General features: G+C 48.5%; 41 protein-coding genes and 4 pseudogenes. 29 read left to right on the top strand and 16 right to left on the bottom strand.

Features of this window, described 5'->3' with window-relative positions:
- Positions 1-77: 77 nt before the first annotated feature.
- From MJ769_RS08075 to MJ769_RS08050, 6 genes are all read right to left on the bottom strand, one after another.
- Positions 78-413 carry a hypothetical protein gene (locus tag MJ769_RS08075; RefSeq protein WP_239236111.1) on the bottom strand — a complete coding sequence of 112 codons (336 nt, stop codon included), beginning with the start codon at positions 411-413 and terminating at the stop codon, positions 78-80.
- Between the two features lie 37 nt (positions 414-450).
- Positions 451-1428, bottom strand: coding sequence for a hypothetical protein (locus MJ769_RS08070; protein ID WP_239236108.1), 978 nt, complete (start codon positions 1426-1428; stop codon positions 451-453).
- A 72-nt stretch (positions 1429-1500) separates the two neighbouring features.
- Complete coding sequence (locus tag MJ769_RS08065) at positions 1501-1821, bottom strand: hypothetical protein (RefSeq protein WP_239236100.1); 321 nt, start codon at positions 1819-1821, stop codon at positions 1501-1503.
- The gene (locus MJ769_RS08060) at positions 1818-2438 is read right to left on the bottom strand and encodes a hypothetical protein (protein ID WP_239236098.1); all 621 of its coding nucleotides are present in this window, start codon (positions 2436-2438) and stop codon (positions 1818-1820) included. The genes MJ769_RS08065 and MJ769_RS08060 overlap by 4 nt, the downstream gene beginning before the upstream one ends.
- 517 nt (positions 2439-2955) lie before the next feature.
- Positions 2956-3612, bottom strand: a complete 657-nt coding sequence (locus tag MJ769_RS08055; RefSeq protein WP_239236096.1) for a response regulator — start codon at positions 3610-3612, stop codon at positions 2956-2958.
- Positions 3602-4579, bottom strand: a complete 978-nt coding sequence (locus tag MJ769_RS08050; protein WP_239236094.1) for an ATP-binding protein — start codon at positions 4577-4579, stop codon at positions 3602-3604. The genes MJ769_RS08055 and MJ769_RS08050 overlap by 11 nt, the downstream gene beginning before the upstream one ends.
- Positions 4580-4908: 329 nt before the next feature.
- On the opposite strand from MJ769_RS08050, the gene MJ769_RS08045 reads away from it, so the two are divergent.
- From MJ769_RS08045 to crcB, 4 genes are all read left to right on the top strand, one after another.
- Positions 4909-5133: a type II toxin-antitoxin system HicB family antitoxin gene (locus MJ769_RS08045; protein WP_256445704.1), complete on the top strand. Its 225-nt coding sequence runs from the start codon at positions 4909-4911 to the stop codon at positions 5131-5133.
- Between the two features lie 140 nt (positions 5134-5273).
- On the top strand, positions 5274-5441 hold the full coding sequence (locus tag MJ769_RS08040) for a hypothetical protein (protein WP_239236091.1): 168 nt from the start codon (positions 5274-5276) through the stop codon (positions 5439-5441).
- A 229-nt stretch (positions 5442-5670) separates the two neighbouring features.
- Positions 5671-6912 (top strand): hypothetical protein, encoded by a 1242-nt coding sequence (locus MJ769_RS08035; protein ID WP_239236082.1) that lies wholly within the window; start codon positions 5671-5673, stop codon positions 6910-6912.
- 9 nt (positions 6913-6921) lie between these two features.
- Positions 6922-7305, top strand: coding sequence for a fluoride efflux transporter CrcB (crcB, locus tag MJ769_RS08030; protein WP_239236080.1), 384 nt, complete (start codon positions 6922-6924; stop codon positions 7303-7305).
- Here the strand turns inward: crcB and MJ769_RS14445 are convergent.
- The 6 genes and pseudogenes from MJ769_RS14445 to MJ769_RS08005 form a co-directional block, all read right to left on the bottom strand.
- Positions 7299-7424 (bottom strand): annotated as a pseudogene (locus MJ769_RS14445) (hypothetical protein); the annotation flags it as partial. The gene crcB and the pseudogene MJ769_RS14445 sit on opposite strands and share 7 nt — an antisense overlap.
- 35 nt (positions 7425-7459) lie before the next feature.
- Positions 7460-7675 (bottom strand): hypothetical protein, encoded by a 216-nt coding sequence (locus tag MJ769_RS08025; protein ID WP_239236078.1) that lies wholly within the window; start codon positions 7673-7675, stop codon positions 7460-7462.
- Positions 7656-8092, bottom strand: a pseudogene (locus MJ769_RS08020) (IS481 family transposase); the annotation flags it as partial. The gene MJ769_RS08025 and the pseudogene MJ769_RS08020, both read right to left, overlap by 20 nt.
- Before the next feature lie 461 nt (positions 8093-8553).
- Positions 8554-9669: a GNAT family N-acetyltransferase gene (locus MJ769_RS08015; RefSeq protein WP_239236075.1), complete on the bottom strand. Its 1116-nt coding sequence runs from the start codon at positions 9667-9669 to the stop codon at positions 8554-8556.
- A complete protein-coding gene (locus tag MJ769_RS08010) occupies positions 9666-10277 on the bottom strand; it encodes a DUF938 domain-containing protein (RefSeq protein WP_239236073.1) in 612 nt (203 codons plus the stop codon). Before MJ769_RS08010 ends, MJ769_RS08015 begins: the two co-directional genes overlap by 4 nt.
- A 618-nt stretch (positions 10278-10895) precedes the next feature.
- Positions 10896-11240: a hypothetical protein gene (locus tag MJ769_RS08005; RefSeq protein WP_239236071.1), complete on the bottom strand. Its 345-nt coding sequence runs from the start codon at positions 11238-11240 to the stop codon at positions 10896-10898.
- 488 nt (positions 11241-11728) lie between these two features.
- Between MJ769_RS08005 and MJ769_RS08000 the strand changes: the two are divergent.
- The 6 genes and pseudogenes from MJ769_RS08000 to bcsG all read left to right on the top strand — a co-directional run.
- Positions 11729-11963: pseudogene (locus MJ769_RS08000) on the top strand (hypothetical protein); the annotation flags it as partial.
- A 374-nt stretch (positions 11964-12337) separates the two neighbouring features.
- Positions 12338-12490: a hypothetical protein gene (locus tag MJ769_RS07995; protein WP_239236064.1), complete on the top strand. Its 153-nt coding sequence runs from the start codon at positions 12338-12340 to the stop codon at positions 12488-12490.
- Positions 12491-12525: 35 nt separating this feature from the next.
- On the top strand, positions 12526-14313 hold the full coding sequence (gene bcsE / locus MJ769_RS07990; RefSeq protein WP_239236062.1) for a cellulose biosynthesis protein BcsE: 1788 nt from the start codon (positions 12526-12528) through the stop codon (positions 14311-14313).
- 185 nt (positions 14314-14498) lie between these two features.
- Positions 14499-15272, top strand: coding sequence for a cellulose biosynthesis protein BcsQ (gene bcsQ / locus MJ769_RS07985; RefSeq protein WP_239236060.1), 774 nt, complete (start codon positions 14499-14501; stop codon positions 15270-15272).
- Positions 15272-17833 (top strand): UDP-forming cellulose synthase catalytic subunit, encoded by a 2562-nt coding sequence (gene bcsA, locus MJ769_RS07980; protein WP_239236058.1) that lies wholly within the window; start codon positions 15272-15274, stop codon positions 17831-17833. Before bcsQ ends, bcsA begins: the two co-directional genes overlap by 1 nt.
- A gap of 40 nt (positions 17834-17873) precedes the next feature.
- A complete protein-coding gene (gene bcsG, locus MJ769_RS07975) occupies positions 17874-19442 on the top strand; it encodes a cellulose biosynthesis protein BcsG (protein WP_239236056.1) in 1569 nt (522 codons plus the stop codon).
- Here bcsG and MJ769_RS07970 read toward each other — a convergent pair whose 3' ends face one another.
- From MJ769_RS07970 to MJ769_RS07955, 4 genes are all read right to left on the bottom strand, one after another.
- A complete protein-coding gene (locus MJ769_RS07970) occupies positions 19443-23468 on the bottom strand; it encodes a cellulose synthase subunit BcsC-related outer membrane protein (protein ID WP_239236055.1) in 4026 nt (1341 codons plus the stop codon).
- Positions 23438-24628, bottom strand: a complete 1191-nt coding sequence (bcsZ, locus tag MJ769_RS07965; protein ID WP_239236053.1) for a cellulose synthase complex periplasmic endoglucanase BcsZ — start codon at positions 24626-24628, stop codon at positions 23438-23440. Before bcsZ ends, MJ769_RS07970 begins: the two co-directional genes overlap by 31 nt.
- A 37-nt stretch (positions 24629-24665) precedes the next feature.
- Positions 24666-26936 (bottom strand): cellulose biosynthesis cyclic di-GMP-binding regulatory protein BcsB, encoded by a 2271-nt coding sequence (gene bcsB, locus MJ769_RS07960; RefSeq protein WP_256445702.1) that lies wholly within the window; start codon positions 26934-26936, stop codon positions 24666-24668.
- Positions 26937-27269: 333 nt separating this feature from the next.
- Positions 27270-28886, bottom strand: coding sequence for a HAMP domain-containing methyl-accepting chemotaxis protein (locus MJ769_RS07955; RefSeq protein ID WP_239236045.1), 1617 nt, complete (start codon positions 28884-28886; stop codon positions 27270-27272).
- Positions 28887-29316: 430 nt separating this feature from the next.
- Between MJ769_RS07955 and MJ769_RS07950 the strand changes: the two genes are divergently transcribed.
- The 19 genes and pseudogenes from MJ769_RS07950 to MJ769_RS07860 all read left to right on the top strand — a co-directional run.
- A complete protein-coding gene (locus MJ769_RS07950) occupies positions 29317-29640 on the top strand; it encodes a hypothetical protein (RefSeq protein ID WP_239236043.1) in 324 nt (107 codons plus the stop codon).
- Between the two features lie 50 nt (positions 29641-29690).
- Complete coding sequence (locus MJ769_RS07945; RefSeq protein ID WP_239236041.1) at positions 29691-32204, top strand: TonB-dependent receptor domain-containing protein; 2514 nt, start codon at positions 29691-29693, stop codon at positions 32202-32204.
- Between the two features lie 60 nt (positions 32205-32264).
- Complete coding sequence (locus MJ769_RS07940; RefSeq protein ID WP_239236040.1) at positions 32265-33185, top strand: tetratricopeptide repeat protein; 921 nt, start codon at positions 32265-32267, stop codon at positions 33183-33185.
- A 164-nt stretch (positions 33186-33349) separates the two neighbouring features.
- Positions 33350-33736: a phospholipase D-like domain-containing protein gene (locus MJ769_RS07935; protein WP_320412156.1), complete on the top strand. Its 387-nt coding sequence runs from the start codon at positions 33350-33352 to the stop codon at positions 33734-33736.
- A 161-nt stretch (positions 33737-33897) separates the two neighbouring features.
- Complete coding sequence (locus tag MJ769_RS07930; RefSeq protein ID WP_239236036.1) at positions 33898-34299, top strand: Fur family transcriptional regulator; 402 nt, start codon at positions 33898-33900, stop codon at positions 34297-34299.
- Between the two features lie 255 nt (positions 34300-34554).
- On the top strand, positions 34555-35295 hold the full coding sequence (locus MJ769_RS07925; RefSeq protein ID WP_239236035.1) for a ZIP family metal transporter: 741 nt from the start codon (positions 34555-34557) through the stop codon (positions 35293-35295).
- A gap of 142 nt (positions 35296-35437) precedes the next feature.
- Positions 35438-36661 carry a zinc metallochaperone GTPase ZigA gene (gene zigA, locus MJ769_RS07920; protein WP_239236032.1) on the top strand — a complete coding sequence of 408 codons (1224 nt, stop codon included), beginning with the start codon at positions 35438-35440 and terminating at the stop codon, positions 36659-36661.
- A complete protein-coding gene (locus tag MJ769_RS07915; RefSeq protein ID WP_239236022.1) occupies positions 36658-37314 on the top strand; it encodes a DUF1826 domain-containing protein in 657 nt (218 codons plus the stop codon). Before zigA ends, MJ769_RS07915 begins: the two co-directional genes overlap by 4 nt.
- 21 nt (positions 37315-37335) lie before the next feature.
- Positions 37336-37863: a DUF2796 domain-containing protein gene (locus tag MJ769_RS07910; RefSeq protein ID WP_239236020.1), complete on the top strand. Its 528-nt coding sequence runs from the start codon at positions 37336-37338 to the stop codon at positions 37861-37863.
- Positions 37863-38570: an ABC transporter ATP-binding protein gene (locus MJ769_RS07905; protein WP_239236018.1), complete on the top strand. Its 708-nt coding sequence runs from the start codon at positions 37863-37865 to the stop codon at positions 38568-38570. Before MJ769_RS07910 ends, MJ769_RS07905 begins: the two co-directional genes overlap by 1 nt.
- Positions 38567-39829: an ABC transporter permease gene (locus tag MJ769_RS07900; RefSeq protein WP_239236016.1), complete on the top strand. Its 1263-nt coding sequence runs from the start codon at positions 38567-38569 to the stop codon at positions 39827-39829. Before MJ769_RS07905 ends, MJ769_RS07900 begins: the two co-directional genes overlap by 4 nt.
- A complete protein-coding gene (locus MJ769_RS07895; RefSeq protein ID WP_239236014.1) occupies positions 39829-40509 on the top strand; it encodes a DUF3299 domain-containing protein in 681 nt (226 codons plus the stop codon). Before MJ769_RS07900 ends, MJ769_RS07895 begins: the two co-directional genes overlap by 1 nt.
- An 11-nt stretch (positions 40510-40520) precedes the next feature.
- The gene (locus tag MJ769_RS07890) at positions 40521-40844 is read left to right on the top strand and encodes a DUF2946 family protein (RefSeq protein WP_239236012.1); all 324 of its coding nucleotides are present in this window, start codon (positions 40521-40523) and stop codon (positions 40842-40844) included.
- A 222-nt stretch (positions 40845-41066) separates the two neighbouring features.
- Positions 41067-42305 (top strand): TonB-dependent receptor, encoded by a 1239-nt coding sequence (locus tag MJ769_RS07885; RefSeq protein WP_239236010.1) that lies wholly within the window; start codon positions 41067-41069, stop codon positions 42303-42305.
- A 67-nt stretch (positions 42306-42372) separates the two neighbouring features.
- Positions 42373-42732: a TonB-dependent receptor domain-containing protein gene (locus tag MJ769_RS07880; RefSeq protein ID WP_239236008.1), complete on the top strand. Its 360-nt coding sequence runs from the start codon at positions 42373-42375 to the stop codon at positions 42730-42732.
- 315 nt (positions 42733-43047) lie between these two features.
- Positions 43048-44403 (top strand): sialidase family protein, encoded by a 1356-nt coding sequence (locus MJ769_RS07875; RefSeq protein ID WP_239236006.1) that lies wholly within the window; start codon positions 43048-43050, stop codon positions 44401-44403.
- A complete protein-coding gene (locus MJ769_RS07870) occupies positions 44400-44900 on the top strand; it encodes a TlpA family protein disulfide reductase (RefSeq protein WP_239236004.1) in 501 nt (166 codons plus the stop codon). Before MJ769_RS07875 ends, MJ769_RS07870 begins: the two co-directional genes overlap by 4 nt.
- Positions 44901-45537: 637 nt before the next feature.
- Positions 45538-46791, top strand: a complete 1254-nt coding sequence (hmpA, locus tag MJ769_RS07865; RefSeq protein ID WP_239236002.1) for an NO-inducible flavohemoprotein — start codon at positions 45538-45540, stop codon at positions 46789-46791.
- An 888-nt stretch (positions 46792-47679) separates the two neighbouring features.
- Positions 47680-48703: pseudogene (locus MJ769_RS07860) on the top strand (hypothetical protein); the annotation flags it as partial.

Raw genomic sequence — 48703 nt, 5'->3', positions numbered from 1 at the left:
CGTACGGTTTGATGAGGGAGGGCAGGCGAGAACCTGCTCTCTACTCTACCCGTGTTATACAATTTTTAGCTGATGCACTAAAGAATAGCCAATACCCCGGCTACATTTGTAATGAGTTTCTCAACTTTACTTATTGCTTTAGCCGCCTGGTTAATGACTGCGGCCACTTTGTCGATGTCCTGCTTAGCCTTATTGGCTTTGGCAGTAAGTGACTTAAGTGCGTCGATGGCATCCGCAAATTCGGTGGTCGTTGCATCGAGTGTCGCAACGATAACTCTGTCAAGTCTCTGATAAAGTTCTCTTATTTTAATCCGTATTTCGAATTTTAGATTTTCATCGTTACAGGTTTCAAGTAGCTTATTCAGCTCATTGATCGCATCAACAAGATTGCCGCGAATGGTTTCATTTGACATTTGAAGCTCCTAAATTTATAGATATGGATAAAAGTGGCTATTGTTTGTCGTCGCAACTTAGAACACCTTCCTTATTTTTTGTGATCTTTTTGCAGCTAAGGAGAACTGTTTGAAAATCGTCATAATGCTTTTCTAGGTCTTTTAGCCGCCCAATCGTTAATGTGATGGTCGAACTATTAAATCTTCCTGCTTTAAGCTCTTTCGCAAGAGTTGCGTGAGCATCTTTTACTGCAAGAATCGCCTTCTGTGATTGTTGTACCAATAGCTTTGAGTTAAATACTTCTTGTTGCAAAGAATATAACCGCTTTATCTCTGCACGCCTTTTGTCAAGTGGTACGGTGGCTTTGGCCCTAGAATGGTAATCATCGAGTTCTTCAGATAATATGCCTTGTCTAGATGTTGCTATGGCAACTTCGATGCCAGATGTTCTGAGCTGCTCGTTAATGGTGTCACAAAGAAGACTCACGTTGGCATCTGCTTCAGTAACTATTCCCTTAATTGCCTCACCACGTTTCTCTTCGACGATAGTGCTGCCAATAGCGGCAATCAAAGTTGAAAAATTCGCGAGCTTATTCGTATCGAAGAGATTGTCTTGAGTGTCTTTCAGCGTTTTGTATTGGCCATTAATACCCGAAATGGAGCCATAAAGGTTGGCCGCAGCCAAATCTATGTCAGCTCTGCTACCTGCGTTTGCAAGGTCACTTAATGCCTTTGAGTATTGCCCTAATGCTTTGTTAGCATTGTACATTGCTAAATTTTTTCTCTGTTCCGGCTTTATTGGTGTATCAATTATTTTAAGGATGTCACTTGTTAATTTATTGGCGTTATCTCCGCTATATGTGGCTGCATATGATGTAAATTGCCGATCAAGTGTAGTGTTGTTATATTCGTCTAATACAGAGTCAACTTTGCCGATAATGGCATTAGTTGAGTCACCAAAGGCGGAAATTTGTGTCGTTGGTGTGGTGGTGCAGCCTGAAACGATTAATGCCACTGCTAGATATGGCGCTCTCATTTGATTCTCCTATATGGAAACGATGACAGAGTATTTAGTAGAAAAACTGCGACTTGCAGCTAACGTTCAAGTTCATTGGCGCAGCTTCCCCTGCAACGCAGGGTTAGCGCTCGGCTTGCTGTTCAACTGTCCTTTTAAATCTTTAGATAACTTGGTATTCCCTTCAATACCATTCGTCGATACTTGAGGTGCCACTGCGGAACTTCCACCACAAGAGGAGCTAGTGCCACACTGCTTTCCTGGTTTAATGACCACAGGTTTCTTCTTTCCGCCTAAATCAAAGCAGATAGGCTCTGTACTATTGGGTTGGTCAATGCACTCAACCTCACTCTTAACCAGTGAAGACTGACAAATGACAAATAGGCATGCGCCCGAGAATAGCCATCTATTCATTTCAGGGTTCCTTGGTTTATTTTCTGAAAGAATCCAATGAAGCAATCCTTAAATTTATCCTCACCAAGTAGCTTGCATTGGCTGAATGCATTAATTGATTTTGTATGATCCTCATCTGAGCCTACATAAACGTATTCTGGAATCGGAACTGTAGCGTAGTCATTTTTTAGCACACCGCCAGCAGTTGCCATTAGTGCGCCAGCGAGAAAAGCTACTACTCCAGTCGAACCACTTTTGAAGTCGAACTTCATGCCGGATACTTCGGCCGTGCCAGATGCACCTCCGTCATTGAAGCCTAAGAGGATAAGCATCATTCCAACGCTCGACACAGCAAAACCAATCTGCATTATTGTTACTTTCATTATTTGTTTATTGATCATGGTTTTTTGGTTCGCATTTTCAGTGTAGAGAAGCGAAAACAATGCGTAATCGTTCCCGTTTGACAACGACTTTTTCACGGTCGAAAGTGTGTGGACTAGATCATCAGATGTTTTTGTGTTGTTGATGTTGGTACTCAGAGATGCGAGACCCACATAGGCTTGCGCCAAAATCACCAATGGAACAATTACACCAAACAATAAGATTGCTGCATTACGAGCGATGATTATCGGATTCATTGCTTACTTCTTTGAGAGCGTTAACGTAAATGTGGATATCATATAGATCCGGTCATTAAATAGTTTTAATTTTTGGTTATTATGTATGTCATAGTTGTATGAAAAATATAGACGCAAGATCCCTTAAAGATGAGGCACCGCATGACCGCCGCAGGCAGGTCATCCGACTACATATGCGTGGCGGCAACTCTGAATTGGATTAAATGCTTTATCTAGCATTTTACACGGTGCATCCCAGAGTTTTGGGAACTCAACCGAGCTTGTCCACCACCAAACGGGTTAGTCAACCACCCGTCTCTACGCGGGATGAGTATGGAGTGATATTAAGCTTACTACTTATAACCCCCCGCAAAGTCGCACTGACGTCACGCTTAGGAACCGAAGGGATCAGAGTAACTGATCTTTCCAACACCAACCAGAAGCCAAATTCTACCCACCCCCACCCCAAAACAAAATAAGCAATCCCTTAGTTTTACCTAAGGAATCCCTTATAAAAAAAGACAAACCATATAAAAACTCAAATAATCCGACACCCAATCGCCAATCGAACAAGCTGGACGATATTATCCAGTCCTAATTTCTTCATGATATGCGAATGATGGACACTGACGGTTTTGACGCTGATGGAAGTGATTTGTGCGATTTGGAGGGAGGAATTGCCTTCGGCGATGAGTTTGAATATTTGGAATTCTCGCTTGGTAAGGCTATTTAATGGATTTTCGGAGGTGTCTTGGCGTATCAGGCTGACCGCCAGGTGTGATGTCAGCTCAGGTTCAACAACGATTTTTCCTTGATTGACTAAACGCACGGCTTGAATCATTAGTTCTACGCCGCATTGCTTAGTAATGTACCCAGATGCACCCGCTTTTAACACACGCTGAACCATGGTTTCATTATTGTGCATAGAGAACACCAGAATCCGCGCAGCAGGGTTGTTGGCTTTGATGCGACGCATGGTCTCAAAGCCATCAATGCCAACCATATTGAGATCCAGAATCACGACATCGGGTTGATGTTGCCGGTAAAGTAGGTAACCGGATTCGCCATCGCTGGCTTCTGCGATGATGTGAATGTCTTGAGTGCTTTCGAGCAGACGACGATAACCGGCCCGCACAACGGGATGGTCATCTATCAGCATGACGCTGATTGATTTGCTGGCCTTATCAGTGGTCATTGAACCGCCTCCCCATGCTTTTGTTGGTGTTGTTCAGTGGTAGCCTAACGTGAATCTGCGTGCCCTGAAGGGGTTTGCTATGCGTCGTAAATTCACCACCCGCTGCAATGGTTCGTTCGCGCATTCCCAATAAACCAAATCCTTTGGATGATTGTTCAAGGTCATAACCTTTGCCGTTGTCTGCTACGTGCAGCAATAGAAAATCATCGACAAAGGTCACCCCGGCCTCGCGGCTTAGTATGACTTGCGCCTGGGTGGCCTGAGCGTGGCTGCAAATATTGTTGAGTGCTTCTTGAACGACGCGAAATAGGGTGGTATTAATTGGTTCGCCCAGGTTATCCAGACTACCCGTTAATTTGAGATCAAGCGTGATATGGGCATGATGGGCAGACCAATTTTTTTTTAATTCATACAACGCATCGGCTAGCCCCAGTGTATCGAGTAACGCTGGACGTAATTGAAGTAGTATTTCGTGAATCACTTGGTGAATTTTTTTGGTACATTCACTTATGGCCTTAGCACTGGTATGTATGGCCAGGTCTTCATGAGCAAGAATGGCGATTGTTTCGGCTTCTGCATAAATAGCGGTGAGCCATTGCCCCAGTTCATCATGCAATTCACACGCCAACAGACGGCGTTCGTCTTCGTGTCTCTTAAAGAGATTTTGCGTCAGCCGGCGGCTGTCAAGTAATAATTCGTGATGAAGGTTTGTCGGCTCGGCAAGATAATCCGTTTGACTGACCGCTGAATTTTTTGTGGTTTTATTAGGTGTTAGGTGGTCTACGGTGGCGTTATGATGTTGCTTGGTTAAACATTCATGCGACTGCTCTAATTTTAGTTGCGTATCTCTGAGTACTTGATCTTGCTTTTCCAAATCAAATTGGCAGGCCTGTAGCTCCGTAACCGACTCAATTTTTCTGCAAATTTCAGTATCATCGAACTTTTTACCGTTATGACCATTTTTCATGTCATTCCCCTTCGGCAATTGTAGAACTTATTTTTATTTTTAATAACCGCAATTTGATACCTACACATTAAACGTTACACTTAATTTAAATCTAAGTCTACAAAAAAATCAATTGGTTAGTCAGCCTTATTATTTCCTGGTGTCTTTTCATTTCCAGGTGTAGATGATGACGTGTGTGTCCCAGCGCACCGGCCTATTAAGCCGGTGTATGTGCGTCTGTTCGTGGCGCTGGTTGATAAAGCAAAGGAGCTGCAATCATGAGTGAAATCACTGTTCCACATATCGAGTCGCCGTAACCGTTTGAAGCGTATGCGCACGTAGTCGAGCCGCTGACGGAAGAGGATGGAGGAGGCTTTCTGATTACTTTTCCTGATTTTCCGGGTTGCATGTCCGATGGAGAAACCGAGGCAGAAGCCAATATCAATGCGCGCGATGCATTTTCTGTCTGGATGTCGGCGCGCGCCCACATAGGTAAGCCAATCCCCAAACCCACTCGCCCGTTTGCGCTTGATGCGATAGTGCTTTTGTCCTATCACTTGCACATTGCCGTCTGACGACGCAGATTTCCCCACTCGCTGGCAGCTGGTTAAAACATGGTTCACCAAGCATTGCGATCCAGCGCTACGTCCCATACCAAGCTCAACATACGAGAAGGCAAGAGCACGCGTTAGGGCAGCTTCGTTACTGGGAAAACTTGTTGCGAGACGAAGCCAATTCCGAGCGTTATGTGGAATATATCCACTACAATCCGGTGAAGCACGATTATGCGGCATCGCCGTTGGCGTGGTCGCATTCCAGCTTCCTGCGATATGTTGGGCTGGGGTTTATGATCGAGCTGGGGGCAGAGGCAGATGAATTTTAAAGATATTGGGCATTAATGTGGGGGTGTCGGGTTACGCTACGCTAACCCGACCTCCGAATTGACGGGATTTTTGAGGCTTTTTAACTTGGACGTTTGGTAAATAGCGTGCTCTCGTTGCTTAACCGAGGTATGAATATCAGCACCGCCCCTTCGAAAATTCTCTCTATCGGTTAGAATCCTTCGAAATTGAATTTATGAAACATCCGAGCTGGGAAAGTGAAATTATTCTGTGAGTATTGAAACTGCCAAAGAATTAAACAGCGATTGTCATTCGGCCATTGTGGATCGCGGTGCGCTGGAACGAACCTTGCAAGAGCAGGGCGAGGATTGGCATCAGGATATCAATAAGCGTTGCCCCCACTTGTTTGCTGCTGTGCCTATGTTTATCTCCAGCGGAGAAATGAATCAGATGTACGCAGTGATCGAGGCTGTGGAGCAAGTGGTGGCGTTACCTGCCTGGCGCGATGCTGTATTACTACACACACCTGTCATCGCTCGCTATGCACCCTGTGCCAAAGGTGTGTTCTTCGGTTACGACTTTCATCTAAATGCAGAAGGTGCGCATCTCATTGAAATAAATACGAATGCGGGTGGTGCGCTGTTCAATGCTTTAGAGCTTTACAGTCAGCGTGACGTAATTGCGCCGGGCAAGCCTGTGGCGATTGACAATTTGGAGCAGGTTTTTCTTGATATGTTTTGTAATGAATGGCGCCTGGAACGGGGTGATGCGCCGCTGCAAACCATCGCCATCGTGGATGAGCAGCCATGCAAACAATATTTTTATCCAGAGTTTGTGCTAATGCAGCACCTGTGTGAACGCGCAGGCATTGCAGCGTTCATCGCAGACCCGGCTGAACTGGAGGCGCGAACGGATGGCCTCTATATCCATGAACGCAAGATCGATCTGGTTTACAACCGCCTGACCGATTTTTCCTTGCAACAACATAGTGCCATAAGCGCTGCTTACCAGAGTAATCAGGTAGTACTCACGCCGCACCCTCATGCATATGCTTTATATGCTGATAAACGCAATCTTGCCCTTTTCACTGCACCCGACAGTCTGCGCGCAATGGGTGTAGCAGAGACGACTATCGCCACTCTAAGCATGGGCATACCACAGACCAAACCAGTGGACGCGCAAACGCAAGAACAGTGGCGGCAGCAGCGCAAGCAGTGGTTTTTTAAACCTGCCACCGGTTATGGCGGCAAGGGTACCTATCGTGGCGCCAATATTACGAAGCGCGTGTTCGCTGAAATAATGCTGGGCGGCTATATTGCACAGCGCATGGCGCCTCCCGGTGAACGCATGATATGCCTGGACGGTGCGGAGCCGGTTGCGCTTAAATCGGATGTGCGCTGTTATGTATATGACGGTCAGGTGCAGCTTATCGCCGCACGGCTGTATCAAGGGCAAACCACCAATTTCCGAACAGCTGGCGGCGGTTTCGCGCCAGTCCGTGTTGTAGATTAGAATGCGCGCATGACACTCTATGCTTTTATCGCAGTTGGCCTTGGCGCTGCCATCGGCGCATGGCTGCGCTGGGGGCTGGGACTATGGCTTAATCCCGCGCTGCCAGAAGTGGCGCTGGGTACGCTTTGCGCAAATCTGATCGGTGGTTATCTCATTGGCATTGCCGTGGCATTTTTTCTGCAGCAACCCGCACTGTCGCCCGAATGGCGCTTGTTCATTATTACCGGCTTTCTCGGCGGTTTAACCACTTTTTCTACATTCTCTGCTGAAACAGTCACTTTGCTGGCACGCGGGCAATATGCCTGGAGTGTGGCAATTATTGCCGCTCATCTCGGCGGCTCACTGCTAATGACCGTGCTGGGTATGCAGACCTTTAAGTGGTTGCATCAATAAGTGGCGACAAGCATTTTGAGTACGCCAAAGCACAAATGCACCAGCTTGCGCATTGCGGCATCGAGGGAGGATATCTTGGACTTGTCTCGGGCAAGCAGGTGTTCATAAATAGCTTTCACGATTATCTGAAAAATGCTTGACGGAAAGACGGTATCTACCGAGCTAAAGACCACGTCCCATTCTGATTCTCACCCCTGGATTCGTCTTCTACTTCTGCCCAGGTGCCACTCAACTTTGATTCGCCATCAGAACTGAGCGAGCCGGTTCTTTGCGGCCCCTGATCCATATCCAACGTGATGTTTACCAGTGAGAGACCGGAGATGGCGTCTGCCTTCTTGTTCGCTCCCTCAAGGCGAGTACTTAATGTCAATATGCAGGAACCCCGGCTCATAGTCTTTGAAGGTTTTTAGGGGTGCCGTTTCCCCATCGATTTGCGGCTGAAGGCTTTCAGATTGGATACCTCATGACGGCGTAGACAACGATCCAGGCCCTATCTGGAAACCTCCGTATTGATGAATTCACGGGTGATTGCCAGCAGATCATCCAGAGGTAACAGAAGCATGCGGCGCAGCTCGACGACAAGCAATTCCTGAGCCGACGTCAGTGTTGTATTAAGTGTGTGCGGGCGGTGAGAACGATCCTGAGAGCTTTCGCGACCTTTCCATTCGCGCACGGTAGCAACAGTGATGTTGTATAAGCAGGCCAATGCTGTGACACTTGCAGGTGAGGTATTGATTTCGGACCGCGTTCGAGGGGTTGTTCGGGCGCATGGATGGTCTTGACTCATGACTTCACCTCTCATTTTTAATGACTCAATATGGTCTCGCATCAATTGACGCGCTCTAAACAGTGGCCAGCTGCGGACGGGGATATGATCACACGGGACAGGAAGGATCTGATAGTGTTGCCGAAGGGTCGGCTGCGTGAAAAAAGATGAAGGCTGTATAATCCGTCTACGTACCCCCGCCTTTACGAAGCATTTTCATCTATTTTGCCCTCACCCTGTGTCGGTACGTACGAATCATTAGTCCAGCGATTTGTCGTTCACGAAAGATGTCGGGTCAGAGATCGCAGCATCTCGATGTATTTAACTTTCGGCCCATTATTTTTCCGGTAAATAAAATTTTACGACGTCAGTGTTAGGTGTCAGGTAGCTGATAAGTTTGTTACAGCGACTGAGATTAGCTAAGTAAAAAGGGGTGAGTTTATGTTCCAAAATCCGGGCAAATCTTCTTTGTTACTAGTCGGCTAGCGTTTGAAGGGATTGTTGTCGTTTAGCTCATCCACATACTGGGCGATATTTCCTGTCTCACGCTTTAAGAAGTCTTCCACTGCTCGTGAAAATTGTGGATGAGCCAGCCAATGCGCCGACCAAGTTGTGATAGGTAGAAATCCTCTGGCAAATTTATGCTCTCCTTGGGCACCGCCTTCAAAGATAGCGATTTTATGTTCGATGCAAAATTCAATTGCCTGATAGTAACAGGTTTCAAAGTGCAGACCGGAATGGTACTCCAGCGTACCCCATGAGCGTCCGTAAAGAACATCACGGTTGAATAAATTAAGTGCGCTGGCAATCTGTTTCCCGTTGTGTAAGGCGATGATCAGCAGAATGTTTTCAGGCATGGTCGCGCCTATGCGTCTAAAAAAATTAAGGTTCAATGACGGCGGCGAGTTGTACTGACTATGGGTACGGGTATAACACTGGAAGAAAAAATCCCAATGTGCTTCAGAGATATCTTCACCACGGATGCGCTTGAAGCAAATATCGGCCTCCTTAACTTTGCGACGTTCATGTTTGATTTTTTTGCGTTTGTCTTGACGCAGGCTGGACAGATAAGCATCGAAATCAGCATATCCAGGATTTTGCCAGTGAAACTGTACTCCGCGACGCAACATCATTCCTTCCTGTTGCATTTCTAATGCTTGATTTTCGTCTGGGAAGAGGCAATGCAGGGAGGAGACGTCTGAGTCCTGAGCCATTTGCAGAGCGGAACGAATGAGTTGTGTGCGTACTTCGGGCGTTGCCGCGAGAAGCCGTGCCCCGGTAATAGGCGTAAACGGTATGGCACATAATAATTTGGGGTAATAGTTCAGCCCGTGTTGCTGATAAGCCTCGGCCCATGCCCAATCAAAAACAAATTCGCCGTAGGAGTGGTGCTTGCGATAAATCGGCATGGCGCCAGCAAGAAGATTGTCTTGCCAGACCGTTAGAAATTGTACCTCCCAACCAGTACGTGGGGTGGTGCAGCCACTTTCTTGTAGCGCCCGTAAGAAGGCATAGGAAAGAAACGGATTATTTCCCGCGAGGGCGTTCCATTCCGTCTCGGGAATATCTGCTATGGATTCGATAATTTTTATGCTCATGGTGCTGCAAGGGTGTTGGGGGTGCGTTGCCATACCAGGGTTCGGTTGTTGCTGGGCATGGTCACATCCTTCAGTAGAAAAAGGCCATGCGTTTCGGCGAGCCGATTGATTGCTTCAAAATCCCGCACACCGCTGTTCCAGTCGCGTGATTTTAGCCATATATCGAAACGTGCATTGCTTTCAGAGGTAAACTTTCCCTCGTAGTTAAAGGGTCCATATAGGCACAGAATGCCACCTGCACTTAAAACACGTGCTATGCCTGCAAACATTCGTTCTACTTCTTGCCACGAAATGATATGCACCGTGTTGGCATTAAATACAGTATCTACTGTTTCAACAGGCCATTGGTCATCGTTCACGTCGATGACCACAGGTGAAAGTACATTGGGCAGTTTAGCCTCGTCAAGCCAGGCCAGGATGCCCGTATGGTTTCGCGCTAATTCACTGGTCTGCCAAGTCAAATGAGGGAGCGCACGTCCGAAACAGATGGCGTGTTGGCCGGTTCCACTCGCTATTTCCAATACATGCTGTTGATTGACAAGTATTTCTTGTAAAACTTTCAGTATAGGAATCTGGTTTTGTTCACATGATGCTGAGTAGGATTTCATAGGTGAGAGGTGGTATAGGTATGTGATATGTTTTAATTCAGTAGGTTAAATAACAGGTTCAGCCGAGGGATTCACCAAGGTTTGACCTATGCGAAGGCCGGAGTAAATCTCCGAGTCTTGACCAAAAGACGAAGAAGATTCACAAATGTGAGAGTACCAGAGCCTCGCACATACGAGATGGGATTGTAAACAGGCGGGACTTGACACTTAATGACGTTTTACTTGAATACTTAGCTGTAACAATTATTATTGATCGCGATCATCAGGGCAGCAAACTAGCTGGCCACACTCAGAATGAGACCGGTCGAAGCCTTATGAGAATTTGCTGCGATGATTGAGCGCCATTGGGATGGAATCGCGGCAATTACAAGCCAAAGATTGAAAGTTTCATTCGGCTTTTCGAGGGACTCAACAACAAGATACGAGTCATCCAGTGCCGTGCATACGGCCTGCGCGATGAAATATATCTGCGACTTAAATACTCAAGTCCATGCTCTCGAGGATCTAAAAATACGAAGTTTACCCAATCGATTTCGCGAAGAGAAAATAAAGGCCAGCTCTAAGCCGACCTTTATTTTTAAGAGGATATGATCATTCATTGCTACTGAACGTATTTTACTACCTCCCCATGGGATAATGCTCTTGATTGTTCATGCCTGGATTTCCCAATTGATTGAACGGTCCATTAGGCCCAGACTGAACGATGTTGCTTTGATTGGCAACATGAGAGTAATGGTAATGTGCAGGTGGCTGGGTCTGAATATCAAATCCAGTATTGTTTGGTTGAACCCGACCATCCGCGCCCCCCCCCTGGTTACCCCTGCCACCAGATGGGCCATAGGATATCCCAGTGTTGGTATATATACCAGAGGCAGTAATACCGGTCATGTTATCAGCATTCGCCAAGGAAGCACCCAATGCAAAACAGGACATAATTGTGATATTTATAAGACTCTTTTTCATGAAAAGCTCCTAAATATTAAGTTGAAAGGATAGTTATATAGGATCAAGGTTGACTTGACTGGCGTATAGTACCAGTTAACCAGAGGGTGTAAATAGTTTTGTGTGAACTGAGCAATTTACGCTACCTTAATTAATTTTTCTTGATCCCTCAGTCAAAACCTGCCGGGTTGCCCTACCGTTTGAATCAATGCTGAATTTCCTTCGGTATTCGTGCTGTTTGACACAGATAGCTGAGACATTTTTTTGCCTCCGTAAATGCCACTGCAAGTCTCTCCCAACCGAATTTGTGCAAGCTGTATCGAGTAATGTATTTTTTAGCCCATCTACCTCCAGAGGCGCAAAGTGCTGCACCAGCAAATGCATCTGTTCCGGCGGTCGCTTTGACGCACACCAACGCCACGAACATCATGACGCACAATGACAATCCGACTCACATTTTCACCTTAGCTATGCCTCGTATTGAAAAGATGCTCGGAGCAAAAATGATAGGCTATCGATCTATTGTCGTTATCGCGTACAAACTGTTACGCAGCATTGACTTCATGCTTAGCCGAGGCGAACACTACTGGATTCCGCCGCTGACTATGAAGCGCTTTCCTCTCAACGCAACTCCCCACACCGGATCAACACCCGATTCGTTTCGGTTATATTTCAAAACCGGTGTGGTCAGCAGACTTTAAAATTCGATGGCTTTTGATAGCCAGCCTTTTACTCGCAAGATAAATCGTGGGCTTCACGTTAAGTTGAGTATAAGTTACTTCAAGCTTTGATTTGATTGACCGATAATAGTTTTTGCGATGAGTTAAATACGCGTGCAATTCGGTAAGTATAATTTGCCGGGGTCATTAAAAACTGAAACTTGGCGTGATTCATCTGAATAACGATCCATTAAATTAAACCACCATTCAGTGCTTTACTTCTAAATTGAATCTACAACTTAGTGTTTTACTTCTAAACTAAAGCTACAGCGTGAAATTCGTAAATATGACAAATGTGAACTCCTACAAATTTATCGGGTTGCAACGGCTGGTGAATACCTTGGGCTATTCCCTGTCTAAAACCACTAGTTGCTTGGCAAGGCGAGGAGGCCGCTTTTCATGAGGAAGTTATTCCCGCCATCATTATTTGTGCAGGTGGTCTTCATGGTGTCAACGGATGTCACCCAGCGGATGCTGTTGGTGAAAATGGTCAGCTCGGGCAATGAAGCCACTGTTGTTATGTTGACACCGTTTAAAGCCATTCTGACGTGAGCCATGATTCTTTGGCAACTCAGATAAAGGAAAATATGCTTGGAAGATTTGTGTCTTCGGTCATGCGCTTATTTCGCAAAGATAGTGCTCTGATAGAGGCTGCGACCATTCAAAAACATCTTGGAGTGCTTGGCCTACCTGCTGATGTTGGTCTGTGCGGTGCCGGCTTGGCAAGTGTGCTGTTGGTGCGGGACGAGACGCTAGGGCAGTGTTGCGCACTTTTGTCGGCACGTAATTTCCGACAGGCAGGGTCACTGGCGATACTGGCTGCGGGTGAATCAGGTCAGAAATTTATGAACCAGTTCGCTCTCGGTCTTGATAGTCCCGAAGAATATAGTCGCGGCTCACTTGTTTTTTTCCGTATTACCGAGGATTGTGCCGAGATCATGGAGCGACTGGGCGCGAATCGCTTCTTTGACGAGATTGATGCTTGCGGTGTGACGGAACAATACGCTGTGTTGCTTCAGAAGGGTCAGGCGATTTTCGATTGGACGAACCACGACCTACTAATCAAGCAGTGGCAAGCTTGGAAGGCATGGGCTGCAAATCATCATGCGCCTGTTCTCCTGATTATCGAGGATATTAACGGAGCTCATGGTTTATTGCCATTACTGCGAATTTTACCGGAACTGGTGCCTAACCTCGCTGTGCTGGACGCCGATTGCGGCGGTGGTTTGTTAACGTTCGAGCGGTGGGTAGGGCAGGATATAAACGTACATCGGCAATTCGGCCTGAAATTGTCTACAAGGGATAAGTTTTTACATTCAGATGGATCTGAGAGGGATGCTCAGGAGCAGGTGATTCTTCATGCGCCTGACCAGGGGCGAGTCATAGCGACAGCCGCTACTGTCGCTGAGGCAAGGGGAGTGCCCGCAGAATGGGTTGTGGTTAGTAATCTCTCTGACATGGAAGGGGCCTGTAATAATGCGGTGGCCGCTACCATTCTGTTGCATGCGGATGGCGACCTAGAGTTTGAAGCGCTTTCGCGCTTTGTCCATCGCATGCGCCTATCGCATCCCCGTTCCCTGAAAATAATCGTGCGAGAGACTAACGATAAGCTTCGTTACAGCAACGAGCTGGTGCTTCTTCGTCTAGGGGTCAACTTGATTGTGTACAAAGAAATCCCATTTTCTCGTGTACTGCAGGTTATCAATGAAATGTCTTCTCAAATATTCAGTCGCCTGGTTGAAAATGATTATCTTCTTGCTGCGCAGGCTGCTGAACCGAACCGGGTTGCCGGCTACCTTTCACCATCCAACTTTTGCCGCGAAGTGGCGGCAATGGTCAAACGTTCTGAGCGCATCCATCTAAGTCACAGCCTGGTTCGTCTTCCAATTCTTTCTCGGGTAGCTCAGCTGGATGCTCTACAGGCTTGCAAAGCTCGAAGATTTGGCGATATTTTTACTGCCGATCAAAGTAGTGTTTATTTATTTTTGTTCGCTTGCCGGGAGCCAGACGTTAATTCGACGCTCGATCGGCTTTTTTCCCTGCCTGTAACAGAACTATTTTCTTCTCATATTATTGAGCCGACACCGGAGTTGATCTCGGAAGCCATTGGTCAGCTCCGGCTCGATAACGAAAGCTCGCCCATGTCCGATTACTCTGCAATGCTGCAAGTTGATTTGCCGATTCCGGGTAACAACGTCGAGCGTTCAATCGCATCAATTGCCCTTCTGGAGGAGGCGGTGCAGATTCCGCTGCCTTTTTCGGCTGAGATCACAGAGCATAAGTTGACATGCCCCGTGGTTAAGCACCGGACTTTGCGACCTTTTCCCTTGCCTCGGCATGCACCGACTGGCATGCTTTCTACTTTGACCAAATAAATTTTGTGATAATGCTTGAAAATTTCATGTTGTCTCTTCTTTCAGGCGTACTGATAGCTGTACTTGCCTATTATTTTTTGAAGTACCGGTTGCTACGACACCTGTTTTTGCGCCGGCATCTGCGTTGCATAGTGCCCTATAAGCCTGGTCACACCGAACGAACGCCTGGCGCAGTGGAATAACCCATGTTCAAGATTGCCATTGTTTCAGCCGCAGGCGGGGTAGGTCGATCCACCCTGACGGCCAGCCTGGCCACTTTGCTTTCCCAGCGTAAAATTGCGGTTCTGACTGTGGACTTCGATCCCCAGAACTCATTGTCCACTCTGCTCGGTAGTGATGAAGTAAGTCTAGGCGGGTTGCTGCCCGACTTCCTGACAGGGAAAGAGTTTGGCATGAGTGCGCTTGTTAATTCAAACGAAGTTGCTTGTTTGCCATTTGGACGGTCTAACGAAGTTAGTCTTGTCACTTTCGAACAACACCTGCGTACAGAACCAGAGTGGCTCAAGCAATGTATCGTTCAGATTAATTATCCGCCAGGAGCTTTTCTATTAATGGATACGCCCCGCCTGCCTTCTCCCTATGCACGCCAGGCCATGGTTGCAGCAGACTTGGTGATTGCTGTGCTGGCGCCAGATGCTCGCTCCCTGGCGCTGCTGCCAGCGGTGGAAGCAGCGCTAACCCGGTGCAATCCAGGATGTCAGCTCATCTATGTAATGAACGGTCTGGATAGTACCCGAGCACTTCAAAGCGATTTATTGGCACAATTCCGATCGGCTCTACAGATGCGTTTATCACCTTATCCCATACATCGGGATGAGGCGATTCCACGCGCAGTCGCAAATTGGGCTAACTTGCAGAGCTTGAGCCCAGATTCTTTAGTCGCCCATGATTTGAATGGTTTGCTCAGCTGGTTGCTTGCTGGGCCTGCAAGCAACCTTGACGGAAGGGCAAAAATTTGATGCGCCACTTTCTGCTTTGGGTCACTCGTCGTTTAGGTGTGTTTCGGCCGAACCAATCAAGCCTGTGGCTGAAGCGGTTCTGGTTGCCAAAGGCAGGTGAGTTGGCTGAACCTGCTCGTCTGGAGCTTGGATCGCGCCCCGATCCACTGGCCTGGCTGGCTAAAGAGCTGGGGGTGATTGACAGGTATAGCGTCTGGCAGTGGGTGTTGTATCTATTTATTTACCCTCCAGATAATGTCACACACACTAAAATTGCATCCAAGAGCACTTTTCTTGCCTTGCCGATTCAAATTATTGGTCTGCTATTTTCAATGCTGGTGCGGATTGCACTGGCAGGAGTTCAGGCCTTGCGCTGGTTTTGGCAGCGGCTACTTTCTTTTTTGCCGGCTGTGAACAATGAGGCGGTTGGTCGCCGCTTGGAGGGTTGGCTGGAGACGCCTACTTTCCGCAAGCCTTGGTTAATCTGGTTGCTGGTTTTGTGCTCAATATTTTTTTTCTGGCTGGTGGTTACTACCCCCTTCACCTGGTTGGGACAGCTTTTATTTCTTGTTTGCTTGTGGGGAGCTGCGCTGTTTATGCGGCGCATTCCCGGTAATCTGCCCGCTTTGATATTGATTACCCTTTCAGTGCTTGCTTCCTGCCGTTATGGCTGGTGGCGATTGACTCAGACCATCCCGCTGGATTCCGGCTGGGAGACCTTTCTTGCCATCAGTTTGCTCCTCGCGGAGATATACACCTGGATAGTTTTGCTGCTTGGTTATGTTCAGAATGCCTGGCCTCTCAAACGGCAAACCTTGAGTTTACCAGCGGACACATCTCTGTGGCCGACTGTTGATGTTTTCATTCCCACCTATAACGAGCCGCTTAAAGTCCTGGAACCGACGGTTCTTGCCGCCAAGGGGATAGATTGGCCCAGTGACAAACTCAATATTTATATTCTGGACGATGGGCGACGGGATGAATTTCGTCGCTTTGCCGAGGAAGCAGGGGTAGGCTACATAATTCGACCTGATAATCTTCACGCTAAAGCGGGTAATCTGAACCATGCATTAAAATTGACCCACGGTGAATATGTGGCCATTTTTGATTGCGATCACTTGCCTACCAGCTCCTTTCTGCAATTGACAATGGGCTGGTTTTTCAAGGACAAGCGTTGCGCTATGCTACAGACGCCCCACCACTTTTTTTCCCCTGACACCTTCGAGCGCAATCTTGGCACTTTCCGGCGAGTTCCCAATGAGGGCGCATTGTTCTATGGTCTCGTTCAGGATGGCAACGACTTCTGGAACGCCACCTTTTTTTGCGGCTCCTGTGCGGTGTTGCGTCGAGGGCCACTCGAAGAGGTAGGAGGGGTTGCCGTGGAAACGGTGACTGAAGACGCCCACACCGCACTGAAACTCCACCGGCTTGGCTATACCACTGCCTATATAAATATTCCCCTGGCAGCAGGATTAGCTACCGAAAGCCTTTCTAGCCATATCGGGCAGCGCATCCGCTGGGCACGGGGCATGGCGCAGATTTTTAGAATCGACAATCCATTCATAGGTAAGGGATTGAGCTTCTTTCAACGCATTTGTTATGGCAACGCGATGCTACATTTTTTCTATGGTATTCCGCGCCTGATCTTTCTGACAGCGCCTTTGACCTATCTTTATTTTGAAGTTCACATAATAAGTGCGGCAGCCGCCATGCTTGCCCTTTACGTGCTGCCTCACATGCTGCAGGCTAATCTGGCTAATTCACACATTCAAGGGCCACACCGGCACTCGTTCTGGGCTGAGGTGTATGAGTCAGTTTTGGCTTGGTACATCATTTTGCCCACCGCCGTCGCCGTCTTCAATCCGGGAGCCGGAAAGTTTAATGTCACGGCTAAAGGGGGTCTGATTGAAAAATCTTTCTTCGACTGGACCATTTCTAAACCGTATATCGTGCTAGCTACTCTTAATATTGTCGGCTTGTCCATCGGACTGGGACGGCTTTTCTTCTGGAATACTTTTGAGACGGGAACAGTGTTGCTCAACCTGAGCTGGACAATTTATAACCTTTTGATATTAGGTGCAGCTATTGGCGTTGCCACTGAAGCCAGGCAAGTGCGGGTTTCCCATCGGGTATCTGCTAATTTGCTGGTTGCACTGCATTTTAAAGATGGGAGTACAAAGATGTGCCGCACCGAAGATTATTCCATGACTGGTCTCGGCTTGATGCTCGACCAGGAATTGAAATTGCCGGTAAAAGAGCGGGTTTGGGTTTCGCTTTGGAACGACGAGGTGGAATTCGCTTTTCCTGCACGGGTAATTGCGAGTCACGGCAATAAGCTTGGAGTTCAGTTCGACAATCTGAGCATAGAACAAGAAGCCAATTTTGTTCAGTGTACTTTTGCCCGACCAGATGCTTGGAGCAATTGGTCGGACGAGCAAGATGTGGATCACCCGCTAAACAGCCTGAAAGAAATTGCCATCTTCGGATTCAAAGGTTACCGAAGTCTGTGGCGTAACCTTGGCAAAGGTTTTGCAAGGCAGCATCAGTCGCTGCGGGGCTGGCTTGGGAGACAAATGATTTGATAGTTTTAGACAGCATAAGTCTCAGAAGCTGATAGCACTCATGGGTTACTGGAGTATTTATTTTATTGCCAAACTGGGCCTGTTTTACAGCGGGTTTATTGGCTTTCACTGGCTGCCTAACTTGGCCTTTGCCATTACACTTGCGTTGCCGCTGGTGGCTACACGGTATCGCCTGATACGCTCGGTGCTGGCGATCCCTGTAGGGTTAGCCCTGCTTTATCATGATTCCTGGCTTCCACCAATTTCACGCATTCTTGCCCAGAAGGACGCTTTGACAGGGTTCGATACTGAGTATCTTTTGGAGCTTCTGGGTCGCTTTGTGAATCTCTGGGTACTTGCTGTCCTGGGGTTGTTGCTGGTAGTTTATCTACTGCTGCGTCGTCGCCTGCGTTTTGCTACTTTGGCTTTTCTTGGTATTTTGAGCGTGCCCATTGTTGGTCTGCAGGGCACCAATGTCGTCCAGCTTGTTTCTTCCCGTCCGGCGCTAGAGGACGGGAACGTCGCAATTTCGCAGATTAAGCAAGAGCCGACGGCACAGTTGGAAGCCTTTTACGCCACTGAACAAGGCAAGCGAGTGAGCTTTCCATCTATTGCAGATTCTGCTACGCCATTTGACGTGGTGTTTCTGCATGTCTGTTCTCTGTCATGGGACGATATGGACTATGTAGGAGAGAATAACTCGACTCTGTTAAATCATTTCGATGTAGTGTTTCGACGTTTTAATACTGCCGCCAGCTACAGCGGTCCAGCTGTTCTACGCCTGTTTCGCAGTAATTGCGGTCAGCTTTCGCACCGCAAGCTATATGAAGCGGGTGCGTCCCAATGCAACCTTTTCCGTAATTTTGAGGCCGCTGGTTTTGAAGTGCGAGGTCTGCTTAATCATGATGGGCACTTCGACCAGTTCGCAGGTATGGTACAAGAGCCATCTGGTCTCGGGGTAAAGCTGGATGACAATCGCTTCGCTCCCGTAGTGATGCACAGTTTTGACGGCACCCCTATTTATGAGGATTTCCCTCTACTTTCAGAGTGGTGGGCGCGCCAGGTACCATCAGTCCGGCCTCGAGTCTTGTATTACAACACCATTGCCTTGCATGATGGAAACCGTATTGCTGGGGTTAAGTCGCGTTCTAGTCTGGAAACTTTCAAGCCGCGTCTAGATAAATTGATGTCGGATTTTGATCGCTTCATTACCTTTCTAGAGAATAGGGGGAGGCCGGTGGTGGTAATTCTGGTGCCAGAACACGGTGCTGCTTTGCGGGGAGACAAGGTGCAGATCCCCGGTATGCGTGAAATTCCCAATCCTAAGATCACCCTGGTGCCTGCCGCCATCAAGTTGGTAGGCTTCAAGGGGAAGCCTGATAATGCTCCACGCCAACCCTTGCAGGTAGACAAGCCGGTTAGTTACTTGGCGGTTAGCACGCTTCTTGCCGACTTTATCGCGGATAGCCCCTTTGCCGGGACTGGCGGCAAACCTCTGGTGGATCGGGTAAAAAATCTGCCGGGTACACCCTTTGTCAGCGAAAACGAAGATGTCGTCGTAATGGGGCGTGAAAATACTTACCTGATACGCTCGGAGGGTACCTGGGTCGATTATCAGCCTGGACCGTAATCAGAAACGTGAATAAGGCTGGACACCTGACGGCGGGAAGCGCACTGGCTCTGAACGAGCCTTAAACAGGTAACGCAGGTATACGAAAGTTAAGTTTGGTGTATAGAAAGCTGTGCGATCCATGTTGTAGTGCCCACCAATGGCGATGTTAGGCGTAAGCAAATATTCAGCTGCCAACCTCAAGGAAAAACCTTTTCCGCCGCCGGGCCCCCCAGAGTAAAATCCAGGATCGCCGCCATCGCCTCCACTGACAGCAGCGCTTTGCAAAGCACTGTTTGTAGGATAGAAAGGCATACGTTTCTCGTTGGTCCAGGCAAAAGAGGTTGAACCTCGCATCAAATAGGAAAGCTTCCCGGAGCGACCTGCCAACTCTACCGGTAGGTTCAGCGAAGTGTAGCTTTGCGGGCTATAGTAACCGCCATGACCAAAAGTGTAGAATGATAGGTTTTCCTTATAGCGCCAGTGGGTCAGGGTTAGTCCAAGATTGACCCACATGTTTTCCCGGTGCAGCACATCCTTGTCCACACCGGTTCGCAGGGCGATACGATTGTTATCGAGTACATTGTTACCTCTTAATAGGCCAGATTCGGCGCTAACGAAGGTATGGAACTGACTAAAATTTCTGGCGATCCGACCGCCAACCCCAGTATAGACCACCCCACCCCAGATTTCACCTGAAGCTGGGTCTCGCGCGCCAGAGTAGGTAAGCAGACTATTGGTTTGCGCGCGACGGAAGATTTCAAGGGCGTAGTCCACCTTTTCTGCTTCCCAGCTTTTGCGAATGCCACCGACCATATTTTGGACTGGAAAGCCGATACCAACCACGCCCACATCCCAACGCAAAGCATCACCCTCGTAACCCACGCCTACCGAGGTGCCATCTGTCTTCTGTGCCATTGGAAGCGGAATTGAAGATGACCTTACGCCCAGCTTGCCGAAGAGGGGTGCATCGCCTGCGGCAAGCTCGCCAGCATCAATTGTGATCCGATCCAAATGGACAAAACCATGCCCGTCATAGCCCACAGGCCACCACCCGACTATTGGTGTCTCCGTTCCGCGATAGGTGGATGTGCCGCTTGAGGAATTCCTGTCGAGTTTTTCAAACCCTATTTCAATACGGGGATCCCGTCTGGCTTCAATGCGGGAAATTTCCTCCTCTGCTCTGGTAGGTCTGCGAAATGAAGCTGCTCTCTTTAGCTCTGGTGCAGAAGAGATGGGGGTGTTGTCGGTGCTCGAGTTTGTGAAGTCTTTGGTTAAGGGCAGGCCATGCAAGTTGGATTCAGCTACAGATTTAGGTTTGTCAGCTACACCTGCATTTTGAGCTGCATCTGGAGATTCTAGAAGATAGTTATGTTGCAGCGCCAGGCTGATCAGCGGGCGATCATGATCCAGATCGAGGAGAGGCACTGAGTTAGTGGTCGTTGAAGTTGTCGTTACCGCGCCCGGAGCGCGCTTTTCAAGGGCCAGCGCTTGGCGGAAATAGGCCAGGGCAGCATGGTATCTTCGGTCATTGTGTTCGATACGACCTGCTTGGATCAGAATATCCGGATTTCCAGGGTTGCTGGCAAGCAGTTGTTCAACTATCTTTCTAGCTCGAGCAATATTTCCAAGGCGAACTTCCAACCGAGAAATGGACAATCTGGTATCTACATTATTCTCAAGTACATGCGGTAGTAGCTGATCAATCGCCTCTTGAGCAGCTTGCTTTTTCCCTGCTTGGGCGAAAGCCTGTGCGAGGTTTAGACGAGACTCCAGGTCGTTCGGATGTTTGTTCAGTATAGCCTGCAAGATCAGCATGGCGGCTTTCGAGTCATTAGCCTCCAGCAGCAGGCGAGCTTGGGCTTTCAGTGTGGAAATCTCGCCTGCTCGGCCTGATAAAAGAACCCGGGCGGCAAGGGTACGAGCCTGTACTTCTTCTCCACGCTGTAACAGATGCTCGATTTGCCTGGAAGCAAGGTCAGTTTCGATTTTGAGAATTGTCTCTCTTTGTCCGTCATTCCAGTCGGGTCGTTGCTGTAATTCAGGCAGGAACACGCTCAGCGTGTCATCCTGTTTTGCGCGATTGAGCAACGAGCCGTAATAGAGCTGGTTGTCAGCCGGTGCGGTTTTTGCGTCGAACAGGTGTCGCTTCATCAGGGCGAGGCCGCGAGCCGGTTGGTCGAGGCTAAACCAGCCTTCCGACACTTGTTCGATTGCACTCGGCTTGTCCGCGGCACGTTGTTCGGCAAGGAGCAGCATCTGGATCGCTGTTTCCTCCTTGCCGTCTGCTTGAAGCTTTACGGCTTGACGGATGCGTAAATTTATCCAATTGCGCGATTCCAGTTCGTTCATGGCCTGGGAACGTTCCGATAGAGGGATGCGGGCCAAGCGCTGGAGCGCCCCTATTTCCCGATCTTGAGAAGCCAGCACCAAAGCATAGGCATAGTTCATACCTGGGGCGTCTGGGGTTAGTGCAGCGCCTTCAGCCATTACTCGACGACTAAGGGTCTGCAAGCCCAGACTTTCATACAGGTTTGCCAGGTCATAGCGAATCCAGGCATCCTGTGGAGCGAGTAGTACAGCTGTTTCCAACGCCTGTAGGGCGTGACTGAGGCGGCGAGCGTTGATGAATGCCTCTGCTTCATCCCGCAACAGGCTGGCTTGGGTCTCATTGAATCGGTTGGCTTCTTTGGGATTGTTCTGGCGAAATTCGGCGATCAACGCTTGGGCTTCATCACGTCGCTCGCTACGGGAGAGAAGCGTAAGCAGGCCTCGCATAGCCGAAGTATTGCCCGCATCCTTTTTGAGTGCTTCACGGTAGAGGGTTTCGGCACTGGCCAGATTCTGACCCTGGGCAAGAATATTACCCAGCAAGGCAAGCCCGTCGGCATTGTTCGGTTCAATACTCAGCGCTTGCCGTGCAAGCTGTAGCGCTTCAGCCAGTTTTCCGGCTTCGAGTAGCTTATCAGCCTGTTTTATTTGCCCCCAGAAACTTGCAGTGCGGATCAGGCCTTGCCATTGTTTGCTGCCCGGCTCAGCCTTTGCCGCACGCTCAAACCAGCTCTTCGCTTCTTCGTGATGCCCTTGGCGTAAGCGAAGCAAACCGATGCTACCCAGTACTTGGGGATCCTTGGGGCGTCTTGATAGCGATTTTTGCAACTCACGCTGAGCATCTTCCAGCTGCCCGTGTTTAAGAAAAGCGATCCCAGTCTGACGGGACCGCACTGCAGGGTCGTTAGCAATGCGTATCGCTTGTTCACGTAATTGCTGTAGTTCTGCCAGATACTCAATGGCATTCTGGTCACTCGGAAATTCTTTCAGATAGCGGCTGACCCACGGTAAGGTTGATGGTTCTGCCGCGAGACGGTTTATGGCAGCCCACCAGTATTCGCGCAGTTTTTGCCGGTTAACGTCGGGCGCAGCAGCCAGGGATTCATAACCTTGCAGTATTTTCTGTCTGTTGCCCTGATTATTTTGCAGCTTTAACCAGGCAAGGCGGTAGCGCGCTTCTCCTGTTTCCCGGTAGAGCTTGTCGAGGGCAGACTTTGCTGTTTGCTGATCTTTGGCAGTGTTACTGACGAGTTGGTAATATTCGAGTCCTAGTTCACCAGGAGGGGGAGCTTCCGGAAACAAACGACGCATGATTTTGGCTGCTTCCTTGGTGTTGCCGGCTCTGGCCATTAGGCGTGCGCTTGCCAGATCTTGTTTTTCAGTGGTGTTAACTCGATACAGGCTGCGCAGTCCAAGGGTGCTGGAGTGGTTAGGATATCGTTGTTCCAAACGACGTAAATATTCACCGGCAAGCTTTATATTTCCTGTACGTAGTTCAATGCTTCCCAGCATGAACAGCACTTCCGGATTACTTTCGATCGCCAGTAACTTTTTCAGCATAACGCGTGCCAGATCCGAGCGATCCTTAGCTTCCCACATGCGGGCGCTGAGCAGCAGATCGGCAGTCGTGCTATTTTCAGGATTGGCAAGGGCTGGAGTACTCAACAACCCGCCCAGGCTCAGTGCTAAGGCAAGCGGGATGAGGCGGAGTTGCATGATGTTTGCCAAGATGGCAGCAGGCTGCCATTTTTCGTGAATTGGTAGCGCCCTTCCATCCAGCCATGGGCAAAGAGGGAAAGTGCCTGTTCATAGTAGGCATCCGAACGCAGGGGGCGAGCCGTCAAACGATCGCGTTGTCCCTGCAGGGTGGCACTGTCTCCCCGGGCAGCCAGGAAAGGGAGCATTGCGGCGGAAAATCCTGATGGCCCTGGGCCAGTGGCTTCACCAGTGGCTATATTGACAGACTCTGGCGGGTAGCCGTGGCGCGCAATAAAGTCAGCCATGGGGGTAAATGCTGCAAGAAGTCGTGGTCGGGAAGGCGCATCGGACGCAAGCATTCCGGCCCAGAGGTAAACCCGTATTGCGTTATAGCCACCCGCGCCTTTTTCTTCTCCCGCACTATCCATTCTGAATCCCTTGCTGTCTTCATAGACAGTCCAATCAGGCGAGAATCCTTGTGGAGCGGATTCCAAAATGATTCGCTGGGAGGATTCCGAAATCTGCCGCCAAGTGCGATCTGGACTCCGGCTGCTCAGCCAGTCCATAAGCTGCATGGGCATATAGCTTGGATTAAGGCGCCAAGTCTTTCCCCCCGTCTGGAAGCCGTGCGGTGCAGGTAGCATGGTGGGACCTAAACCTGGCAGGTCTGCGGTTTCTTCGCGCAAGATACGGCTGGCCAGCAGTGATGAAAGCGCAACGAAGCGGCGGTCGCCCCAGAGCCGGCCCGCTTCTCCCAACGCATAGACCACCCACAGATCGGCATCCGATGCCGGATTGTTGTCCAGCACTCCCCAGCTGCCATCATCTCTTCGACCCCATAGCCAAGCTGGTAGATGGCTAGTCAGGTCGCCATTTGCCAGATTGTTTTCAGTCCATTGCAGGATTAAGTCAAAGGTCTTACGATCGTTTGCCACCAAGGAGAAGAACAGTGCATAAGCCTGTCCTTCTGACACAGTCTGTTTGCGGGGGGTGTTGCCATCCACTACCCGCCCGCCCTTGCTGATGAAACCCGTCTTGAAATTTTTCCAAGCAGGCCAGTTTGTTTGACATGTGGGTTTGACTGTTACTGCCTCAGCAGCGCCCAAACATACGCAGAGCACAGCGAAAATTTGGCACCCTAGGCACAGTAATACGCCTGCCTTACATCCGGCACTCATAAATAAGTAGTTAATTTTCAGGTGGTTATTCCTTGTATTAGCCAATTCGTTTAGCAGCCAGACTACGCAGTACACCAAAGGCAAGCAGGGCAAAGAAAAGGCCAATTGCAATGCCGATAGCAGTCAGGAGCAGAGGGTGGTGATTCAGGTGGAACCATATCCAGCGCCACCAAGGTAATTCGCCAACGTAATATACATCATGCACGCGGAAGCTTTCGACACCTTCCCCACGTATCAAAGCGATGTCACCGCGGATATACTGAACTTTCCCGCCGTCACTCAGGGCATCAAGAGCTGAGATCATAGCTGTGGGAGTGCTGGAAGTAACGGCCACGACACTATGTGACGGACTGAGTGGTGATTCAAAGCCGATGATAGCGGCTAAAGGTCCGGAGCCAAGAAGTATGGTGCCTTCTCCAGATTTGGATGTTTTTTTCTCACTCAGTCCGAACCATTCATAAGCCATATCCAGGGCTTTGCCCAAAGGTGTAAAGGAGCGGCTTCCTTCTTCTAGCAGGGCTGGAAGAGATTTGCCCCAGCTGACGAGAAGATCTTTGTTGGCACCGCTGGCAATCACCAGAAGGTCTAGATCTTTTGCATCTTGTACAGATTTTGTTTGTATGAGCTTGAAGTGCAAAGCGGGAACGCCTGTGGAACGGCCCATGTGACCCAGAACAGTGAACATAGCTTCCATGTCAAATGTGTTCGGTTGATCGGGGATGATGATCGCGGTCTCGGCGAGGTCGGCGTACTTGGTGAACGGGAATCCACTATTAGCGAAAAATGCCAGATTTGGCATCGCTGCGTAGTGGTAGAAGTGACTCAGATCCAAAGTTGAATCCGGGTCGATAGCAGCGCGCATGCTTCCTTGTGGTGAAGATTTGCAGCGACCATTGTCACTGGACGGAATGGAATATGTAAATTTTAGCTGGTTATTGCTGCCCAAGTGGAAAGCTGGGATTACCACTTCGCTTTGTTCCCGTAAGGAACCATCATCCAGAAGAGGTAGTATCAGTCGATTTTTTTCTCGGCTTCCTGAGCTGGAGAGTAGGGGTATGGACTCGATAAATTGGTCGTTTATTTCGACTCTCAGGCTGGCATCACCTTGCTCTGCTGGTGGCGTGTAACGGTATTTAAGGTCAATCGGCACTCCCTTTACTTCCCAGGTAAACAGGTCTGCTGGCAAGCGGGCGTTAATGATGATTGGTTCGAGGGGTTGCCCCTGGCGCTGCAAGTCGACGGGGCTACTGACGAGTTGGCCCAATGGTATGGGTCGGCCTGACTGCAGCCAGTTGGGTGCATCGTATGCGACACGGCGTGGTGGATATGCCAGAGTCTTGACGGCAATTGAAGTGCCAGTCATGACAGCTTTGCCTAGAGCCAAGGCGTCGGCGGCTAGCTGCAGATCTGCAGTATTACGGCCAAGGATGAGTAGTAACTTGCCTGTTGGATTTTCCGGGTGTGGCATCAGGGCGATAGTCGGTGTGTCCACTTTGGGGTATTTGGCAAGGAATTCTGGTCGTTCGTCATTGGTCGCGAAAACCACACCATAACGTTCGGGTAGACGATTCAGGTAGGCCGGAAAGCGGGCACCGCGATAGCTAGCCAAAGCACCAAACCAAGAGGCGAGACTGCCCGCTGCCCGCAGAGAATTCAGGGATGGCTTGGTGGAGAATACGAAAGGCAGGGTAAGCAAACGGTTGTCACGTTTATCGAAGAAAGGGGCTGGCAGCAAAGCAAGGTCGTTGCGTAGAGCGACTGATTGCAGATTGAGATCAATCGTGCTCATGTTACTAATGTTGGCCCATAGGCTTGAGTGAAGAGGAAATTCGCAATCATTGGTGTAATGGCCAATGAACTGCAGGTGCAGTTTGTTAAAATCAATAAAAAATCGGGGATCAAGATCAAGATCAAGCTTCTGTGGCCCAATCAGGCTTTCCTTGGTAACTGGTAGCGTGGCCAATACTTCATCGTTCAGGTATACCTTGAGGTGAGAGAGATTTGGTAGCAATGCGGGGGATAGCGTGTAGTGTAGGTGCAGCTTGGCCTTGGTGACGACCTCGTCCAGCCGGACGTCCACTGAAAGATAAGCATTGCCTTCCACGCCCTTCAACTCGATTGGGCGGGAGGCACCAATATCCTTCATGGTTAGTACTGATTGGCGGCTATGAATTGTCGCTTCTTCTGCCTTTGGCACAAGAAGCGATGCATCTATTTGTGCAGCCCATGAAGCAGACAAAAAACTTAAACAAAGTGCTGCGAATAATATTAAGAATTTGTTGAGGTTGGTAATCACAGCCACTTTCATTTTTTTAGTTTCGTCTGAGTTTAATTAATTGACAGGAAATTTGATTTTTTTGGCTTCGCAATTCATTATTTATCTGCTGAATTATCAGATAAGTGGAAGCGAAATGATAAGTTGATTATAACGGGAAAACTCCTCCAGCTCAGTCTTTAGGGTACCTCGAAATTCTCGTTATTCTCGCGCAGGCGGGAATCTAATATATTGATATTACTGGACTCCCGCCTACACAGGAGCGACGAAATAGGCGTTTTTCGAGGTACCCTTTACTTAGTAGGGTATTCAGCTAACTTGAACAATTACGCCGTAGGGGTGATTTATGAATCATCCCTATCATGCCTATACCTTGAAGCGTGCTACTTCTGTTTTCAATCCATTAGCTAGCGCTTCCAAACGAGAAATATCCACGTTATTCGAGCGCATTGCCACGTTGTTTTCTTCAGACATTTGCGCGATCCTCTCTACGTTACGCGCGATCTCGGCACTGGCAAGACTTTGCTCGTTGACCGATGACGCGATGTCGTTTACGCCGCTGCTGGAATGCATTACTGCCTCGCCTGCCTCGCTCAATACAGTAGACACGCGCTCAGCCTGCTGCTGTGTTGCCTGCAAGGAACGCAAGCCAGTTTGCACCACTGCCTCAACTGACGTGGATTTCTTGTTCATTGAATTGGTCACTTGATCGATTTCGCTGGCTGACTTGGCGGATTTTTCTGCCAGTTTGCGCACTTCGTCTGCCACCACCGCGAATCCACGCCCCAGCTCGCCGGCTCGCGCCGCTTCGATTGCCGCGTTCAGCGCCAGCAGATTAGTCTGTTCGGCGATTTCTTTGACCTGCTGCGTCATACTTGTGATCACGCGCGTGCTCTCGACGAACTCGTTCACCGCCCCCGCGATCTGAGTGACAGCTTTCTCGACATTCCCGATCTCGCCTATCATCGAGATCACATTCTTGTTGCCCTCTTGGGTCTGCTGCAGGCTCTTTTCGGACAATTTGCGCACATCCTCGGTATTGGCCGCCACCAAATTAATACTCACGGTGATCTCTTCTACTGCGGCCGCAGTAGAAGCTGTCGCTTCGCTCTGCACCTGCGATCCCTTGGAAATTTGCGTAGCAGAGACGGATAGCTTTTCCACCGTGCCGATCACCGTATTGGCGCTGTCGATGACCTGCCGGACAATTTTGGCAAAACCTTCAATCAACAGATTAAAGGCAACGGTTGCCTGACCGATCTCGTCCTTGCCATACACTTTGGCGCGCGCACACAGATCACCGTCCACGGTCATCTTCACCATCACGCCGCACAGTTCGTTGACTGCACGGTTGATGCCGCGGATGATCGAGTATCCCAGCACGCAGCCCAATACTGCGCTCAGCAAGAGCAAGGCGATGGTCATCGCGCGTATCGTTACCTCGAGTGATTTCGATGCCACGAATTCTTGTTTGGCAACATCAATCTGCAATTGCATCAGCCGCCCAGCATCTTCGATGGCCTTAGTATGGAGCGGGTCGATAACTTCCTTGGCGAGCTTGCCGCTTAGATCAAAGTCACCGGTGCGCAGTAACGCCATCACTGGCCTCAACCCTTCGGCCACAAAGTGTTTCCTATTCTCGGCAAATTTGTCGGCCAGGATTTTTTCTTCCGGTGTAAGATAAGTGAGCATGTACTCATCCCAAATTTTGCTTATTGACGAGATATTTTGTTCTATTCTCTCAAGCTGTTCCGAAATCTCACGTTGACTGTGTCTCGACAATGATTTCTCCACAATCAGCCGGTTTTCGTATAACAAGAACTCAATCTTGGCTATCTGCTCCATTGGAATCAACCTGTCCTTATAAACGGTCTCCAAGCCATTACCTGATCTGTTTATGCCGAACAGACCCATCGCACCGACTCCCAGCAGCATTGTCAGCAGCAATGCCAACAACAACCATAACCTTGTACCTATCTTCATATCGTTTAACATTATTTGAACTTTCAGCTTGTTTTGTAGTTAAGTTAAGGCGCTCGTAAAACTGTATTTTTCAACAGTACCGCATACCACTTTTGCTCTTACTGCATCTAGCTAACATACCTTAGCTTCTAGTGACGTCATTAATGTGGTTGTAGCTAGTAAGCCAGTTAGTCGCATCATCCATCGTCTAACATCTGGCTTTACATGGCGTATTCACCATGTATTTTTGGATTCACGGCTACAGTACTGGCGGCCACGGTCAAAATATAAACGATTAGTCTCGGCATTGACCTTATTCTTCACTATCGGATCTGCTTCTTTAGGTGAGACGGGACATTTGCCAAGCATGAAATTGTTATCGGCCGGCATTACATTAAGTTGAGATTTTGTATTGCACCAACATTCAATCTTTGTTAAGGTTGGAAGCATCATGCAATTTTCACGCGCCATTTTCCCGCTGTTGCTTATCTTGCTGCTGTTCTTTGCTCAGCAAGGTGGCGCTATGCATGCTCTACATCATGCTCTTGCTAAACAAGATCAGCCGTATGACAAGCACGCACCACAATCATCGGCGTGTGGACACTGCGCTGCTTACACACAGCTGGGCGGTGTACTTGGCAGTTCTCCCCATTCATTCGTAGCGATCACCATTCCGAGCGGAACGGTACGGTTTAACACCACTACATTCCGTTCAAACCAACCCCTTCAAGCCATTGCGCGCGGCCCGCCCAGCCTTCTCCAAGAAGTTGCATAAGACCCCCCCGTTTAGCGCGGGGTTATTTCATTCGTTTTTGGAGAGTTGCTATGTTTATGCACGTCATATTCTGGGCGGCGCTATTCACCTATGGCGCAACTAGGAAATCAGTTTATTTAATACCTTTTTTATTCTTGGCTTTCGCGGCATCCGCTAACGTACACGCGGCTGGTTCCATCTTGAGTATTACTTGCAACGATGAGGATGTGGGCGCCGAAGTGTTTATCAACGGCCAATTCAAGGGGAAATGCCCATTGGATATAAAAGTTCTCCCTGGCAATTTGAGGCTGAAAGTTCAAAAGAAAGTTGATGCTTTTAGTGCTCGTGAATTTGAGCATGAAATCCGAGTGGGTAGCGGCGTGGAAAAACATGTCAAAGTTCTATTAGGTGATGCGCAGCTTAATGCCGAAGGCAAACAGCTTCAATTCAGGCGGCTAAGCTTGGAGCAAGCTGAGCTGAAGAAGTTAGGGACGGAAAGCAAGCCAGAAATTGTGTCGATTCCACCCACTAGCTTTGCCATTGCCAGCCCTGTCATTCCGTCGCCTGTTTTCGTAAATTCCTCGGCTGCAACCACTTCTCCCGTCATTGTGCCGTCGCAGGTTGTAGTTACAGAGCGAGCCGCAAATGAAGCTATTCTTTTGCCGCCGGTTGTCGTTACAGCTAACCCGTTGGGAAGCGCCCTGTTTGATCTGGTATCCCCAGTCTCTGTGCTAAGCGGAAAAGAGTTATCGTTCCGACAAGAGAGCACGTTAGGTGAAACGCTTTCCAAACTTCCCGGTATAAGTTCCACCTACTTTGGGCCGAACGCGAGTCGTCCCATTATTCGAGGCCTCGATGGTGATCGTGTTCGGATAATGCAAAATGGCATTGGTATGCTTGATGTTTCGGCCTTGAGCTTTGATCATGCTACGGCCGTAGATCCACTAGTGGTAGATCGGATCGAAGTGGTGCGCGGCCCTGCCGCCCTGATGTATGGCGGTGCCGCAGTTGGAGGTGTCGTGAACACGCTCGACAACCGCATTCCGCAATTTCCAATCAATGGCTACACGGGCCGCGTTGAACCACGGATAGGCGGAGCCGCAAATGAACGCAGTGGTGCAGCCGTGCTCGAAGCCGGCAATGGCCTGGTCGCACTCCACGCAGACGTCGCTTCACGTCGAACTGACGACCTCCGTATTCCCGGTTTTGCGCGATCAGATCGACAGCGTGCTCTGGATGATCCCGCAGTTGAACAAACCCGGGGACGCCTGATTAACAGCTCATCGGAGAGCGATAGCGCCGCATTAGGTGCCGCCCTCACCTTGGACAAGGGGTATCTCGGTCTTTCATACAGCGACTTACAATCAAACTACGGCACAGTAGCGGAACCGGACGTGCGCGTTGACATGAACAGTAAACGGATAGGTGTGGCGGGAGAGATCCGTGAGCTGGGCACGATCGTTCAAGAAGTGAAATTCAAATATAACCATACGGACTACCTGCACAATGAGTTGGAGGATGGTGAAATTGCAACGACATTCAAAAACAAAGGATATGAAACACGGATAGACGCAACCCACGCCAAGCTGGGACCACTCACCGGTGCCTTTGGCGTACAGCTTTCAAATACTGATTTTGTGGCACTCGGCGAAGAAGCCTTTGTACCGAAAGTGAATACTAATTCCAAAGCACTTTACATTTATGAAGAAGCCAAATTTGGTGACATCAAGCTTACTGCAGGAGGGCGTAACGAACATACCACGGTAGATTCAGCCGGAAATAGCCCCACATCAACCCGCTTTGGTGCACCCCAGGAGCGCAAGTTTTCAGCCAATAGTGGTGCTTTGGGTGCACTCTATACCTTCGATCAGAATGTTAGCCTTGCTGCAAATCTTTCGCACACCGAACGTGTGCCGACGTATGCCGAGCTATTCGCAAACGGAAGGCATGTAGCAACGGGACAGTTTGAAGTGGGTGACACAACGCTTTCGAAGGAGAAATCGAACGGTGCTGATTTGCAACTGCGCTGGCGCTCGGGTCCTCATTCGGCAAGTATCAGTGGTTTCTACACACGTTTCCAGAACTACATTGCGTTGATCAATAGTGGTCAGGAGCAGGAAGAACTTCCGGAAGCTTTATTTCGCGCGGTGAAGGCTGAATTCCATGGCTTTGAGGCTGAAGGGAAATTCCGGATATATGAGAAAAAAGGTAATCTCAATCTCAATTTGCGCGGTGACTATGTGCGGGCGAAGAATAGCGACACGGGGGAGCCATTGCCCCGTATTACTCCAATGCGGCTTGGCGCCGGTCTTGACTACCAGCTTGGTAAGTTCAGTGCAATGCTCGACGTCGCCCATTCTTTCAAGCAGGATCGAGTTGCAGCAAACGAATTACCTACCAGCAGCTATACGCTGACCAACGTCATGTTGAACTACCGCTTTAAGACACAATCTGTTAACTGGGATGCGTACATCAAGGGCAACAATCTTTTCAACCAAGAAGCACGAGCACATACATCGATCCTGAAGGAACTCGCCCCACTGCCGGGACGCGGCTTTCTTATGGGGGTACGTGCCAATTTTTGAGCCACCTTATTACAATTGATCAACACAATATATAAATATTAATTTGAAAGAGGCCTAAAAATGTCATTGCTAAATATCTATAACAGCATTGCAGCACTATTATTTCTAACCATATTATTTACTGTTGAGGCGAGTGCAGATGCACTTTCATTGTCCGGAACGACTGCAGGGCAGCTGGCTGAATTGAGAGAGCATGCAGAAGCGGGTGATCCGAATGCGCAGTTCAACTTAGGATACTTGAATGATACTGGAAGGAATGGCGGCATCATCCTGCTACGGGACACCAGAAAAGCGGCAGAATGGTATGAAAAAGCCGCCCTTCAGGGACATGCCAAGGCGCAGTCTAATCTTGGGCAAGCGTACATCAATGGGTATGGTGTGCCTAAAAATTATGTTATTGGTGTGGATTGGCTACAGAAGGCAGCGGATCAGGGTGATGCAGACGCGCATTTGACGCTTGGCTCGCTATACGCTGAGAGTAAGGGGATACCTGATGATCCTGCCAAGGCATTACAATGGTGGCAGCATGCAGCTGATCGCGATTTCGCCAATGCACAGTTTACGCTTGGGCAGATCTACTACAAAGGAGAAATCGTGCCGAGGGATCTTTCTATAGTCGTTGCATTGTGGACAAGGGCATCAATGCAGGGATACCATCCCGCCCAATCCAATCTTGGGACAATGTACTATTCTGGAGAAGGCGTACCAAAAGATCTAGACAGAGCAGTGGGACTATGGGAAAAAGCGGCTAAATTTGGATATATCGATGCACAGTACAACCTCGCTTTGGCTTACTACTTGGGCAGCGGCGTGAAAAAAAATGAACTGCTGGCCTATGCGTGGTCGAATCTTGCTGCCGAGTATGGTGACAGTGCAATTGCAAAGAGTCTACGTGATTCAATTACTTTGACTAAATCTCAACAAGAGCTGGCGAGCAAAATGTTCATGAATTGGCAGCTTGGCCAAGTTTATCGCTTATAGCATCGCATTGTTTATTGGCCCGGAATAATATTATTCCGGGCTGCTGACCCGCGCACAAGTATACCGAGCAACACAAAGTGGCTTTAGTGTTGTGTCATAACCTGCGGCATCGTAACGCCATTAAACGACCCTATCTCAAAGCTATTGCCGATGCGCGGCAATAGATCATCATTGCCAACGCCTATTTTCTACCTGGAATACACTTCCGCGATGCTTTGCTAAATGCGGCTCGACGTGGAGTGCGCATTGTCTTGCTATTGCAAGGGCGGGTGGGATACCGCCTGCAGTACTTTGCCACACGTGCAATTTATGACGAACTATTGCGAGCAGGTATGGAAATTTACGAATACCAGGCCAGTTTTATGCATGCTATGGTTGCCGTGGTAGATAGCTATTGGGCAACCGTCGGTTCATCTAATGTAGATCCATTCAGTCGATTGTTGGCGCGCGAAGTTAACCTAGTAGTTCGCGATGCAGAATTCGCTGAATCATTGCGTACCGATTTGTTACAAGAAATTTCACGCGGTGCACGGTTGGTTTCTCCTTCTTGATGGCGCGAGCATGGAATATGGATGCATTTACTGATGCGCATCAGCTATGAAATGGTACGTTTCTTGACTGGTATGATTGGTGACGCACGCGAATCATGATAATGTTTAGCCGTTATCCTAATTAAAGCGTTAATTTAAATAATATGAATAAAGCTGATCGAATGATACAAGAAATCGGTGAGCGTCCTACGGTTGTGAGGAGCGCTGTACTTGATGTTTTGTTGAATGCAGGAAGCGCTCTCGCTCACCCGGAAGTACTCGAAAGACTTAAAAGTCTTGGTGAGTTTGATCGAGTTACTGTCTATCGCGTGTTGGAGTGGCTTGTTATTCATGGATTGACACATAAAGTCGCAGGTACAGGCAGGGCATGCCGATTCCAAGCCACACACCCTGATACGACTCACCGGCATGCACACTTTCAATGTAATGCGTGTGGCAAGATTTGCTGCCTGACAGATGTAAAGCCAGAATTAACCAGCTTACCTAAACATTTTACGATAGAGTCAATTGAACTCAATATCAAGGGCGTCTGCGACAATTGCGGTCGCCTTGTCCCCAGCTAGTTCAATCTCACTTCATTAAAAAAAGGTTATGCAATAATGTTGCATAACCTTTTTTGTGGCTATAATGCAACATTATTGCATAACTTTTGTTTTCCATAAAAAAAGTAAAGTTTATGTGTTACTGAAATGGATTAGCTTGGAATGCAGAATTTTTTCTTAGGTTAATTCGCAGTTTTATTCTGTCAAGAATAGTAAACCATCTGTTTTGATCAATAGATGTTTAACCATAATGTATTGGACCGAAATAAAACATTCATGATTTTATTATCAACAATTTTGGCAACATTGATAGGTGGCGTTGTTTCAGTTCTGCTGGCAGCAACACTTTCCCTATCCATACTTGCCCGTTTTGCCGACAAGATGGTGGCATATTCCGTGGGGGTCATGCTTGCTTTTTCCCTTACCGATATGCTGCCGGAAGCATTAGAACTCGGCCTGGATATGGAACAGGCAGGGTGGATAATGTTAAGTGGACTGGCTGGATTTTTCCTGTTGCAAAAAGCGGCATTGTGGCGTCATGACCATTCTGCAACAAATGGGCAAGTTTCAAATCATCCCCAAGTTGCAATGATTATTGTGGGGGACAGCCTGCATAATTTCGTGGACGGTATTCTGATTGCGGCGGCTTTTATTGCTGACCCTAAACTCGGTTGGGCAACAGCGTTAGCCATAATGGTGCATGAAATTCCGCAAGAAATAGCGGATTTCATGATACTGCTTGGGGCGGGGGTAACAAAATTTCGTGCACTTGTGTTGAATGCTTTATCTGGAGTTGCTATGACTTTAGGTGGTGTGCTCGGTTGGCTGGCGCTAGGTCAACTACAGATTGCAATCCCTTACATGCTGATTCTGGCGTCAGCCAGTTTCATTTACATTTCAGTTGCAGATCTGATACCCCAGCTTCATCGTAAATGCAAGCTACACGATACGATAACCCAATTCATGCTGATGTTGCTTGGTGCAGGTACTGTAAGACTGGCTCATTTGCTGCATTAATGAAAAACGAACGAGTAATTTTTAAAATTGTTTGATTGCATAAATGTGTTTTTTTAAATAATTCAACATGATAGAAAATTTCAATGATTTATGAAAATCAAAATTTGATAGCCAATACTCAACAAACATGATGGGAAAGTTTATGCAAATTCTTCCTGTAACTGTGCTGTCGGGATTTTTAGGTGCCGGTAAGACTACCTTGCTTAATCACGTACTAAACAACCGTGAAGGCAAACGCGTAGCCGTGATTGTCAATGATATGTCGGAGATAAACATTGATGCCCAAATAATACGGCAGGGAGGTTCGGAATTGTCACGTGCCGAGGAAAAGTTGGTCGAAATGACCAATGGATGTATTTGTTGTACTTTGCGCGAAGACTTGTTGCTAGAAATCAATCAGCTAGCAAAACAAAATCGATTTGATTACTTGTTAATCGAGTCGACGGGGATTTCTGAGCCTTTACCAATCGCAGAAACCTTTACATTTGTTGACGAGCAAGGTCGCTGTCTATCCGATGTGGCCCGGTTGGATACGATGGTTACGGTAGTGGATGCCTTAAATTTTTACCGTGATTACCAATCCACTGATTCTGTAATTGAACGTGGTGAAAATCTGGGGGAGGAAGATGACCGCACTGTGGTTGACCTGCTAGTTGATCAGGTGGAATTTTGTGATGTGATTGTCATTAATAAGGCAGACCTGGTTAGCAGGGAATATCTTGACTGGTTGCGTCATGTTCTGGCTAGCCTCAATCCACGAGCGAAAATTACAGTTTCAGAGTTTGGTTGCGTACCGCTGAGTTTTATTATGAACACTGGCCTATTCGATTTCGATCAGGCCGAGCAGGCTCCCGGCTGGTTAAGAGAGTTGCGCGGAGAACATCTACCAGAAAGTGTTCAATACGGTATCAAGAGTTTTGTTTATCGCGCCAGCCGTCCATTTCATCCTGAGCGGTTCTGGAATTTGATTCATAGCGAATGGGAAGGCGTACTGCGCTCGAAAGGTTATTTTTGGTTGGCCTCTCGTTCTAGCTTTGTGGGTAGCTGGTCGCAGGCAGGTGGCGCCTGTCGCCACGGTAATGCCGGTATGTGGTGGGTAGATGTGGACAAATCGCAATGGCCGGACGATCAGGAGAGTCTAGACGAGATTAAAGCAAACTGGAACACCGATTTCGGCGATCGTCGACAAGAATTGGTGTTCATCGGAATAAACATTAATAAGCACAGTATGTGTGGGTCACTTAATGCCTGCTTGCTCACGGATGATGAAATGAAACATGGCAAAGAAACTTGGCATACCTTGCCTGACCCTTTCCCGCATTGGGATACAAACGAGAATCAGGAATTCATGGGAGAAGCTCTATGAGTGTCGCTATCAAGTATCGATCACAACAATTGCCAGAAATGGAGCCATCAAGCGAACTACTTCGGCTCATTGACATTTTTGAACCGAAAACACAGGTTGTGGTGGTTAGGCGGGATCCTGACCCAGTTATCGACGCCTACCTTGCTGCCATAGTGCCCCGAATGGGCAGTGGTTTCCGACATGTGTTGAAGTCGGGGTTGCCGGTTCCACATCATCTTCTACCCTCGCATACTGGGCAGGAGGCTTTTGTGGCCGACCTTAATCAACTCGTGGGGGTGTATGCCGATTTGCTGGGTTGTCCGTCAATTGGGTTGCGGCTGGAAGTGATGAACCGAGCTATGTGTCCGCGTTTCCATGTTGATCATGTTGGTATTCGTCTGCTGTGCACCTATCGCGGCCCAGCTACCGAATGGCTAGAGGATGCCTGCGCGGATCGCAGCAAACTGGGGCCCGCCTCCTCTGAGGTTTGTGACGAAAATTCCGGGGTCATCACAAACCCAGCCGGTATTCATCGTGCCGCACCCTTCTCCATTGTTTTGCTTAAAGGTTCACGATGGCAGGGCAACGAGGACAGCGGCATTATTCATCGCTCTCCTATCGTCCCTTTCAACACAGCACCCAGAGTGTTACTGGCCTTGGATGCACTTTGGTAAACACAGGAAAGGAGTTTGGTTATGATCAAAAGCAAAATTTTATTGCTGCTTTCTATGCTACTGACACCGTTTTCCACCGTGGCAGCAGTAGCGCACGTGCACGGTGTGGCCACCTTGCAACTTGCATTGGACGAGAGCTTACTGCATCTCAATCTGTCCAGCCCGCTCGATAGTCTATTGGGGTTCGAGCATCAGCCGCGTACGGAAAAACAGAAAACGGCAGTTCGCCATATGGCGGATCAATTACATCAGGCTGAACGTTTATTTCGGCCAACTCTGGCAGCGCGTTGCACATTAAAAACATACTCACTGGAATCACCGGTACTGGAAACAGGCAAGCATAAGGAGCATGACCATGAGGGACATGACCATGCCGACCTCAATGCTGAGTTCGTGTTTTATTGCGCCAAACCAAACGAGTTACGCGATCTCGAAATTAATTTGTTTTCTTATTTCCCAGGTTTGCTACGGTTGAAAACGGAAGCTGCTACTCCGCGCGGTCAGTCCGCCGCCATACTGACGCCATCCAAACGGCGGATTAGCTGGTAATGGCGCTCGCAATAGATATCCAAAATGTGCGCTTCCGTTATGCCGGTGCGGCAGCGGATTGCCTGGATATACCGCTATTGCAAGTAGAAGCGGGTGTGCGGACATTCTTATACGGTCCAAGCGGCAGCGGAAAAAGTACCTTGTTGGGTCTTATGGGCGGGGTTATACAAGTGCAACAAGGCACACTAAACATCCTGGGTAAAAATCTCGTCCAGATGCGTCCGGCGATATGCGACAGGATGCGTGCTGACCATATCGGCTTTATATTTCAGCAGTTCAACCTGATTCCGTATCTGTCGGTAATGGATAACATACTGCTGCCCTGCCGTTTTTCATTGCGCCGACAGCAGCGGGCATTGGCAGAATCCAGCACACTGGAAGGAGTGGCACGGAGATTGCTGTCCCGTTTGCAACTTGAAAAAACTGAACACATTCCTGTTACCAAACTTAGCGTTGGTCAGCAGCAGCGCGTGGCTGCTGCCCGCGCACTAATAGGGAAGCCCGAGATCGTGATCGCCGATGAGCCCACTTCCGCATTGGATGCCGACCGGCAATCAGCATTTCTCGATCTATTGTTACAGGAATGCACCGAGGCAAATGCCGCGCTGATTTTCGTAAGCCACAATCGCCAGTTAGCCGCGCAATTTCATCATGAGATATCACTGCCATCAATCAACATAGCCGTGCCGATTGAGAACACCCTATGAGCCATTTGTTACATATCGCATTGCGCAGCGCATGGAATCGTCGCCTAACCCTGGGGCTCACTCTGGTAGCCATCACTTTGAGCGTGGCTATGCTGATCGGCGTCGAGCGCTTGCGCTACGAGGCTCACCGCGGATTTAGTCTATCAGTTTCCGGCACTGACTTGGTTGTAGGTGCCAGAACCAGTCCGATACAACTTATATTGTATGCTGTGTTCAGGATCGGAGAGGCCACCAGCAACATCGACTGGAAAAGCTTTCAAGACATTGCTGATAATCCTTTGGTTGCTTGGGCGGTGCCTATATCGCTCGGGGACTCGCACCATGGATTCCCCGTTATGGGAACGACACCGGCTTATTTCGAACATTTTCATTACAGCGATTCCCGTCGGTTGTCCTTCATTAAGGGTCAACCGTTCCAAGATATTTTCGATGTAGTACTTGGGATGGAGGTTGCTAGTCAACTCGGCTATACCATCGGTGATCGAATTGTCCTCAGCCATGGCATGGGCGAGGTCGGCTTGCTGGAGCATGACGACAAGCCTTTCATTGTCTCCGGTATTCTCGCCCCTACCGGCACACCGGTCGACCGCACTCTGCACATTTCTCTGGAGGGCATCACGGCCATTCATCTGAACTGGGTGGGCGGTGTGCCGATGCATGGATTTACGATCCCAGGTGAACACGTCCGCAAATTCGATCTGACTCCAAAAGACATTACCGCAGCTTTGGTCGGTTTGAAAAATCGTGCCGCAGTATTTAGAGTGCAGCGGCAGATTAATGAGCACAAAGACGAACCTTTGCTTGCTGTTATGCCAGGCGTTGCCCTGGAGCAACTTTGGCAGGTGATAGGCGTGGCAGAAAAAACATTGCTGGCAGTAACCAGTATGGTGGTGTTTGTTGGTCTCAGTGGATTGGCGGCAGTATTGCTGGCTAGCCTTAATGAAAGACGACGGGAGATGGCTATTTTGCGGGCAATTGGCGCCCGACGGCGCGATATTTTTCTGCTTATGGTTAGCGAAAGCTTGCTGGTCACTCTGGGAGGGATCGTATTGGGTGTAATACTTTTGTCTGCTGCATCGTTATTGCTTGCTCCTTGGGTACAAGCAAACTACGGTATCTCACTGCAGCCTGCATTGATTTATGTCTCAGAACTGAAACTTCTTGTAGGAGTTGTGGCAGTGGGCTTGCTAGCAGGATTGGTGCCAGGTCATCGTGCCTACAAAATGTCGCTTACAGACGGTTTGATGTCGAGGATTTGATGCAAAAAATTAAAAAAAGATGGCGGCTATTATTAGCCTTGCTAATTGTGCTTTGGTCTGGGTTTGCCGGCATATCTATTGCCAGTAATAAAGCCGATGTCAAAACACAAAAAAAAGAATATAAAGTAGGCGACCGCCTGCCAAATAAATCAATTTCGACGGTCAATTCTGCAGGATATTACCGCAAACTAAACTGGGACGAATTAATGCCCGCCGACTGGGATCCGATGAAAGCACTCAAAGGGCTGGATCTCTCTAAGCTGAAAGACTCCGACCCTCGTGCCATGGAAGCCATGGAACGCGTGCGCGAGGCTTGGAAAGATTCTCCTATTGTGTTCAGTCTAAACGGTGCCCGCATTGAAATTCCAGGTTTTGTTGTGCCACTGGATGTTAATTATGACAATGTAAAGGAATTTCTTTTGGTACCCTTTTTTGGCGCCTGTATCCATGTGCCCCCTCCGCCTGGCAATCAGACTCTTCATATTTTAGTTCCAAAATCTTTAACCAAAAAGCAGCAAAAGTTATTGAAGCGGGCTATGTCGACCTATGGGACGATTTCCATCAGCGGCACCTTGAAAACAGTTTCCTCCAATACCTCGATGGGTTTCGCCAGTTATCAGATCAAGGCTGATCTAATTGAGCCTTACAAACCACCGAATGATCTAAATGATCCGCGTTGATTGACACCATTATGCAATTTTCCCGTGCGTTTTTTCCGCTACTCCTTACCTTGTTGTTGCTTTTTGCTCAGCAAGGCGGAGCTATGCATGCTCTGCGACATGCACTTGAGGAACAAGATCAGCAGCACGACAAGCACACATCACATTCAGCGGCATGTGGGTATTGTGCGGCTTATACTCAACTGGGCGGTGTACTTGGTAGCTCTTCCCATTCCTTTGCGGTAACTGTCATTCCGAGAGAAACGGTACGGTTTAACGCCATCACATTCCGTTCCAACCAACCCCTTATCGCCGTTGCGCGCGGCCCGCCTGATTTTCTCCAAGAAATTGCATAAGACTGCCTCGCGGATTCAACAACGAAGTGCAACTTTTTCTAACAGAATGATGGCGCGCCGCTGCGCGCGCCGCTAATTACACCTGCCAAGACTAAAAAACCTAGTTTACTATCTTCGCTGTTTCTGAGTGTCGCTACACTTTCTGTTGCGCACGCGGCCGAAATCGCCTCTCCCGTTACCTTACAACCGGTTATTGATCAATTAGCAAATGAAGCAGTTTTATTGCCACAGATTGTAGTTACCGCCAACCCGCTGGGAAGCGCCCTGTTTGATCTGGTATCCCCAGTCTCTGTGCTAAGCGGAAAAGAGTTATCGTTCCGACAAGAGAGCACGTTAGGTGAAACGCTTTCCAAACTTCCCGGTATAAGTTCCACCTACTTTGGGCCGAACGCGAGTCGTCCCATTATTCGAGGCCTCGATGGTGATCGTGTTCGGATAATGCAAAATGGCATTGGTATGCTTGATGTTTCGGCCTTGAGCTTTGATCATGCTACGGCCGTAGATCCACTAGTGGTAGATCGGATCGAAGTGGTGCGCGGCCCTGCCGCCCTGATGTATGGCGGTGCCGCAGTTGGAGGTGTCGTGAACACGCTCGACAACCGCATTCCGCAATTTCCAATCAATGGCTACACGGGCCGCGTTGAACCACGGATAGGCGGAGCCGCAAATGAACGCAGTGGTGCAGCCGTGCTCGAAGCCGGCAATGGCCTGGTCGCACTCCACGCAGACGTCGCTTCACGTCGAACTGACGACCTCCGTATTCCCGGTTTTGCGCGATCAGATCGACAGCGTGCTCTGGATGATCCCGCAGTTGAACAAACCCGGGGACGCCTGATTAACAGCTCATCGGAGAGCGATAGCGCCGCATTAGGTGCCGCCCTCACCTTGGACAAGGGGTATCTCGGTCTTTCATACAGCGACTTACAATCAAACTACGGCACAGTAGCGGAACCGGACGTGCGCGTTGACATGAACAGTAAACGGATAGGTGTGGCGGGAGAGATCCGTGAGCTGGGCACGATCGTTCAAGAAGTGAAATTCAAATATAACCATACGGACTACCTGCACAATGAGTTGGAGGATGGTGAAATTGCAACGACATTCAAAAACAAAGGATATGAAACACGGATAGACGCAACCCACGCCAAGCTGGGGCCACTCACCGGTGCCTTCGGCGTACAGCTTTCAAATACTAATTCCAAAGCACTTTACATTTATGAAGAAGCCAAATTCGGTGACATCAAGCTTACTGCAGGAGGGCGTAACGAACATACCACGGTAGATTCAGCCGGAAATAGCCCCACATCAACCCGATTTGGCGCACCCCAGGAGCGCAAGTTTTCAGCCAATAGTGGTGCTTTGGGTGCACTACACACGTTTCCAGAACTACATTGCGTTGATCAACAGTGGTCAGGAGCAGGCAGAGCTTCCAGAGGCTTTATTTCGCGCGGTAAAAGCTGAATTTTATGGTTTTGAAGCTGAAAGCTAATTCCGGATATATGAGAAAAAAGGTAATCTCAATCTCAATTTGCGCGGTGACTATGTGCGGGCGAAGAATAGCGACACGGGGGAGCCATTGCCCCGTATTACTCCAATGCGGCTTGGCGCCGGTCTTGACTACCAGCTTGGTAAGTTCAGTGCAATGCTCGACGTCGCCCATTCTTTCAAGCAGGATCGAGTTGCAGCAAACGAATTACCTACCAGCAGCTATACGCTGACCAACGTCATGTTGAACTACCGCTTTAAGACACAATCTGTTAACTGGGATGCGTACATCAAGGGCAACAATCTTTTCAACCAAGAAGCACGAGCACATACCTCGTTCCTGAAGGAGCTCGCCCCATTGCCGGGACGTGGCTTTCTTATGGGGGTACGTGCCAATTTTTGAGTTTCATATGACGTGATTTATTCGACGGCATGAACGTAATGATGCCGTATCTGACAGGGTGCGACAAATTGTCGCATTCTCATATTATTGCCTGCCCTCTATAATTATCTAATTCGATAAAGTGTTGTTACCAAAAAAACACTAGCATGTTAGTTTGTATGCCGCGTTCAATTTTTTTACATCTGTTTTGTATTGCCTGGAAACTTGTGTTTTAAAAGCGCTCTATGGTTAACAAATTATAAATGCATCCTCATTCCTCAATTGGGCAGCGTACATTGGTTGCTAATTAGAAATATAAATTCTTGGAAGGCGCTCATGAAAGTTTCATTGCGGATTATGACCCGAGACACAACTTTTTTATCTGTTGCCGGATTTCAGGGTTGCGTTATGAATAATATGATTATCAGGAAGCTTTGGAATCAGCGCCTGAGCGCATGGTTGTTGGGTAGTTGCCGAAGAGTAGGGTTGATTTTCTGTTTGGCGGCAAATGGAATGTGTATGGCAGCAGACCATTCAGGTCATGGCTCCATGCAGCCTCATGATATGGCGAGGATATGGCAAACCGCACTTGCTCGCCAGCCGCTTGCAGTCACCGCTACGTTTGATGCCAGCGGCAAGCTGTGGCAGGCATCCGTGAACGATGGTCATGTGATGGTGAGTCATTCTGATAATCAGGGAAAAACCTTCAGCACACCAGTACTGGTTAATCCAGAATCTGAGTTAGTGGCCGCTGTAGGCGAGAACCGTCCAAAAATTCTGGTGGGGAGTAATGGCAAGATCTACGTTTCCTACACTCAGAACCTGGAGACGCCTTTTGCCGGAAATATCCGCTTTAGTCGCTCAGTAGATGGAGGAAAGAGCTTTTCCGCACCCATTACGGTCAATAATAATCTGGACCCCATAACCCACAGTTTCGATGCAATGGGCGTAAATGAGCGCGGTCAGATTTATATTGTCTGGCTGGATAAGCGCGATATCTCAAACGCTAAAAAAAATGGGGAAAAGTACAGTGGGGTGGCGATCTATTACGCCATTTCTGATGATGAAGGCAAAACTTTCCAGACCAACATCAAAGCTGCCGATCATTCCTGCGAATGCTGCCGTGTGGCGATGGCAATGGATAAGGACGGTACTCCGATTATCGTGTGGCGGCATATTTTCGGCAAGAACATACGCGACCATGCCATGATGCGCCTTGACGGTAAATCTCAGCCTATCCGCCTAAGCTACGAAAACTGGGAAGTTGATGCTTGCCCTCATCATGGCCCAGCAGTATCCATCGCTGATGACGGTATTTATCATTTCGTATGGTTCAGCAACTCATCTGAGCAACATGGATTGTTCTATTCCTACTCTTCTGATCAAGGCCAGCGTTTTTCTCGCCCCTTAAATTTTGGAAATTTTCGGGCGCAAGCATCACATCCGTATGTTTTGAGTCTGGGCAAACGTGTTTTCATCGTCTGGAAAGAATTTGATGGCACGGCTACTGGCATCTACTTGAAACATTCCATTGATGGCGGTAATCGCTGGTCGGCTCCAAAAAAAATCGCTTCCACCACTGGTACTTCAGATTATCCATTTATGGTCAGTGATGGCAATAAAAGCTATCTCTCTTGGAATACTGATAAGGAAGGCTACCGTCTTATTGATCTATCTGAGGCCGCACAATGAAATTCAATGGAACAATAATTCAATTTCTGCTCGGTTTATTGTTGTGCTTAAGTTGTGCTTGTTCGTCGGCTACACAAATTACCAAACATTTTGTGCGCGGCAGTTATCAGGGAATCGTTTCGGCTCATGCGGGTAAACCTTTCATTATCAGTTTATGGTCTCTCGACTGTACATATTGTCTCGACGATATGGTGCTGTTCGGCAAGCTATCGAAAAAATACCATAATCTTGATTTGGTACTGATCTCCACCGATACCCCGGAACAAATGAAAGAGATTGCGCGCACGCTACAAAAATATCCTCTGAAGAAAGCTGAATCCTGGGTGTTTGCCGATAGCTTTGTTGAACGCTTACGTTATGAAGTGGATACGCAATGGTATGGAGAGCTGCCGCGCACCTATTTTTATGATGCACAAGGAAATGTTTTAGCACTAAGCGGCAAGTTGGACTACGGCCAAATCGAGCGATGGATACTCGGAAGCAAAAATAATATATAAGGCATTGAATAAAATACTTTTGACTATCATAAATCATATTTAAAACAGTGATAGGCCACTTGTTCTCGTACGCATCAATATATTTCCAGCAATTAACATCGCCGAATCAGCCACTAGTCGATACTTCCAACAAAACCATTACCGTTCGCGGCGAGCTTGAAGGTAGCGTGGTAGCCCAAGGACGCTTCGTTAGGCTCTATGTAAATAGAGTGGGTCATTGTCAATTTGTATAATCCCGTAAGAAGTGTATTCACTTGAGAGCCTGTAGTGCGTTGAGCCAGTTAAAGGATGAGCGGATTTCTGCTAACAATTTTTTTATCTTGCGTTTTCGACAGGCTGCCTCAATTAACCAAATAGAGTTTTTCACACATCGGAATTGGAAGCGGATTACTGTTGATAGGTCGTGGTGTGACAAATTGTCGCGCGACAATTTGTCACATTCCCACGACTATTGCATTAAGTTATCCTCGAACACTCAATATTGTTGTGAGGAAGGGATGATGATTTTTCGCATGAAAGAATTAAGTGCAGAAGCAAAACCAGTTCTATTCTCCTTGGCAAATCTGACATGTATATCTACTGTTTTGCAAATGGCTGCAAATAATACCAATCGAGAAAATACCATTAAAGGTGCCCTATGTTAAAAACTCAAACCATTGCTATTGTTAAATCCACCGCTCCAATTCTTGAAGAGCATGGCGAAACACTTACGCGACATTTTTACAAAAGAATGTTTTCGCATAATCCTGAAGTTGCTCCATTCTTCAATCCGGCGAATCAGGCGGCGGGGCTACAGCAAAAAGCATTGGCAGGTGCAATCTGTGCCTATGCTGCAAATATAGATAATCTTGAAGTTCTTGGTGGCGCGGTAGAGCTAATTGCGCAAAAGCATGCATCGCTGCAGGTTAAGCCAGAACATTACCCCATCGTGGGGGAAAATTTGCTTGCTTCCATTCGTGAAGTTCTTGGCGAAGGAGCAACGGATGATGTAATCAATGCATGGGCAGAAGCGTACGGTTTCCTGGCTGATATCCTGATGGGCCGTGAAAAACAGATTTATTATGATCACACCGTCATGCCGGGTGGATGGGAAGGATTTAAATCATTCCGCGTAATTAGAAAAGAGGTGGAAAGTGATGTGATCACCTCTTTTTATTTGGCTCCGGTAGATGGTGGCAAGCCTCCTGCATTCAAGCCTGGACAATATATCACGGTGCGTGTGGCGAGCCCATGTGGCCATACCACCATGCGAAACTACAGCCTTTCGGATAAGCCAGGACTAGAATGGTTTCGCATTAGTGTAAAACGTGAGACAGGGCAAAAAGCCAGTGCGCCTGACGGTTATGTTTCCAATTTCTTACACAGTGATGTTGATGTTGGCGCAACAGTGGAAATTGCCCCGCCATGTGGCGAGTTTTTCTTCGATGTTACTGAAAAACATGAGCGGCCGTTAGTTTTGCTGGCCGCAGGTGTGGGTATTACACCGATTTTAAGCATTTTTCTGAGCGCTCTTGATGCTATGCCTGATCGCCAGATTGTATTCATCCACGGTAGTCTGAATGAAGGTACGCAGGCTTTTAAGAAAACTATCGATGCGCTGGCAGTAAAGCACTCTAATCTGAAAGTATACTACCGTTACAGTGATCCAGCAGAGGTGGGAATTACACGTGAAGGTTCCGCCAGCACAGGTTTTATTGACGCAAAGTTAATAGAATCCTTGGTGCCTAACCGAGATGCGGATTATTTTTTCTGTGGACCTCAACCATTCATGATAAGCATTTATCATGAGCTGCTCGTCTGGGGAATTCCTTCGGCGCAGGTGCATTTCGAATTCTTTGGCCCACGTCAGGAATTGAAAAGGCCGCTAGCTCAAGGAAAATGTCCTATGTAAATGAGGTTTCAACAAGGTAAGCAGAATTCTTGAAAGGTGTATCTTTCACCAAGGCAGGTCTTCATCCACTTCCTTGACAAGCGCTAACAGGGATCACGTTATTGACTTCCAGCTTGCTGTTGGCGAGTCGACAGTCTCCTAGGTTCTTGGGTTATGAGCTTTGAACTATGAACTATGAGCAGGCGCGCTTATTGATCGGATTTAGTTGGCACTTAAGCTTCGTCTCCCTATTTGGAAATGAATGATGCCGCCGAGCTTGCGCAACATTAGCTGAGTGACTGATTCCTGGGTACTAAATCAATCTCGTAAATTATTCCTTAATTGTTTCTTCAAATATTGCATTCCAAATTATATACGAATATAATTGCGAATCATTATCATTGATAATGTCATTATTCTGATCTTGTTGCAGCACGTAAATTATCAAAGCCCAATTTTAAGATATTCGTTATGTATAAATTTTTTCTTCTATTGTCTTCTTGAGCAGAATTTCAATAATTTGTGTGTAACACAGAGTTATTCCACTTCAGCTAGCCCATACCTTGCAAGTCAATTATTGGGCAGACCTAGACTCCAAAATAAGGAAGCATTTGTAAAAAACATAGTTTTTATGGTCTGTCAAGCGGTGGGCTGTGGATGCGATAAATTGAGGTGCAAAAACTGGAGGTTGGAATTGATTACGGTTGCCATTCGTGCCTTATCGTTAGCACGTGGTTTAAATAATTCTCATTGAGGGAGACAAGGCTGAACAAATTTTTAAATGTATGGCCTGTCACGCCGGAAGCACGAGAGCGGGCGGTTGTCGTTGCGATTGTTTTGATGCTGCACGCGGCCGTTCTTTATCCCACAATGGCGCAGTCACGGGGGGTAACTAAGGCTGCTCGTGAGATGAAAGTGACCCTTGCGATGGCGGATAAACCTTCTGCGCCGCCGGCATCTGCCGCTTCTGACCCTGCCTCCGTTAAGTCAAAGCCTCAGGCTAGTAAGTCAGTCCCCAAGCCATTGCCAGCTGACATACCCGTTAAACAACCGGATGAACCGGAAATAGAACCAAGTCCCACACCACTTGAAATCGAAAAGGCGGAAAAAGTCAAGCTAGAGCAAGAAGCTGCGCTTGCCAAAGCGAGAGAAGAAGCAAAGGCTGCACAACGTCTGGCAGAAGAGAAAGCTGCAAAAGCCAAGGCCGAGCAAGAGGCTGCGCAAGCCAAGGTGCAAGCAGAAGCCAAGGCAAGAGTAGAAATGGAGCTTGCCCGCCTCGAAGCAATACAAGAAGCGAAAAGAGTCAAGGCCGAGCAAGAGGCTGCGCTCGCCAAAGCGAGAGAGGAAGCAGAGGCTGCACAACGAATGGCAGAACAGGAAGCTGCGAAAGCCAAGGCCGAGCAAGCTGCTGCGCAAGCCAAGGTACAAGCGGAAGCCAAGGCAAAAGTAGAAATGGAGCTTGCCCGCCTCGAGGCAATGCAAGAAGCGAGAAGAGTCAAGGCCGAGCAAGAAGCTGCGGTAGCCAAGGCAGAAGCCCGTGCACGAACTGAAGCCGAAGCGGCCCGTCTCAAAGCAGAGCAGGAAGCGGCGCAAGCCCGGGCAAGAGCCGAAGCAGCCCGTCTCAAGGCAGAGCAAGATGCGGCCAGAGCCAGAGCGGAACAGGAAGCGGCGCAAGCCCGGGCAAGAGCCGAAGCAGCCCGTCTCAAGGCAGAGCAAGATGCGGCCAGAGCCAGAGCGGAACAGGAAGCGGCGCAAGCCCGGGCAAGAGCCGAAGCAGCCCGTCTCAAGGCAGAGCAAGATGCGGCCAGAGCCAGAGCGGAACAGGAAGCGGCGCAAGCCCGGGCAAGAGCCGAAGCAGCCCGTCTCAAGGCAGAGCAAGATGCGGCCAGAGCCAGAGCGGAACAGGAAGCGGCGCAAGCCCGGGCAAGAGCCG

This window comes from Candidatus Nitrotoga sp. BS (assembly GCF_927797785.1).
Taxonomy (GTDB): domain Bacteria; phylum Pseudomonadota; class Gammaproteobacteria; order Burkholderiales; family Gallionellaceae; genus Nitrotoga.
Note: the sequence above shows the minus strand (reverse complement) of the source record. Positions and strands in the feature narration are given on the sequence as shown.

Coding starts and splice junctions, on each gene's coding strand:
- bcsE (WP_239236062.1), top strand. CDS start 12,526: ATGCTTGGAAGATTTGTGTCTTCGGTCATGCGCTTATTTCGCAAAGAT.
- MJ769_RS07905 (WP_239236018.1), top strand. CDS start 37,863: ATGGCGCTCGCAATAGATATCCAAAATGTGCGCTTCCGTTATGCCGGT.
- MJ769_RS07930 (WP_239236036.1), top strand. CDS start 33,898: ATGATACAAGAAATCGGTGAGCGTCCTACGGTTGTGAGGAGCGCTGTA.
- zigA (WP_239236032.1), top strand. CDS start 35,438: ATGCAAATTCTTCCTGTAACTGTGCTGTCGGGATTTTTAGGTGCCGGT.
- MJ769_RS08070 (WP_239236108.1), bottom strand. CDS start 1,428: ATGAGAGCGCCATATCTAGCAGTGGCATTAATCGTTTCAGGCTGCACC.
- MJ769_RS07970 (WP_239236055.1), bottom strand. CDS start 23,468: ATGCAACTCCGCCTCATCCCGCTTGCCTTAGCACTGAGCCTGGGCGGG.
- bcsB (WP_256445702.1), bottom strand. CDS start 26,936: ATGAAAGTGGCTGTGATTACCAACCTCAACAAATTCTTAATATTATTC.
- bcsQ (WP_239236060.1), top strand. CDS start 14,499: ATGTTCAAGATTGCCATTGTTTCAGCCGCAGGCGGGGTAGGTCGATCC.
- MJ769_RS07915 (WP_239236022.1), top strand. CDS start 36,658: ATGAGTGTCGCTATCAAGTATCGATCACAACAATTGCCAGAAATGGAG.
- MJ769_RS07895 (WP_239236014.1), top strand. CDS start 39,829: ATGCAAAAAATTAAAAAAAGATGGCGGCTATTATTAGCCTTGCTAATT.
- MJ769_RS07900 (WP_239236016.1), top strand. CDS start 38,567: ATGAGCCATTTGTTACATATCGCATTGCGCAGCGCATGGAATCGTCGC.
- MJ769_RS08050 (WP_239236094.1), bottom strand. CDS start 4,579: ATGAAAAATGGTCATAACGGTAAAAAGTTCGATGATACTGAAATTTGC.
- MJ769_RS08075 (WP_239236111.1), bottom strand. CDS start 413: ATGTCAAATGAAACCATTCGCGGCAATCTTGTTGATGCGATCAATGAG.
- MJ769_RS07940 (WP_239236040.1), top strand. CDS start 32,265: ATGTCATTGCTAAATATCTATAACAGCATTGCAGCACTATTATTTCTA.
- bcsG (WP_239236056.1), top strand. CDS start 17,874: ATGGGTTACTGGAGTATTTATTTTATTGCCAAACTGGGCCTGTTTTAC.
- MJ769_RS07955 (WP_239236045.1), bottom strand. CDS start 28,886: ATGAAGATAGGTACAAGGTTATGGTTGTTGTTGGCATTGCTGCTGACA.
- hmpA (WP_239236002.1), top strand. CDS start 45,538: ATGTTAAAAACTCAAACCATTGCTATTGTTAAATCCACCGCTCCAATT.
- MJ769_RS07995 (WP_239236064.1), top strand. CDS start 12,338: ATGAGGAAGTTATTCCCGCCATCATTATTTGTGCAGGTGGTCTTCATG.
- MJ769_RS07870 (WP_239236004.1), top strand. CDS start 44,400: ATGAAATTCAATGGAACAATAATTCAATTTCTGCTCGGTTTATTGTTG.
- MJ769_RS08055 (WP_239236096.1), bottom strand. CDS start 3,612: ATGACCACTGATAAGGCCAGCAAATCAATCAGCGTCATGCTGATAGAT.
- bcsA (WP_239236058.1), top strand. CDS start 15,272: ATGCGCCACTTTCTGCTTTGGGTCACTCGTCGTTTAGGTGTGTTTCGG.
- MJ769_RS08005 (WP_239236071.1), bottom strand. CDS start 11,240: ATGAAAAAGAGTCTTATAAATATCACAATTATGTCCTGTTTTGCATTG.
- MJ769_RS07890 (WP_239236012.1), top strand. CDS start 40,521: ATGCAATTTTCCCGTGCGTTTTTTCCGCTACTCCTTACCTTGTTGTTG.
- MJ769_RS07950 (WP_239236043.1), top strand. CDS start 29,317: ATGCAATTTTCACGCGCCATTTTCCCGCTGTTGCTTATCTTGCTGCTG.
- MJ769_RS08065 (WP_239236100.1), bottom strand. CDS start 1,821: ATGAATAGATGGCTATTCTCGGGCGCATGCCTATTTGTCATTTGTCAG.
- MJ769_RS07925 (WP_239236035.1), top strand. CDS start 34,555: ATGATTTTATTATCAACAATTTTGGCAACATTGATAGGTGGCGTTGTT.
- MJ769_RS07875 (WP_239236006.1), top strand. CDS start 43,048: ATGAAAGTTTCATTGCGGATTATGACCCGAGACACAACTTTTTTATCT.
- MJ769_RS08010 (WP_239236073.1), bottom strand. CDS start 10,277: ATGAAATCCTACTCAGCATCATGTGAACAAAACCAGATTCCTATACTG.
- MJ769_RS08015 (WP_239236075.1), bottom strand. CDS start 9,669: ATGAGCATAAAAATTATCGAATCCATAGCAGATATTCCCGAGACGGAA.
- crcB (WP_239236080.1), top strand. CDS start 6,922: ATGACACTCTATGCTTTTATCGCAGTTGGCCTTGGCGCTGCCATCGGC.
- bcsZ (WP_239236053.1), bottom strand. CDS start 24,628: ATGAGTGCCGGATGTAAGGCAGGCGTATTACTGTGCCTAGGGTGCCAA.
- MJ769_RS07910 (WP_239236020.1), top strand. CDS start 37,336: ATGATCAAAAGCAAAATTTTATTGCTGCTTTCTATGCTACTGACACCG.
- MJ769_RS07945 (WP_239236041.1), top strand. CDS start 29,691: ATGTTTATGCACGTCATATTCTGGGCGGCGCTATTCACCTATGGCGCA.
- MJ769_RS08060 (WP_239236098.1), bottom strand. CDS start 2,438: ATGAATCCGATAATCATCGCTCGTAATGCAGCAATCTTATTGTTTGGT.